The following is a 57,003-nucleotide window of genomic DNA, read 5'->3' on the forward strand; positions in this document are numbered from 1 at the left end:
GCCGCTCTGTTCCTGATCGGTGCGACCGGATGCGTGTCCGTCCCCTCGCCACCACGACCCGCCCCGGCAGCCAGCCTGGCCCCCGCCGGGGACCGCTCGCCGTCACCCGTCGAGCCGGGGCCCGCCGTCCAGTCGCCGCCGCGTCAGACGCTGGCACCCACAGACCCGAGGAAACAGCCCAGGGGGAAGGAGGCGGCGAAGGAGAAGGCGGTCAGGGAGGGGCCCGGGACGAACGGGAACAGCAGGCCGGTCCGGCAGCGGCGCCCCGCGGCGGCCCCACCCGCCCCCCGGGCTGTCCCGGAACCCGAGCGCCGGGCCCAGCGGCCTCGCTCCCTGCCGCGCCCCCGTCCGCAGCCCCCGCAGCCGCGCCCGCCGCAGCCGCCCGGGCATCACGGCATGCGCGGCCTGTGCGAGGCGTCCGAGGGACTGACGAATCCGGACATCACCGCGATGTGCCGCGCCACGTACGGCTCCGGGCGGCACTAGCCCCGGGACGGCGCCGACCGCGGAGGGGTCAGGAATCGGCGAGCACCGCACAACTCTGCGGCGGCAGCCGCAGCACCCCGTCACGGTCCGGCGGTGACACCTCGCCCCACGCCGCCGCGACGCGCCCGCCGCCGCCCAGCGCGATCGCGGCCGGCTCCTTGGCGAGGTTGACCGCCACCCGCAGATCGCCGCGCCGGTACGCCAGCCAGCGGGCCTGCTCGTCGAAGGCGACCTTCACGGCCGCCAGGTCGGGGTCCGTCAGGTCCGGCAGTGCGCGGCGCAGCGCGATCAGTTCGCGGTGCCACGCCAGGAGCCCGGCGTGCGGCTCGCGTTCCCGCTCCGATCTGTCCAGGCACGAACGCTCCCTGGTCGCCGGGTCCTGCGGGTCGGGCACCTGCTCCTCGGGCCAGCCGTGCGCGGCGAACTCCCGGCGCCGGCCCACCCGTACCGCCTCGGCGAGCTCCGGGTCGGTGTGGTCGGTGAAGTACTGCCAGGGTGTGGCGGCGCCCCATTCCTCGCCCATGAACAGCATCGGCGTGTACGGGCCGGTGAGGACGAGCGCCGCGGCGCACGCCAGCAGGCCGGGGGAGAGGGTGGCGGAGAGCCGGTCGCCGAGCGCCCGGTTGCCGATCTGGTCGTGGGTCTGCGCGTAGCCGAGAAACCGGTGCGCCGGGGTGTTCGCCACGTCGAGCGGACGCCCGTGGGTGCGGCCGCGGAAGGCCGAGTACGTGCCGTCGTGGAAGAAGCCGCGGGTCAGCGTCTTGGCCAGTGCCGCCATCGGGGCGCGGGCGAAATCCCCGTAGTAACCCTGCGACTCGCCGGTCAGGGCGGTGTGCAGGGCATGATGGAAGTCGTCGTTCCACTGGGCGTGCAGCCCGAGACCGCCCTGTGACCGGGGTGTCGTCGTCCGCGGGTCGCACTGGTCCGACTCGGCGATCAGGAACAGCGGGCGGCCCAGATCGCCGGCGAGGGAGTCGACGGCGGCCGCCAGCTCCTCCAGAAACGTCAGTGCCCGGTTGTCCACCAGCGCGTGCACGGCGTCCAGCCGCAGCCCGTCGAGCCGGTAGTCGCGCAGCCAGGCCAGAGCGCTGCCGATCAGACAGGCGCGCACCTCGTCGGAGCCCGGAGCGTCCAGATTGATCGCGGTGCCCCACGGGGTGTGGTGCGTGTCGGTGAAGTACGGGCCGTAGGCGGGCAGGTGGTTGCCGGAGGGGCCCAGATGGTTGTGGACCACGTCGAGCACCACGCCCAGGCCGTGCCCGTGCGCCGAGTCGACAAAGCGTTTCAGCGCCGTCGGCCCGCCGTACGGCTCGTGGACCGACCAGGGGGACACCCCGTCGTACCCCCAGCCGTGCACACCCGGGAACGAGCACAGCGGCATCAGCTCCACATGGGTGATGCCGAGCTCCGCCAGCTCGCCCAGCCGCGCCGCCGCCGCGTCGAGCGTGCCCTCCGGGGTGTACGTGCCGATGTGGAGCTCGTACAGCACGGCGCCCTTCAGGCCGCGGCCCGGCCAGTCCTTCCGCCAGGCGTAGGCGTCCTGATCGACGACGGCACTGGTGCCGTCGGGGCCGTCCGGCTGGCGGCGCGAACGCGGGTCCGGCCGTACCGGGCCGCCGTCCAGGGCGAAGCCGTACCGCGCGCCGTCGTCGGCCGCCGCCTCGGTGACCCACCAGCCGTCCCGGCCCTGGGCCCGCTCCATCGGGTGCTCGGCACCCTCGAGCCACAGGGTGACCCGCTCCTCGGCGTTCGGTGCCCACACCTCGAACAGCAGCACTGGCGTCCCCTCGTGGTCGATGCCCTATCCATCCATGTCCTGTCCACCATGTTCTGTCCACACATCCTGGCAACAACGCGGTCTTCAGGCGGTGCGCTTGCGCCATTAAGGTCACGGAGCATGTCGACGCCGCCGGCTCCGCTGCCCGCCTTCCCGCCCGGCTTCCTGTGGGGAGCGTCCGCCTCCGCCTTCCAGACCGAGGGAGCCGCCGACACTGACGGCAAGGGGCCGTCAGGCTGGGACGCCTTCGCCGCCCAGGGCCGTATCAAGGACGGGGCGGACGCCGCGCGCGGCACCGGCTTCCACGAGCGCTACCGCGAGGACGTCGCCCTGCTCGCGGGCCTCGGCGCGGACGCGTTCCGCTTCTCCGTGAGCTGGCCGCGGGTCGTGCCCGGTGGCAGCGGTCCGGTCAACGCCCGCGGTCTCGACTTCTACGACCGGCTCGTCGACGAACTGTGCGCGCACGGCATCACACCGGCGCCGACCCTCTACCACTGGGACACCCCGCTCCCGCTTGACGAGGCCGGCGGCTGGCTGCGCCGCGAGACGCCACTGCGGTTCGCCGAGTACGTCTCGGTCGTCGCCCGGCGGCTCGCCGACCGGGTCCCGATGTGGATGACCGTCAACGAGCCGGCCGAGGTCACCCTCCTCGGCTACGCGCTCGGTGAGCACGCGCCCGGCCGGCGGCTGCTCTTCGACGCGCTGCCGGCCGCCCACCACCAGCTGCTCGCCCACGGCCTCGCCGTCCAAGCCCTGCGCGCGGCCGGCGCGGAGCGGGTGGGGATCGCCGTCTCCCACTCGCCGGTGTGGACGGCCGGGGACAGCGACGAGGACCGGTTCGCGGCGGAGCTGTACGACACGCTCACCAGCCGGCTGTTCGCCGATCCGCTCCTCACCGGCGCCTACCCGGACGAGAACTTCGCCGCCCTCATGCCCGGACCCGTCGCAGACGACCTGGCCGTCATCGCCCAGCCGCTCGACTTCTACGGCGTGAACTACTACCACCCCATGCTCGTCGGCGCCCCCGCCGAGGAAGCCCTCGACGGCTTCGCCGGGGTGGGCATGCCCGACGGGCTGCCGTTCGGCCTGCGGGACATCGACGCGGCCGAACGCACCGACTTCGGCTGGCCCGTCGTCCCCGACGGGCTGCGGGAACTGCTCGTCTCGCTCGGACAGCGGTACGGCGACCGGCTGCCGCCGGTCGTGATCACCGAGAACGGCTGCTCGTACGACGGCCTCGACGACCGGCGCCGTATCGCCTTCCTCGACTCACATCTGCGCTCGCTGCACCGGGCGATGGACGAAGGCGCCGACGTCCGCGGCTACTTCACCTGGTCGCTCACCGACAACATCGAGTGGGCGGAGGGCGCCTCCCAGCGTTTCGGTCTCGTCCACATCGACTACGACACGCTCCGGCGCACGCCCAAGGCGTCGTACGCCTGGTACCGGGACATGATCGCCGCGCAGAAGCGCGCTGCTGGGACCTGACCTGACCGGAGCAGGACCGGGAGCGCCCGGCGCTGCGGACGCCCCCGGATGCCGTGTCCGCGTCAGTGCTGCGACGCCGGCAGGAAGTGGATCCGCTCCTGGACGACCGGGTGACCGGCCTTGGCGAAGTTCGCGGCCATGGGGAAGTTCCCCTGGTCGGTGGCGCCCGCAATGAACTCGGCGCCCCGCTCCGCCAGTTGGTGCGTGCACTCCACCAGCAGGTCGTACGCGTACCCCCGGCCGCGCTGCTCCGGGACGACGCCGATGAAGCCGACGCACGGGCCCGACGGATTGTGCGCCGGGACATGGATGCCGACCAGCTCACCGTCCGGCGTGTACGCGAGCTGCCACCATGCGCGGGGCGAAGGGCACCAGTGGAAGAAGTCCAGCTCCTCCTGCGCGGCCCGGTCGACGCCGTCCTCCGCGATGGCGCGCAGGGCGTGCGCGTCCAGCGTCGCGGAGTGGATGCGGCGCAGCGCGTCGAAGAACACGGCATCGTCCGGCTCCGGGCGGAACACCAGCCGCCCGGGCCGCTCGGGCAGCCCGCAATCGGGCGTCCACCGGTACTGGTACCGCTCGACCAGCACCTCCATGCCGGCCGCCTTCGCCGCCCGGATCCGCGCCTCTCCGGCCGCTCGCGTGCGGGGGTCGTCCCGCCAGCCGGCGGGCAGGATCAGCTCGTACTCGACCTGGAACGGCGACGTGCGCAGCAGTTCGGCGCCCGCGTCCTCCTCGCCGTCCGCGATGTCGAACCAGTTGATGTTGACGGGAGTCTCGTCGTCGGGACCGCCCCACCAGGCGGCCCGGGCGACGACCCTGCCGTCGCGCAGCACCACGCGCTTCCAGTCGGGGCGATGCGTGGCACGGGCCAGTGCGCGGCCCACGCCGAGCGGGTCGGGCAGAGTGTCGAACAGGTGCGCGTCGTTCTCGTCGAGCGCGCGGATGACCAGATCGGTCATGAGGATGTCCTCCGGGAAGAATGCGTGATGCGCTCCCGGTCAGACTGCTGACGCCGGGCGGACAGGGCGGGAGCGCTGGAACGATGTGGTGAACACGGCACTCGCCCCCTTCCGTCGTCTCAGGCGTGGCGCTCACACTAGACGGCCGGGCGGTGGGCCGTCCATCGGAATCCCGGCGACTTGCGGACCTTCTTGCGGGACCTTGTGGGCCAGGGGGTGCGCCGCAACAGGCGGTGCCCTGCGGCCGGGTGCGGCGGAATCGGTGCTTCCGTGCAGGTCAGCGCAGGCACCGGAGCCGCCCCTTCTGGACACCTCGGCCCCTCCGGGCCGACAATCTGGAACGTGACGTCCTCCTACGAGTTCAACACGTACCCCGCGCGGCTCTCCGACGCCGAGCGCGAACGTGTCCTCGACCTGCTCAAAGAGGGCGCGGCCCAGGGCAAGCTGTCGCACGAGACCTTCGTGCACCGGATGGAACTGGTCCTCGCCGCACGCCGCTCGGAGGAACTGGCGGCGCTCACCGCCGACCTCGTCGACGAGAGCCGCTGGTCACGCCGGTTCTACGGAGCGGTCGGCCGGATCTCCGCCTTCTCGGTCCGGCTGCGCAGGGCCTGGCAGGCGGAGAAGCTGCCGCCGCTGCTCCTGCCCGAGCCCGGCCCGCACCCCCTCCGCATCGGCCGCGACCCGGCCAACGGCCTGCGGCTCAGCCACGACACGGTCTCCCGTATGCACGCCGAGCTGAGCCACCACGGCCGGCTGTGGGTGCTGTGCGACCTCGGCTCCACCAACGGCACCACGGTCAACGGCCGCAGGGTGACCGGCTCCATCGTCGTCAACGACGGCGACATGGTCGGCTTCGGCAGCATGAGCTTCCGTCTCACCGCCCGCTGACACCACCGAGTTCGCCGGCACGCTTCACTGCTGGTGCAGCCCGCGACCGGCCAGCGTCAGGAACGCCTCGCCGACCGCCTCCGACAGTGTCGGATGCGGATGGACATGACCGGCGACGTCCGCCGGCTCCGCGTCCCAGCCGACGATCAGCTGGCTCTCGGCGATCATCTCCGAGACGTGCGGCCCCACCAGATGGACGCCGAGCACCCTGCCGTCCCGCTCCGCGACGACCTTCACCATCCCGCCCTGTCCGTGGACCATGCCCTTGGCGACCGCCGTCAGCGGCATCGTGTTGACCCGCACGTCCACGCCGCGGGCCCGTGCCTCCGCCTCGTTCAGACCCACCGAAGCGGTCTGCGGCGAGGAGTACGTGACGCGGGGGACCGCCGCGTAGTCGACCGGCCGCGGAGCGAGCCCGGCCAGGGTCTCCGCCACCAACAGGCCCTCCGCGAACGACGCGTGGGCCAGTCCGAGCGACGGCGGGGGCAGCAGGTCCCCGACGACGTGGATGCCCGGGACCGTCGTCTCCAGACGTGACCAGTCGGCGGGCACGACATGACCCCGCTCGCCGGTGGCCGGCCCCGTCCGGTCCAGGCCCAGGCCGTCCGTCACCGGGACGCGGCCGACCGCCACCAGCAGCCGCTGCGCCTCGACGGCGCGGACCTCGCCGCGCGCCGTGCGGACCGTGGCCCGTACCCCGTCGTCCAGCACGGCCGTCTCCAGCAGCCGGGCGCCCGTCCACACGTCGATGCCGCGCTTCTTCAGCCCGCGGGTCAGATGACGCGACACATCAGCGTCCTCCAGCGGTACGAGACGGTCGGCCGTCTCGACCAGCGTCACCGACGCACCCATGGACCGGTGGAACGAGGCGTACTCGACCCCGATCGCACCGCCGCCGAGCACCAGTACCGACTCCGGCAGGCCCGGCGCGAACAAGGCGTCGTCGCTGGTCACCACCCGCAGGCCGTCCGGTGCGAGACCCGGCAGGGTACGGGGCCGGGAGCCGGTGGCGAGCACGACACCACGGTACGCCCGCACCTCGCCGTGGCCCTCGACCCGTACGGTCCGCGGGCCCGTCAACTCCGCCCTGCCTTGCAGCACTTCGACTCCGGCGTGGGCCAGGTGCCCTTCGACGCCCTTGTGGTTGCGGGAGACGATGTCGTCCCTGGTCGCGACCAGAGCGGTCCAGTCGACGGAATCGAGACCGGCCTTGACGCCCCAGCGCTCCCTGGCCTCCGTGATGCCGTCGACCAGTTCCGCGGCGTGCAGCATCGCCTTGCTGGGGATGCAGCCGCGATGCAGACATGTGCCACCGACCTTGTCGCGCTCCGCGAGCACGACCCTCAGACCGAGGGCCGCGGCGCGCAGGGCGGTCGAGTAGCCGCCGGTGCCTCCACCGATCACGATCACATCGGTCTCACGGGTGTCCGTGCGTGCCGTTCCTGCGGTGTGTGTCATGGCTCCCACCCTCCGTCCGGGCCTTGCCATGAGTCCAAGGCAATGTTCTTGTGACCTCGATGCACAGCGTCTATGGGAGGAGGCCGGTGTGAGTCTGCGGCAGATGGAGTACTTCCTCACCGTCGTCGAGGAGTCCTCTTTCACCCGCGCCGCCGAACTGCTGCACGTCAGCCAGCCGGCGCTCTCCCACCAGGTCAAGGCGCTCGAACGCTCGGTGGGTGGCGAGCTGCTGGAGCGCCTGCCACGGGGAGTGCGCCTGACCCAGATGGGCCGGGCGTACCTGCCGCACGCCGAACTCGCCGTCCGCAGCGCCGAACAGGCGCGGCGCGCGGCCCGCGCCGCGGCCGGGGCGGAGGGCGGCGAACTGCACATCGCGGCGATCCACGCCGTCGCGGTGGGTGTGCTGCCGGACGTCTTCGCCCGCTGGCGCCGCGAACACCCGGGCGTCGCCCTCGTACTGCACGAGTACGGCACGACGGAGGCCCTGGAGGAGCAGATCGAGCGCGGCACCGCGGATCTGGCGGTCGGGCCCGAGCCGCTGCACTGGCGGGGGCCGGTCGTCCGCTTCGACGAGGAGGAGATCGTCCTCGTCGTCCCGTTCGACGACCGCCTCGCGGGCCGCACCTCGGTCCGGCTGGAGGAACTCGCCGACCACACGTGGGTGCGCTGCGCGATGGAACCCGTGGTGGACGGCCGGCCGTTCCTCGACCAGGTGTGCGGGCGGGCGGGCTTCCGGCCCCGCACGGCGGTGTGGACGGAACACACGTCCTCGGCGGTACGCATGGCGGCGGCCGGGGTGGGCATCGCGACCGCGCCGCTGCACGTGGTGCGCGGCGCGGTCGGCGAGGACTGCGTCGTCCTCCCGGCCGACCCGCCGTGGCGCCGCGCCCTGACGGTCTTCTCCCGGGTGGAGCTGACGGGGGCGGCGGCGGCGTTCGCGCGGCTGCTGGTGGAGTCGGGGGAGGGGGCGGGCCGGGTGTACGGGGCGTGCGGGTACGGGTGACGGTGGGGGTGGGTGGCGCCTGCGGCGGGCCTGTTCCCCACCCCGCCCCTTCCCGAACCGGGAGCTCCTCCCCCTAGGCCTGGCGGCCTGGGGGGACCCCCACCGGACCCCCGCGCCTCAAACGCCGGCGGGGCTGACACAGTCAGCCCCGCCGGCGTTTGAGGCCACCGCGCGAAGCGCGGTACCGGGTCCGGGCGGAGCCCGGTCTCGGGAAGGGGCGGGGTGGGGAACAGGCTCCGCGCAGCGGACCCGCACCGTCACCCCGTCACGCTCTCCCGACCCGCACCAGCAGCGCCACCGGCCTGCGGGCGAACAGTTGCGACACGCGCACGCGGCCTCCGTCGAACTCCCGCCCCGGGGACAGCACGTCGGTCCACCGGCCCGCCGGCAGCGGGAGTTCCGTGTCCCGCCAGCCGCCGCCGCGCTCCAGCCGGAGCGACAGCCGGGTCACAGCGGTGACGACCTCGCCGGAGCGGCAGAAGGCCACGCAGTGGTCGGCCGCCGGGCCGGACGCCGTGAGCGGTGTGTACGTGGCGGCCGGGCCGAACAGCTCGGGTGCCGCCCGGCGCAGCCGCAGCGCCGTGCGGGTGAGCGTCTCCTTCTCGGCGCTCAGCCCCTCCGCGGGCGGCGCGGCGAAGGAGACCGGGCGCCGGTTGTCGGGGTCGACCAGCGCCAGGAACTCCCGCTCACAGCCCTGGTAGACGTCCGGCACCCCCGGCATCGTCAGCTGAAGCAGCGTCGCTCCGAGCACATTGGCCCGCGCGTACGGCGCCAGCTCGTGGGCGAAGCGCGCGACCGAGTGCTGCGGCGGTCCCGCCGGACCGGCGTCGACGAACGCCGACACCGCCTTCTCGTACGCCGCGTCCGGCTCGGTCCACGTGGTGCGCAGTCCGGCCTCCCGTACGGCTTTGAGGAGCGCGGTGTCCAGCCGCCCCGCGTCGGGCGGGCCGAAGCCGACGGCCGTCTGCCAGGCGGTCCACGCCACCTGTGGGTCGGGCGCGCTGCCGCCGGGCACGTTCTCCGACTCCTCGGTGATCTGCGCGAGGAAGTCCTCCCAGCGCTCCGGGCATTCGGAGAGCACCGCGATCCGCGCCCGCACGTCCGCGCTGCGTTTGGTGTCGTGCGTGGTCAGTACGGTTCCGGTGGCGGGCCAGTCGCGCGCGAGCCTGGCGCAGTACGCGTGGAACGACTCCGGGGCGACCGCCGGTTCGCCCGGCTCGCCGCCCACCTCGTTGGCGGAGATCAGCGGCGTGTACCGGTAGAACGCCTTGTCCTCCACGGACTTGGCCCGCAGCGCGGAAGCGGTCTGGGCGAAGCGGGCGCGGAACGCCTCGTGGTCCGGTCCGGAGCCGAGCCGGCCGAGCGCCAGGTCACGGATCAGGTCGACGGCGGCCGCTTCGGCGGGCACGCTGAACGTCTCCTTCGCCCGGTGGGCCGCCTCTTCGGGCAGCGCCGTCTCGTCGCCCGGCCGGTAGGGGCGGTAGACGGGGACGCGGACCAGCAGTTGCCGTACCGCGTCCCGCAGCGCCCACGGCGCATGGTCGCGCAGCCGCGGGTCGGCGGCGCAGACCCGCGCGGCGAGGCGGACGAGTGCCGTGGTCTCCGCGGCCAGTTCGTGGGTCACGACCTGGCAGGCGGCGTGCCGCTGCGTCGCCTCCCAGCGGCCGCCGAGCTCCGCGGCGGCCTCGGTGAACTGGCGGTGGTCGGCGGCGAGTTCCATCGCCCCGACGGGATCGGTGAACAGGCCGTCGATCCGGTACAGCGCGTCGTACCCGGTGGTGCCGGCGACGGGCCAGCTGTGCGGCAGCGGCTCGTCACCGGTGAGTATCTTCTCCACGACGATCCAGCAGTCCCCGCCCGTCGCCTCGTCCAGCCGGCGCAGATACCCCTCGGGGTCGGCCACCCCGTCGGGATGGTCCACCCTCAGGCCCTCGACGACGCCGTCCCGCACCAGCTCGAGGATCTTGGCGTGGGTCGCGTCGAAGACGTCGGGGTCCTCGACGCGCACGCCCATCAGCTCGGAGACGGTGAAGAACCGGCGGTAGTTCAGCTCGGTGCGCGCCAGCCGCCACCAGCACAGGCGGTACCACTGGGCGTCCAGCAGCTCGGCCATCGGCAGGCCGGCCGTCGCGTCGCGCAGGGGAAAGCGCTGCTCGCCGTAGTGCAGGACATCCCCTTCGACGTGCATCTTGGCCGTCTCGTCACCGATGCGTCCCGCGAGGACGGGAAGCAGGATCTTCCCCCCGCCGGCCTCCCAGTCGATGTCGAACCAGCGGGCGTACGGCGACCTCGGCCCCTCGCGCAGCACCTCCCACAGGGCACGGTTGTGGCGCGGCACGGCGGCCATGTGGTTGGGGACGATGTCCAGCACGAGCCCCATGCCGTGCTCCCGCGCCCTGCGGGACAGCTCCCGCAGCCCCGTCTCTCCGCCGAGTTCCTCCCGGACCCGGCTGTGGTCGACGACGTCGTAGCCGTGGGTCGAACCGGGTACCGCCTCCAGCACCGGCGACAGATGCAGATGGGAGACGCCGAGCGCGGCCGTGTACGGCACGGCGGCCGCGGCTGCCGCGAAGGGGAAACCGGGCTGGAGCTGGAGCCGGTACGTGGAGGTGGGCGTCATGCGAACATACGTACCCGGCCGCGAGGGTTCCTGCGCCCGGCCCCCGGGGCGGCATCGGCCGAACGGGTGAACCGGGGGCACGTACGGCTGCGCCCCCTCGACAGCCCCGGCCCGATGTGCATCGAGCCGGCCCCGCCATCTGCCCCGCTATGCCGGACGCCGCAGCACCGTCATGCTGCGGCCCACCAGCCGCAGCTCGTCCCCGGCCGACACCATCGGGCCCCGGCCGGGCGGGACGCCTTCCTTGCAGGCCGTGTCCACGACCACCTGCCACTCCTCGCCGTGGCTCACCGGCACGGTGAAGTCCAGCTCCTCCGCGCTCGCGTTGAACATGAGCAGGAACGAGTCGTCCGAGATCCGCTCGCCGCGCGGCCCCGGCTCCGAGATCGCGTGGCCGTTGAGGAAGACCGACAGCGCCTTGGCGTGCGCGGCCTGCCAGTCCCTCGCGACCATCTCGTCGCCCTGCGGGGTGAACCAGGCGATGTCGGTGAGCTCGTCGTGCGTCCCCTCCACCGGCCGACCGTGGAAGAAACGGCGCCGCCGGAAGACGGGGTGGTCGCGCCGCAGCCACACCATCGTCTTGGTGAACGCCAGCAGCGAGCCCTCCTCGTCGTCGCCCGGCTCCGGCCAGTGCACCCAGGCGATCTCGTTGTCCTGGCAGTACGCGTTGTTGTTGCCGCCCTGGGTGCGGCCGAACTCGTCGCCGTGGCTGAGCATCGGCACGCCCTGCGACAGCATCAGCGTCGCGATGAAGTTGCGCATCTGGCGCTCGCGCAGCTCCAGCACGCCCTCGTCGTCGGTGTCGCCCTCCGCGCCGCAGTTCCAGGAGCGGTTGTGGCTCTCGCCGTCGCGGTTGTTCTCGCCGTTGGCCTCGTTGTGCTTGTCGTTGTAGGAGACGAGGTCGTGCAGGGTGAACCCGTCGTGGCAGGTGGTGAAGTTGATCGAGGCCAGCGGCCGCCGGCCGTCGTCCTGGTACAGGTCGGAGGAGCCGGTCAGCCGGGACGCGAACTCGGCGAGGGTGCGCGGCTCCCCCCGCCACAGGTCCCGTACGCAGTCGCGGTACTTCCCGTTCCACTCGGTCCACAGCGGCGGGAAGTTGCCCACCTGGTAACCGCCCTCGCCGACGTCCCACGGCTCCGCGATCAGTTTGACCTGGCTGACCACCGGGTCCTGCTGCACCAGGTCGAAGAACGACGACAGCCGGTCCACCTCGTGGAACTGGCGTGCGAGGGTCGCGGCGAGGTCGAAGCGGAATCCGTCGACGTGCATGTCGGTCACCCAGTAGCGCAGCGAGTCCATGATCAGCTGGAGCACGTGGGGGCTGCGCATCAGCAGGGAGTTGCCGGTGCCGGTGGTGTCCATGTAGTAGCGGCGGTCCTCGGTGAGCCGGTAGTACGACTCGTTGTCCAGGCCACGGAAGGAGAGCGTGGGGCCGAGGTGGTTGCCCTCCGCGGTGTGGTTGTAGACCACGTCGAGAATGACCTCGATGCCCGCCTGGTGCAGTGCCCGTACCGCCTGCTTGAACTCGAGGACCTGCTCGCCGCGGTCGCCCCAGGACGCGTAGGAGTTGTGCGGGGCGAAGAAGCCGATGGTGTTGTAGCCCCAGTAGTTGTTCAGACCCGCGTCGACCAGCCGGTGGTCGTTGACGAACTGGTGCACCGGCATCAATTCGAGCGCAGTGACCCCCAGTTCCGTCAGATGGGAGATGACTGCGGGGTGGGCGAGCCCGGCGTAGGTGCCGCGGAGCTCGGGCGGCAGCTCCGGATGGAGCATGGTCAGGCCCTTCACATGGGCCTCGTAGATCACGGTGCGGTGGTAGTCGGTGCGCGGAAGCCGGTCGTCGCCCCAGTCGAAGTAGGGGTTGACGACTACCGACGTCATGGTGTGCGGCGCCGAGTCGAGGTCGTTGCGGGAGTCCGGCCGGCCGAAGTGGTAGCCGTAGACCGACTCGTTCCACTCGATCGAGCCACTGATCGCACGCGCGTACGGGTCGAGCAGCAGCTTCGCGGAGTTGCAGCGCTGCCCGCGCGCGGGCTCGTAGGGGCCGTGGACCCGGAAACCGTAGCGCTGACCGGGCATGATGCCCGGCAGATAGGCGTGCCGCACGAACGCGTCGGTCTCGCGCAGTTCCACCGCTGTCTCCGAGCCGTCGTCGTGGAGCAGACACAGCTCGATCCGGTGTGCGGCCTCCGAGTGCACCGCGAAGTTGGTGCCGGCGCCGTCGTACGTGGCGCCGAGGGGGTACGCCTGTCCCGGCCAGACCTGCATAGATTCGACTCTTCCATTCTGATCCGGGTAATGGGAGCTACTCGGACAAGATCCTCCCCCAAAGTGGTGCGACCTCCTAGCACTTCGCGCCGTCCTACCGGGTGACTGCGCCGGCGTCCCCCGGGCATGTGTACGGATCGGTGCCCGGAGCGCCCGGTGAGCGCCCCCGGCGTGCGCCGGAGGCGCCGTGGCAGTCGAAGGGGCGGAGACGTCGTCAATGCTATGAATCCCCTCACTCCAGGAAGACCGCCGGCGCCGGAACGGCGCGCGTCATCAGGCGAGTTGGATAAATTTCCCCGAACGATCCTGGTGCACCGCCTCCCGCTGCCGGAGTACCCTTCCTTGATCGTTGGAGACGGGCGTCAGACAGGCAGAAGAAGGCGGTGCGCGGGTGAGCTCGGGAGGGCTGGAGCTACCCCCCGGTGACACGGGTCACGAGGGGGGAGACTCCGCCGAGGTCCCGCCAGGAGCGGTCTCGCTCGCGCGGCCGATGGAGATAGGGGCGGAGCTGGACTGGGGTGCGGACGCCTGGAGCGAAGTGCGTACGCGCGCCCAGCGGGCCGGACGCGCCTACATCTGGCTGAATCTGGTCGAACAGCGGCTGCGGGCGGTCGTGGCCGCCGTGCTGCGCCCGGTCTACGAGCCGGTGCACGGCGACGACTGGGTGGTCGCCGCGGCCGGCCCGGCCGGTCAGGAGTGGGTGCAGCGGGCCGTCGCGGTACGGGAGGTCTCCCGCCGCAAGGGCTATCTGCTGGACCCGGCGGACGACAATGTCCTGTCCTTCCTCACGCTGCCGCAGCTGCGTGAGCTGATGGTCCAGCACTGGCCCTGCTTCGAGCCGTACTTCGACGACCGGCGCGACGTGGAGCTGGCGCTCGACGAACTCGAGGTCGCCCGGAACGTGGTCTCCCGCAACCGCGCGCTCAACGAGGCGGTGCTCGCCCAGGCCGAGCGGGCCTCGTCACGGCTGCTGGAGATACTCGGCAACGGCGCCGGCGTCCCCTCGGCCGACCGGCTCCGGGTCGACGCGGTGGAGGACCTGGTCGGCGACCGGTACGCGGACGTCGTCTCCGTCCACCCCGACCGCGTCAGGCTGCAGCGGCAGCTGCCCGCCGAGGACCTCTTCGGCGGGGCCCGCCGCCTCGACGCGATCGGCATAGGACTGAACCTGCTGGTACAGAACTTCTCCGGTCGCAGGCTCGTCCGCCTCGCCGAGTCGGGGTGCCGGGTCCGGCTGCTCTTCCTGAACCCGGCGAGCAGTGCCGTCAAACGCCGTGAGCGGGAACTCGGCCTGAAGAAGGGCGAGTTGAGCCGCACGGTGGAGATGAACATCCTCCATATGCGCCGGGTCCGCTCCCGCCTGCGGGACCCGGGCGCCTTCGAGATCCAGGTCTTCGACGAGACCCCCCGTTTCACCGCCTACCTCGTGGACGGTGACGGCCCCGACGGCCTCGCCGTCGTACAGTCCTATCTTCGCCGGGCCCGCGGCATGGAGGCACCGGTGCTGGTGCTGCGGGGCGGCGGGCGCTCCGTGGTGCGGGCGGGGCAGGACACGGAGACAGGACTTTTCCAGACATACCGTGAGGAGTTCGAGTCGGTCTGGACCGATTCGCGCCCGGTGTCCTGAGTGTCCGCCCGGCCCTGCCCCCGGTCCGCCCTCAACCGGCTGTCAGTGACGCGTGCGAGAGTGGTCGTCAACTGGGGGAAGTACCACCGCACCACTGAGAAGGGGGGCATCATGTCCTGGCACCGCGAGCTGCTGGTCGGCTTCGATCTGGAGACGACGGGGACCGATCCGCTCGACGCACGTATCGTCACGGCGGCCGTCGTCGAACTGCGCGCGGGTGAGCCGGTGCGGAGCCACGGCTGGATGGCGGACCCGGGGATAAGCATCCCGGCACAGGCCTCCGCCATCCACGGCATCAGCAACGAGCGTGCGTCGGCGGAGGGCCGCCCCCCGCACGAGGTGGTCGACGAGATCGCCGAGATGCTCTGCGGGCACTGGCTGCGGGGCGTCCCGGTCGTCGCGTACAACGCCGCCTTCGACCTGACGCTGCTGGCCGCCGAGTTGCAGCGGCACGGCCTGCCCTCGCTGACCGAGCGGCTGGCCGGCCGGCCGGTCGGCCCCGTCATCGATCCGTACACGATCGACCGGGCCGTCGACCGGTACCGCAAGGGCAAGCGCACCCTGGAAGCGGTCTGCGTCGAGTACGGAGTGGTGCTCGGCAGCGCCCACCACGCCGACGCGGACGCCCGCGCCGCGGTCCTGGTCGCCTGCGCGATAGCCGAGCGGCACGCCATGGTGGCCTCCCTCGCCGTGGCGGAGCTGCACGACCGGCAGGTGGACTGGTACGCCCAGTGGGCGACGGACTTCCAGCGCTTCCTGCGCCGCAAGGGCACAGCGGGCGCGGTGGTCGACACGTCCTGGCCGATGCGGGAACTGGCCCCGGTAGCCGGCTGACGCCCGGCGTCCACGGCCCGGACCGCCGGGCGCCCGGCCCGGGTCCGGTCGTCGGCACGGCAAGGCCCGGCCCGGTCCGCCGCGCCCCGCCGCGTTCGCGGAGTGGGCGAGGTGGGCGGTCAGAAGGGGTACCAGCGCACCTCGGGGTCTTCGTCGCGCAAGGAGGCGACCCGGCGACGGAATTCGGTCAGGGCCTTGGGGTTGGACGGCGCGTGCTGGGCGACCCAGGCGCAGCTGGCCGTCTCGCGGGCGCCTCGCAGGACCGCGCAGCCGTCCCACTCGCGCACGTCCCAGCCGTATGCGTCGATGAAGGCGTCGTACGCCCCAGGGTCGAGGCCGTAGCGGTCGCGGGACAGGGCCATGACCACCAGGTCGTGCTCGCGCAGATCCGAGGAGACGGTCTCCAGGTCGACCAGGACCGGGCCGTCGGGTCCCACGTGGACGTTGCGGGGCAGCGCGTCGCCGTGGATCGGGCCGGGCGGCAGGTGCGGAGAGAGCTCGGCGGCAGCGGTCGCGAAACCGTCACGGCGCCCCCGCAGATAGTCGGCGTCGGCCGGGTCGATCGCGTCGCCCGCCAGCCGCAGCCAGCGTTCGACGCCGCCGAGCAGTTCGCGGCGGGGCAGCTCGAAGGAAGGGGGATCAAGTGCGTGGACCAGACGCAGCAGGTGAGCGAGGTCGACGGGCCGTGCCGGGCGCACGGCGTCGGGCAGCCGGTGCCACACGGTCACCGGATGGCCGTCGATCAGCCGCGGGACCGGCTCGGCGGCCCGTACCGCCGGCACACCGGCCGCCTCCAGCCAGCCGGCGACGGCCAGTTCCCGCTCCGCTCGTGCCAGCAGGCCCGCGTCCCTGCCGACCTTCACCACCTCCCGGTCCGTCGCGAACACGGCGTTCTCGCCGAGCGCCAGCAGGGCGGCTCCCCTCGGGAAGCCGGCCGCCGCCAGTACCTCGCGTGCCCGTGTCTCGTCCATCGCCCTCTCCCAGCACCGTCGTGAACCCGACAAAGTCTCGCATCCACGCAGGTCGCCTTGACGAACCAACCACCCGTCAGCACGATGACACAGGCCGCCGGGACGGCCGTGCATACCGCTACGAGCCGCCCGAAGGAGTCGCATACGTGACATCGACGACCCCGACGGCGCGGTCCGGGAAGAGCACGGCCCGGACCAGGGGCGCCGGAGACGACAGAGGCAGACCGCGCGGGGCGGGCAGACCACGCCGCGGACGGGTGGCCGACCACGGGGCCTGGTTCCTCGTCCTGCCCGCGCTGATCCCCATCCTGGTGCTGAGCGTGGGACCGCTGCTCTACGGCATCGCGCTCGCCTTCACCGACTCGCAGGCCGGACGCACCGAGCCCACCGAGTGGATCGGCACGCTCAACTTCCAGGACCTGCTGCACGACACCCTGTTCTGGGACTCGTTCCGGATCGGCCTGCTGTGGGCGGTCGGCGTGACCGTCCCGCAGTTTCTCCTCGCGCTGGGTCTGGCGCTGCTGCTCGACCAGCGGCTGCGGATGCGCTGGCTCGCCCGGGCACTGGCGATCGTGCCCTGGGCGATGCCGGAGGTCGTCGTCGGCATCATGTGGCGGCTCGTCTACAACCCGGACGCGGGCATCCTCAACGAGAGCATCCGGAGCCTTGGCCTCGGTGAGGGCAGGGACTGGCTCACCGGGCTCGCCACCGCACTGCCGGCGGTGATCGTCGTGGGGATCTGGGCGGGCATGCCGCAGACCACGGTCGCCCTGCTCGCCGGACTGCAGAACACACCGCACGAGCTGCACGAGGCGGCCGCCCTCGACGGCGCCGGCGCCTGGCGCAGGTTCCGTACGGTCACCTGGCCGGCGATCAGGCCCGTCGCGCTCGCGATCACCGCCCTCAACTTCATCTGGAACTTCAACTCCTTCGCCCTGGTGTATGTGCTCACCAACGGCGGACCGGGCGGCCGGACCCGGCTTCCCATGCTGTTCGCGTACGAAGAGGCCTTCCGCTACGGCCAGTTCGGCTACGCGGCGGCGATGGGCTGCGTGATGGTCGCCGTGATCTCCGTGATGCTCGCCTTCCACCTCGTGGGACGGCTCAAGGGAGGCGATGACGGATGACGGCCCGACGCATCGGCAGGGCGGGGAGAGCCGGGCAGTACGCCGCGCTGCTGGCGTACCTGGTCTTCCTCGCGTTCCCGTTCCTGTGGCTGATCTCGACCGCGTTCAAGCCGCCGCGTGAACTCGGTTCGCTGCATCCCACCTGGATTCCTGAGGACCCGACCCTGGCGAACTTCCGGCAGGCCTTCGACGAGCAGCCGCTGCTCCGGGCCGCCGGCAACAGTCTGGTCGCGGCCCTCGCCGCCGCGCTGATCGCCGTGGTGATCGCGACCCCCATGGCGTACACGATGGCCCGCAACCGCGGCAGGCTCACGACGGCGGCCACCGGCTGGGTCGTGGTCAGCCAGGCGTTCCCGTTCGTCCTGGTGATCATTCCGCTTTTCCTGATCCTGAAGAACCTCCATCTGATCAACACCCTGGTCGGTCTGATCACGGTCTATGTGGTGTGGTCACTGCCGTTCGCGCTGTGGATGCTGGTCGGCTATGTGCGGGCGGTGCCGATGGAGCTGGAGGAGGCCGCCTCGGTCGACGGGGCCGGCCGGCTGCGTACGCTCGTGTCGGTCACCGCGCCGCTGCTCGCGCCGGGCATCGTCGCCACCGCGCTGTTCGCGTTCATCACCGCGTGGAACGAGTTCTTCTTCGCGCTCGTCCTGCTCAAGACCCCGGAGAAGCAGACCTTGCCGGTCGTCCTCACCCACTTCCTGGGCGCGGAGGGTGTCGCCGACCTCGGGCCGCTCGCCGCGGCCGCCTTCCTCGCGACGATCCCCTCGCTCGTCATCTTCGCCGTCATCCAGAAGCGGATCACGGGCGGCATGCTGGCAGGGGCGGTGAAGAGCTGATGCGCGCACAGGGACGACGAGGCCGGCTGCTCACTGCCGCCGCCGCACTCGCTCTGCTGATGACGGGCTGCTCCGGCGGCCCGGCCCGCGACGACGGCACGGTCCGGCTCCGTTTCCAGTCGCTGGCCTGGCAGAAGGAGTCCGTCGACGCCAACAAGGAGCTGGTGAGGGAGTGGAACGCCGCCCACCCCGACATCCAGGTCGAGTACGTCCAGGGCAGCTGGGACAGCGTGCACGACCAGTTGCTGACCTCGTTCGAGGGCGGCGAGGCGCCCGACGTGATCCATGACGCCTCCGACGATCTCGCCGACTTCGCCTACGGCGGTTATCTCGCCGACCTGACGGAGCTGCTCCCGGAGCGCCTGAAATCGGACATCCCGGAGCAGAGCTGGGAGACGACGACGTTCGGCGACGGTGTCTACGGTGTCCCGTTCCTCCAGGAGCCGCGGGTACTGATCGCCAACACGAAGATCCTCCGAGCGTCCGGGGTGCGGGTGCCGACGGCCGCGAAGCCATGGAGCTGGGCGGAGTTCCGTCAGGTCACCAAGGATCTGACGGAGCGGATGGGGGACGGGAAGTATGCCGTCGCCTGGCCGCTCAAGGAGCCCGTCTCCGTCACGCTCAACCTCGGCCTCTCCGCCGGCGGCCGGCTGTTCCACCGCGGTGACGACGGCAAGGTCACCGTCGACTTCCAAGGCGGCGACGCCGTGGTGCCCAGGACGATCCACGACCAGGTGAACGTCGACCGGAGCGCCTCGCGCAGCACGCTCGGCATGGGCGGCTCCGACTCGCTTCCCGGCTTCTTCGGCGGCAAGTACGCGATGGTCCCGCTGGGCTTCTCCTACCGGCAGCAGATAGCGCAGCAGGCACCGGAGGGCTTCGAGTGGACCGTGCTGCCCGCTCCGGCCGGCCCCGGCGGGCCGGTCCAGGGCGTGAGCCCGCAGACGCTGTCGATCTCCGAGGACAGTGCGCACAAGAGGGAGGCCATGCGGTTCGTCGACTTCATGCTCCGCCCGCCGAACATGGTGCGGCTGGCGAAGGGCGACTGGATGCTGCCGACCGGCACGCAGGCTCTGAAGGACCCGGCTCTGCACACGCCGGAGCACGGCTGGGCGACCGGCGCCGCTCTCGCGAGGAGCCTGAGATCCGCGCCGGCGCAGTCGGTGCGCGGCTACCCGGAGTGGAAGGACAAGGTGGCGACGCCCGCGTACCAGGAGTACTACAGCGGCGCGATCGACGAGAAGGAGCTGAAGGAGCGGCTGACACGGGACGGGAATCTGGTGCTGGCCCGCTACCAGCGCTGACGACGGCGCGACGACCGGGTGGTCGCCGCGCCGCGCGGGTGCTCGCCGTCAGGCGGTCAGGAGGCGGTGCAGGCGCCGACGCTCGGCGCGTTCCAGTTGCCGTTCGCCATGACCGTGAAGCCGAAGCTCGTTGAACTTCCGGCCGCGAGAGCTCCGTTGCCGTTCGGCCGCATGGTCATCACATTGCCGCTGCTGTCCCAGGTCGGGCTGCCGTTCCAGGTGGCGGAGATTTTCTGGGGCGAGGACACCGTCACGTTCACGCTCCAGCCGCTGATCGGGGCACTGCCGGCCCTGACGGTCACCTGGCCGTTGAAGCGGTCGCCCCAGCGGTTGGTCTCCGCGTACGACACGGTGCAGGTGGCGCCGCCGCCGCCGCCCCCGCCGCCCCCGTCGCCGCCGCCCCCCGGCGTACCGCCGAGCGCGGCCAGCACCGAGTGGTAGGCCGGCTTCTTGGTGTAGTTGCCGTCGAACAGCAGCGGAGTGCCGCTGCTGCGCCACGAGTACTTGTCGGTGACGCCCCAGACGGTGATCCCGGTGCAGCGGGAGACGGCCAGGCAGGCGTTCACGACGCGGCTGTAACTGTCGGCCTGCGACGAGCCGGAACCCTCGATGTCCAGTTCGGTGATCTGCACGTCGACACCGAGATCGGCGAAGCGCTGGAGGTTGGCCCGGTAGTCGCCCGGCACGGGCGAGGCGCTGTTGAAGTGGGACTGGAAGCCGACACAGTCGATCGGGACGCCTCGCTGCTTGAAGTCCCTGACCATGGCGTAGACGGCATTGCTCTTCGCGTTCACACCGTCGGTGTTGTAGTCGTTGTAGCAGAGCTTCGCCGAGGGGTCGGCGGCACGGGCGGTGCGGAACGCCTCCTCGATGAACCCGTTGCCCAGCTTGTCCTGGAAGGGCGAACTGCGCCGGGCTCCGCTGCCGCCGTCCTGGAAGGCCTCGTTCACCACGTCCCAGGAGTGAATCTTGCCGCGGTAGTGCTGCATCACCTGGGTGATGTGGTTGTTCATCGCGGAGCGCAACTCGGTCGCGTTCAGGTTGCCGACCCAGCCGGGGAGTTGGGAGTGCCAGACCAGGGTGTGGCCGCGGACATCCATGCCCCTGCTCTGTGCGTGGGACACGATCTGGTCGGCGGGACCGTAACTGAACGAGTTGCGGGACCTCTCCAGGGCGTCCCATTTCATCTCGTTCTCCGGTGTCACCGAGTTGAACTCCGTGTTCAGGGTGGAGACGTAGCCGGACTCTCCCAGGTGGTTCGCGGCGACGGCCGTACCGAAGTAGCGGCCCTTTTCCGCTGCGGAGGCGCCGAGGGTGGTTGCGGCGTGGGCGGTGCCCTGAAGGGCGACCGTCCCGGCGGCGGCCATTGCCGCCGCGGCGGTGACGACGAGTGCCGTGCGGGCACGTCGACGTAACGAACTGCCGATCATTGCGACCTCTTCTTCCGGTGCCGGGCGGCGGGCAGAGCCGTGCCCGGGTGCGGTCGGTGGACCTTGCGTGGTGCCGTTGCTTCCGCCGTTGGGGCGCCGGAGGCGCTGGGGCGGAGAGGTGCGATCGGTGGAGAGTATGCGAGCGCCTCGGAGGCGCCGTCAACGGAAAATTTCTCGAAACTTATCGAAAATATATTCTGGGCGGGGTGGGAAGGTCGGTCGGACTGAACTGCAGGAAAGGTTCCTACCCGCAGGAATGGGTGAGTTAGAAGTCGGCGCAAAAATGGTCCACGCTTGTCTGCCTGATTCGAAAGTTTCGGGCGGTGGGGAATAGGAGGCTGCACGAGACGTCTCGTCTCGTTTACTCTCCTCGCATGACTGAACCGCAGCGTGCCCACATCGCCATGTTCTCCATCGCGGCCCCCGGGCATGTGAACCCGAGCCTGGAAGTGATCCGCGAGCTCGTCGCCCGCGGACACCGCGTCAGCTACGCGATCCCCGCGTCCTTCGCCGACCGGATCGCCGAGACGGGCGCGGAGCCGGTCATCTACAAGTCGACACTCCCCACCGAGGACGAGCCGGACGCCTGGGGCACGGAACTGATCGACAACATCGAACCGTTCCTGAACGACGCCATGCAGGTCCTGCCGCAGCTCGCCGAGGCGTTCGAAGGAGACGAGCCGGACCTCGTCATCCACGACATCACCTCGTACCCGGCTATGGTCCTCGCCCATCGCTGGGGCGTCCCCGCCGTCTCCCTCTCACCCAATCTCGTCGCCTGGGAGGGCTACGAGAAGGAAATCGGCGAGCCGATGACGGCCGAGCTCAAGGCGTCGGAGCGCGGCAGGGCGTACTGCGCACGCTTCGTCAACTGGCTGGCGGAGAACGGGATCACCACGCACCCCGACCGGTTCGTCGGGCGGCCCCGCCGCAGCATCGTCCTCATCCCCCGGGCACTGCAGCCCAACGCCGACCGGGTGGACGAATCGGTGTACTCGTTCGTCGGCGCGTGCCAGGGCGACCGGGCCAGCCAGGGGGAGTGGCAGCGGCCGGCGGGTGCCGAGAAGGTGCTCCTCGTGTCCCTCGGTTCCACCTTCACCAAGCAGCCCGGCTTCTACCGCGAGTGCGTGAAAGCCTTCGGTGACCTGCCCGGCTGGCACATGGTGCTCCAGATCGGGCGGTACGTGGACGAGTCCGAACTGGGACCGCTGCCCGGCAACGTCGAAGTGCATTCCTGGGTACCGCAGTCGGCGATCCTCGAGCAGGCCGACGCGTTCATCACCCACGCCGGCGCGGGCGGCAGCCAGGAGGGCCTGGCCACCGCCACGCCCATGGTCGCCGTACCGCAGGCGGTCGACCAGTTCGGCAACGCGAACATGCTCGTGGGGCTGGGGGTCGCGCGACGCGTCGACACCGACGCGCCGGCGGAGGTGCTGCGCGAGGCGGTGCTGTCCGTCGCCTCCGACCCGGAGGTCGCGGAACGCCTGGCGTCCATCCGGGCGGGGATGGGCCGCGAGGGTGGCACGCGGCGGGCGGCGGACCTGATCGAGGCGGAGCTGGGCGGGGTGCGGTAGGGAGCGGGCGGGGGCCTGTTCCCCACCCCGCCCCTTCCCGAAACCGGGCTCCGCCCGGACCCGGTACCGCGCTTCGCGCGGCGCCTCAATCGCCAGGGGTCCGGGGGCGGAGCCCCCGGTTCGGGAAGGGGCGGGGTGGGGTGGGGGAACGGCTCGCCGCAGGCGCCACGCACCCGCAGCCCGCACCCGCTCCGCCCCCACCGCGCCGCCCCCTCCCGTCGCGAAATCCGTGCGGACGTGTGTGAGTTGCGTGTATGAATGCGCATAAACGTGGTCCGCGCGTGGGGCCGGTGTGCCGGGATTCTGTGCACGGCATTTCCGGCTGCTCCGAAGTTACGGGCGTATTCAGGCCGTCTCGTTCTGCCGCACGGTGACTCCGGTGGTGGTACCGCCGTCTCCTTTACGGCGCGCATTCCCGGCAACAGGGCTCGAAGCCCCTTAACACCAAAGGCTGTTGGCCTTCCCGTCCGACTTGGCAGTGCGGTGGCCGATTTCTTATTGCGAAACCTTGTTGACCATGTCACAGCTGCTTGAAGGCCTTGATCTGAGCCCGTCAATCGGTCAGGGTTTCGAACCAGCCCCGGGAGATCTTCCGTCCACGGGGCGATCCCCCCACAAAAAGATGACGAGGAGACCCCTCTTCATGGCAACTCACAAGCGCGCGAGCAGGATCAAGCTCACCGCCGCCATAACCGCCGTGGCCGCCGCAGCAGGCGTCACGCTGCTCAACACGTCCTTCGCCGGAGCGGCAGCTCCCGCCGAGGGCAAGATCTACGGTGCGAACGCCGAAGGCGCCGTCGCCGGCAGCTACATCGTCATGCTGGACGAGAAGGCCGACAAGAAGGGTCTGGCCAAGGAATACGGCGGCACGCTGCAGCGCAACTACAGCTCCGCCATCAACGGTTTCTCCGCCAGCGGTCTCTCCGAGACCGAGGCCAAGCGCCTCGCCGCCGACCCGGCCGTCGCCAAGGTCGTGCAGAACAAGAAGTTCACCATCGACGCCACCCAGGACAACCCGCCGTCCTGGGGGCTCGACCGGGTCGACCAGACCGACACGGCCGGGGACAGCAAGTACACCTACCCGGACAGCGCCGGTGAAGGCGTGACCGCGTACGTCATCGACACCGGAGTCCGCATCTCCCACCAGGACTTCGAGGGCCGTGCCACCCACGGCTTCGACGCCGTGGACAACGACGACTCCGCCGACGACGGCAACGGCCACGGCACCCATGTCGCCGGCACCATCGCCGGTGCGGCGCACGGAGTCGCCAAGAAGGCGAAGATCGTCGCCGTCCGCGTGCTCGACGACAACGGTTCCGGCACCACCGAGCAGGTCGTCGCCGGCATCGACTGGGTCACCCAGAACCACGAGGGCCCCTCCGTCGCCAACATGAGCCTCGGCGGCAGTGCCGACGAGGCGCTCGACGAGGCCGTGCGCAAGGCCATCGCCTCCGGTGTCACCTTCGGTGTCGCGGCCGGCAACGAGTCCTCCGACGCGGGCCAGGGCTCCCCGTCACGGGTGCAGGAGGCCCTCACCGTCGCCTCCTCCACCAAGGACGACACCCAGTCGGACTTCTCCAACTTCGGTGAGGTCGTGGACATCTACGCCCCCGGCTCCGACATCACCTCGGCGTGGAACGACAGCGACGAGGGCACCAAGACCATCTCCGGCACCTCGATGGCGACCCCGCACGTCGTCGGCGCCGCCGCGGTCTACCTCGCCGGCCACCAGGACGCCACGCCGGAGCAGGTCGCCACCGCCCTCACGGACGGTGCGACGGCAGACAAGATCACCAACCCGAGCGCGGGCACGCCCAACAAGCTGCTGAAGGTCGTCGAGTGACCGACGGCCCACGCTGCTGAACGCGGCGGTCGCCGTGCCCTCCCCCACGGGGCACGGTGGCCGCCGTCTATCGTTCGGGCATGACGACGAAGTATGCGGCACTCCTGCGCGGGATCAACGTCGGCGGCAGCAGGAAGGTCCCGATGCCGGAACTCCGCGCCGTCATCGGAAGTCTGGGCCACCGGGACGTCGCCACCTACCTGCAGAGCGGCAACGCGGTGTTCAGCAGCGACGAGAAGGACGAGGACCTGCTCGCCGCCGGACTGGAGCAGGCGATCGAGAAGGCGTTCGGCTTCCGGGTCGACACCCTGGTCCGCAGTGGCGCCTATCTGCGCGCGGTGGCCGACGCCTGCCCCTTCCCGGCGGCCTCGCTCGAAGGCAGGCAGCTGCACGTCACGTACTTCTCCGAGCCCGTCACCGCCGACCGGTTCGCGTCCGTCGACGCGGCGGCCCATCTGCCCGAGGAGTTCCGCCTCGGCGACCGCGCCCTGTATCTGTACGCGCCGGACGGCCTCGGCCGTTCGAAGCTCGCGGTGGCGCTCTCCCGGCCCGGCCTGCTCCAGGGCGTCGTCGCCACCAGCCGCAACTGGAACACCGTCGTCAAGCTCGTGGAGATGACCCGTGACTGAGTCTGCGCAGGTGGACCCCGTGGAGGCCGCCGCCGACGCGGAGCGGCGACTTCTCGAACCGGCCGTGCGGTCCTCGCCCGAGCTGATGGCGTCGCTTCTCCACCCCGACTTCCGGGAGGTCGGTGCGTCGGGCTGGCTCTGGGACCGCGACTCCGTCGTCGCCGCCCTCTCCCCGGAGGCGTCAAAGGCCCTGCCGATCACCGCGTCACGGATGACCGGTGTCCAACTGGCCACCGACCTGGTCCATCTGACCTTCGACACCGAGACGGGCGGGCGTCGCGCCCATCGCAGCTCGCTGTGGCGGCTGACGGACGGCCGATGGCTGCTCTGGTTCCACCAGGGCACCCCCTTCGACGCGGAAGTGGCCCGCCCGGACGGCGTGCGATTGGCCCAGCCGGACGGGCCACCGGCTGGCTAGTGTCGTCGTCATGACCACCACGGACACCGGTACGACCAGGACCGCCGTCGACTTCTACTTCGACCCGGCCTGCCCCTTCGCCTGGATCACCTCGCGCTGGCTGCTGGAGGTCGAACGCGAGCGCGCCCTCGACCTCCGCTTCCGGGTGATGAGCCTGTACCTGCACAACATCGGCAACGAACTCCCGGGCTGGTACCGCGAGCTGGTCGACAAGTCGATCGGCCCGGTACGGGTCGCGGCAGCCGCGGCCGAGCAGCACGGCGACGACGTCCTGCGCGACCTCTACACCGCCTTCGGGACCCGCATCCACCAGGAGAAGAACGAGGACTTCGACGAGGTCGTCGCGCAGTCCCTCGCCGCGCTCGGCCTGCCCGCGGAGCTGGCCGCCGCCGCGCACGACCCCGCGTACGACGACGCCGTCCGCCGCAGCCACGAAGCGGGCAAGGACCCCGGAGCGGACGCCTATGTCGGCACCCCGACCATCCACGTCGACAGCGCCGTCTGGTTCGGCCCGGTGCTGAACTCGATCCCGCGCGGCGCGGAGGCCGTACGGCTCTTCGACAGCTTCCGGGTCCTCGCGAACCACCCCGACCTCTTCGAACTGAAGCGTGCCCGCACCGGCAGCCTGGTCCTCGCCTAGGGCCGCCCGTCCGGGATCACGCCCCCCCGCGGAGCCCGAGGCGCTACGCGCTGGCCGCCAGGAGCCGTTCCGTCCGCGCCTCGTCGTAGCGGTGCAGCAGCAGCCGTGCCAGCTCCGGTGAGGGCCCCAGCACGTCCGCCACGACGTCCGCCTCGCCGGCGCCCGCCGCGATGCGGTCGGGGAGCCGGCCCGGGGCGATCACGTACGGGGCCACGGCGACGCGCGCCACGCCGTTCGTGCGGAGTGAGCGGACGGCGTCCTCGGTGCGGGGGAACCCCGCTGGAGTTGCGGCGGAGGCGAACGCAGGCCGCACGGCGCACCAACCGGTGTGCCGCAGCTCCCGCGCTGTCTGAGCGATCACTGCGATCGCCTCCGGGTCTGTGGAGCCCGCGGCGGCCAGGACCAGGCCCGTCGAGCTCTTGTCCGCGGGCGTGAGGCCGGCCTCGTACAGCCGCCGCTCGACCGTGGCGAGCAGCAGCGGCGACGGGCCGAGGACCTCGGCCTGCCGGATCCGCAGCACGGGAGGCGCCTGCCGCAGCACGGCCGGGATGTCCGCCTTGGCGTGGAAGGCGCGCGTCAGCAGCAGCGGCAGTGCCACCACGTCCCGTACGCCGTCGGCGGCCAGCCGCCCGAGGACCTGCGGCACCGAGGGGGCGTTGAAGTCGAGGAACGCGGTCTCGACGCGCGTCCCCGGACGCAGCGACCGCGCATGGCGGGTCAGGGCGTGGACGGTCGGGGCGTGCCGCGGGTCGCGGCTGCCGTGCGCGATGACGAGGAGGACGGGGCTGTGCGTCACCGGTTCAGCTCCTGACGAGCAGGCCGCGGCTGCGCAGCACCCACCGCTCCAGCGGACTGAAGATCAGCAGGTCGATCGCGATGCCGACGATCAGGATCAGCAGGATGGCGAGGAACACGCCGGGCATGTCGGCGTTGTTGCGGCCGTTCTCCAGCAACTGCCCGAGGCCCAGGCCCAGGTCGGGCGAGGAGGCGATGATCTCCGCGGCCATCAGCGAACGCCAGGAGAAGGCCCAGCCCTGCTTCAGTCCCGCGACATATCCGGGCAGCGCCGCCGGCAGCACGATGTGCCAGGCGCCCCTCAGCCCGGTCGCGCCCAGCGTGCGGCCCGCCCGCAGGTACAGCGGCGGCACCTGGTCGACGCCCGAGACCAGGCCGTTGGCGATCGACGGGACCGCGCCCAGCAGGATCACGGCGAACATCATCCTGTCGTTCAGTCCGAGCCAGATCACGGCCGGCGGCACCCAGGCGACGGACGGCAGCGACTGCAGACCGGACAGGATCGGGCCGATCGCGGCGCGGACGAACTTGACCCGGGCGACCAGCAGTCCGAGCGGGGTGCCGATGGCGAGCGCCAGCAGGAAGCCGAGGAGGCCGCGGGAGACGCTGGTCCAGATGACCTCGAAGAGGGTTCCCTGCAGCCACATGCCGGACACGCTGTCCCACACCGCGGACGGTGCGGGCAGCTTGTAGTCCTCGGTCACCTCCGCCCACACCAGCAACTGCCAGGTGAGGAGCACCAGGCCCACGGCCGTGAGCGGCGGCAGCACCTTCTTCAGCAGCACCTCGCGCACCGGCGTGCGGCTCACCTGGACCGCGTCCAGCGCGTCGAGACCGGCCTCCAGACCCGCGAGGTCGTCGCCCTTGGCCGCGGCCTTCCCGGCAGCGGTCGTGTCAGTGCTGGCCATGTCGGCGGATCTCCCCACGCAGTTCTTCGGTGATCTCGACGGACAGCTCCGCCACCTCGGTGTCCTCGATACGTCGCGGCTGGTCGATGTCCACGGTCCACTCCCGCGCCACACGTCCCGGCCGTGACGACAGCAGCACCACCCGCTGCGCGAGCCGCACCGCCTCGCGGACGTTGTGCGTGACGAACAGGACCGAGACGTTCGTCTCCCGCCAGATCCGGGTCAGCTCGTCGTGCAGCACGTCCCGGGTGATGGCGTCGAGCGCCGCGAACGGCTCGTCCATCAGCAGCAGCCGGCTGTCCTGCGCCAGCGCGCGGGCCATGGCGACCCGCTGCCGCATCCCGCCCGACAGTTCGTGCACCCGCTTGCGGTACGCGCCGCCGAGCCGCACCAGCTCCAGCAGCCGCTCCGCCTCCTGGCGCCGCGCGCCCTTCGGCACACCGCGCAGCTTGAGCGCGAGCTCGATGTTCTTGCCCGCGGTCAGCCACGGGAACAGGGCGTGCTCCTGGAACATCAGCGCGGGCCGGCCGCCGGGCGTCTCGATGGACCCCGCGGTCGGCCGGTCGAGTCCCGCGACCAGGTTCAGCAGCGTCGACTTGCCGCAGCCGGAGGCCCCCAGGAGCGTGACGAACTCGCCCGGCGCGACATCGAGCGTGATGTCGTCCAGCACGAGCTGCGGCCCGGCGGGCCCGCTGAAGGACTTGGAGACATGCCCGATGCGGGCCGCGTACGTCCGGTCGACACTCACGCGGTCCTCGGCCTTGGCGATGGCAGTGGCCATGGTCGTCACCTCCTGGGAACTCGGCTGCTACGGGTTACTTGACGCCGAGCCCGGCGTCGGGGACCGCGGGACGGCCCTCGGCCGCGAGAACCTTGTTCAGCGGCTTCAGGTCATAGATTCCGGCGAGGTCCACCTGCGCCAGCAGACCGGCCCGCACCGCGTGGTCCGCCTGCGCGTCGAGGGTCGCGGCCAGCGGGTCGTCGGTGAAGGTGATCGCCTGCCACGCCGGGTCGATCTCGTCGGCCGGGAGCCCCTTGCCGGTCAGCTCCTCGAGCTTCGCGTTGGCCGACGCCTTCGCCTTCGCGGGGTTGGCCTCCATCCAGGCGTTGGTCTTCACCGTGCCGCGCAGGACCGCCTCGACGGCGTCGGGGTGCTCGGCGAGGAACTTCTGCGACACGACCATGTTGGTGATCACGAACTTCCCGTCCGGCCACAGGTCCGCCTCGTCGAGCAGCACCTTCGCGCCGGTGGCCACCAGGCGGGAGGCGGTGGGCTCCGGCACCCACGCCCCGTCGATCGCCCCGGACCGGTAGGCGCCCGGCATCACCTTGTTCTGCATCCGGACCACCGAGACGTCGCCCTTGCCGCTCTGGGAGTCGACCTTCCACCCCTGCTCCGCCGCCCAGTTGAGGAACGCCACGTCCTGGGTGTTGCCGAGCTGCGGCGTGGCGATCCTCTTGCCCTCGACATCGGACGGGGACGTGATCTTCTCCGGGTTCACCACCAGCTTCACCCCGCCGGACGCCGAACCGCCGATGATCCGCAGGCTCCTGCCCCCGGACTTCACGTAGGCGTTGACGGCGGGGGAGGGGCCGATGAACCCGATGTCGATCGAGCCCGCGTTCAGGGCCTCGATCTCGGAGGGGCCGGCGTTGAAGCTCGCGGTCGACACCTTGGTGCCGCCCAGCTCCCGCTGCAGGATGCCCTCGCGGTCACCCACGAGCGCGGTGGCGTGGGTGAGGTTGGGGAAGTACCCGATCCGTACGGTGTCGAGACCACCGACCTTCGGGCCCTTGGCCGCGTGGGCCACCGGGGCCGGCGCGGCCTGGGAGCCGTAACCGCAGGCCGTGAGTATCACGGCGAGGAGCGGCAGTACGGCTGCGGCGGCGAGGCCGCGGCGCGGGAAGGTACGAGTGGCTGGCACGGGAGGGTTTCCTCTCGTAGGCCCGGTCGCTACGTCATGTCGGACGCGGCCGGGTCGTCGGTGGGCAGTGCGGTCTTCGGTGCGGGAAGCGGAGGGCGCGCATGCTGTGCGCGGACGTCATCGCCCGCATCGCGCGACCCCGCCCGTGCCCGCGCCGAGCGCCCCGCTGCCGACGCGGCCGCCCTCCTTGGCGAAGGTCGAGTAGATGTCGGTCATCGTCAGAAGTCCCAGCCCTCGTCGTCCACGGCGGGCGCGGTGCCCTCGGCGGTCTGCGAGGCGAACGCGTCGCCCGCCATGCCCGCGGCGAGCGTCGTGCCGTCGGCCGGGTCGATCAGCAGGAACGAGCCGGTGCGGCGCGAATGGGCGTACGAGTCGAGGGCCAGCGGCTCCGCGGTGCGGACCTTGACGCGGCCGATGTCGTTGGCGACGAGCTGCCCGGGGGCCGGGTGCTGGGAGAGGTCGTCGAGGGTGAGCCGGGAGGGGATCTCCTTGACGATCGCCTTCACGGTGCGGGTGGTGTGCTTGAGCAGCACCCGCTGTCCGACGGTGAGCGGCCGGTCCGCCACGTGGCAGACGGTCGCCTCGACGTCCTGCGTGGTCGGCGGCGCGTCGTCGGTCGGCACGATGATGTCGCCGCGGGAGACGTCGATGTCGTCCTCCAGCAGCAGGGTGACCGACTGCGGCGTCCAGGCCACGTCCACCGACTCGCCCAGCAGGTCGATGCCGGAGACCTTCGAGGTGCGGCCCGACGGCAGCACGGTGACGGACTCGCCGACCCGGAACGCGCCGGCGGCGATCTGGCCGGCGTAGCCGCGGTAGTCGGGGTGCTCGGCAGTCTGCGGGCGGATCACGTACTGCACGGGCAGCCGGGCGTGGCAGGTGGCCAGGTCGTGGCTGACGGGCACGGTCTCCAGGTGTTCGAGCACGGTCGGGCCGCCGTACCAGTCCATGTTCGCGGACGGGTCCACCACGTTGTCACCGGCGAGCGCCGAGATCGGGATCGCGGTGATCTCGGGGACGCCGAGCGAGGCGGCGTAGGCGGTGAACTCCTCGGCGATCTTCGCGAAGACGGGCTCCGCGTAGTCGACGAGGTCCATCTTGTTGACCGCGAGGACCACGTGCGGGACGCGGAGCAGGGCGGCGACCGCGGCGTGCCGGCGGGTCTGCTCGACGACACCGTTGCGGGCGTCGACGAGGACGACCGCGAGCTCGGCCGTGGAGGCGCCGGTGACCATGTTGCGCGTGTACTGCACATGGCCGGGCGTGTCGGCGAGGATGAACCGCCGCCGGGGCGTGGCGAAGTAGCGGTACGCCACGTCGATGGTGATGCCCTGCTCACGCTCGGCCCGCAGACCGTCCGTGAGCAGCGCCAGGTCGGGAGCCTCCTGGCCGCGGTTGCGGGACGCGTGCTCCACGGCCTCCAACTGGTCGGCGAGGACCGACTTGGAGTCGTGCAGCAGCCGCCCGACCAGGGTGGACTTGCCGTCGTCGACGGACCCGGCGGTGGCGAAGCGCAGCAGGGTGGTGGCCGAGAGCTGCTCGGCCAACTGCTCGGTGGGGCTGGTCATCTTTAGAAGTACCCTTCGCGCTTGCGGTCTTCCATCGCAGCCTCCGACAGCTTGTCGTCGGCCCGGGTGGCTCCCCGCTCGGTGAGGCGGGAGGCGGCGATCTCGGTGATCACGGCTTCGAGCGTGGTGGCGTCGGAGTCGACGGCGCCGGTGCAGGACATGTCGCCGACGGTGCGGTAGCGGACCAGCCGCCTCTCCACGTTCTCGGTGTCCTTCGGCCCGCCCCACTCGCCGGCGGTCAGCCACATGCCGGAGCGCTTGAACACCTCGCGCTCGTGCGCGAAGTAGATCTGCGGAAGCTCGATCTTCTCGCGCTGGATGTACTGCCACACGTCCAGCTCGGTCCAGTTCGACAGCGGGAAGACCCGCACGTGCTCGCCGGGGGCGTGGCGGCCGTTGTAGAGCTGCCACAGCTCGGGCCGCTGGCGGCGCGGGTCCCACTGCGAGAACTCGTCGCGGAGGCTGAACACCCGCTCCTTCGCGCGGGCCTTCTCCTCGTCGCGCCGGCCGCCGCCGAACACCGCGTCGAAACGGTGCTCCTGGATGGCCTCGGTCAGCGGCACCGTCTGCAGCGGGTTACGGGTTCCGTCGGGGCGCTCGCGCAGCTTGCCCGCGTCGATGTACTCCTGCACGGAGGCCACATGCAGGCGCAGTCCGTGCCGGGCGACCGTGCGGTCGCGGTACTCGAGGACCTCGGGGAAGTTGTGGCCGGTGTCCACGTGCAGCAGCGAGAACGGCACGGCAGCCGGGGCGAACGCCTTCAGCGCCAGGTGCAGCATGACGATTGAGTCCTTGCCGCCGGAGAAGAGGATCACCGGCCGCTCGAACTCGCCCGCCACCTCGCGGAAGATGTGCACGGCCTCCGACTCGAGCGCGTCCAGGTGCGACAGCGCGTACGGGCTGTCGGTGCCCTCGGTCACGGTGTCGATGCTGGTCGTCACAGCAGGCCCCTCTCGGTGAGCAGCGCGTGGACCGCCGTGGCGGACTCCTGCACTGTCTGGTTCTGGGACTCGATCCGCAGATCGGGCGTCTCGGGCTCCTCATACGGGTCGTCGACCCCGGTCAGCCCGCTGATCTCGCCCGCGGCCTGCTTCGCGTACAGCCCCTTCACGTCACGCACCGAGCACACCTCGACCGGAGTGGCGACGTGCACCTCCACGTACGGCGTGCCCTCCTGCTGGTGGCGCTTGCGCACCGCCTCACGGCTGTCGGCGTACGGGGCGATGACCGGCACCAGGACCTTCACGCCGTTGGAGGCGAGCAGTTCGGCGACGAAGCCGATCCGCTGCACGTTGGTGTGCCGGTCCTCGCGGCTGAAGCCCAGGCCCGCGGAGAGGAACTCGCGGATCTCGTCGCCGTCGAGCAGCTCGACACGGTGGCCCTCGGCGCGCAGCCGGTCCGCCAGCTCGTAGGCGATGGTGGTCTTGCCGGCGCTCGGCAGACCCGTGAGCCAGATCGTGGCTCCGGTCACGTCGTTCTCCAAAGGAATCTGTTCGGTGGTCATCAGCCGTGCAGCCCGCACTCGGTCTTGCCGCGCCCTGCCCAGCGGCCGGCGCGTGCGTCCTCGCCCTCCAGCACCCGGCGGGTGCAGGGCGCGCAGCCGACGGAGGCGTAGCCGTCCATCAGCAGCGGGTTCGTGAGCACACCGTGCTCGGCGACATAGGCGTCGACGTCGTCCTGCGTCCAGCGGGCGATCGGGGAGACCTTGACCTTCTGCCGCTTCTCGTCCCAGCCGACGACCGGGGTGTTCGCCCGGGTCGGGGACTCGTCGCGGCGCAGACCCGTCGCCCACGCGTCGTACCCGGTCAGGCCCTCCTCGAGGGGCTTGACCTTGCGCAGGGCGCAGCACAGGTCGGGGTTCCGGTCGTGCAGCTTCGGGCCGTACTCGGCGTCCTGCTCGGCGACCGTCTGCCGGGGCGTGAGCGTGATGACGTTGACGTCCATCACCGCGTCCACGGCGTCACGGGTGCCGATGGTCTCCTCGAAGTGGTAGCCGGTGTCGAGGAAGACCACGTCCACGCCGGGCATGGCGCGGGAGGCGAGGTGGGCGACCACCGCGTCCTCCATCGAGGAGGTGACGCAGAAACGCGGACCGAAGGTCTCGGCGGCCCACGTGAGGATCTCCAGTGCGGAGGCGTCCTCGAGGTCCCGTCCGGCCTGCTCGGCCAGTGACTTGAGGTTCCGTTCGGCCTGAACAGTCGTCATTTCCGTTCCCCTCCACCGTCGCCCAGTCGAAGCCCCCGGGTCAGCAGCCCGAGGAACTTCAACTGGAAGGCCCGATTGCATGCCCCGCATTCCCAGGCGCCGTGACCCTCCTCGTTGGGACGCAGGTCCTCGTCCCCGCAGTACGGGCAGTAGAACGGCGCGGCCCGCTCGCTCATGACAGGGCCTCTTCCGAGGCACGCGCCGCCCAGGCCGCGAAACGCTCGCCGTCCTCGCGCTCCTTCTCGAAGCGCTTGAGGACCCGCTCGACGTAGTCGGGCAGTTCGGCGGAGGTGACCTTCAGGCCGCGCACCTTGCGGCCGAACGCCGGGTCGAGACCCAGCGCGCCACCGAGGTGCACCTGGTAGCCCTCCACCTGGTTGCCGTCGTCGTCCAGCACGAGCTGGCCCTTGAGACCGATGTCCGCGGTCTGGATACGGGCGCAGGCGTTGGGGCAGCCGTTGAGATTGATGGTGATCGGTTCCTCGAACGCCGGCAGCCGCCGCTCGAGTTCGTCGATCAGGGCGGAGCCGCGGCCCTTGGTCTCGACGATGGCCAGCTTGCAGAACTCGATGCCGGTGCAGGCCATCGTGCCCCGCCGGAACGGCGACGGCGTGACCCGCAGGTCCAGCGCCTCCAGTCCGGCGACGAGGGAGTCGACCCGGTCCTCCGTCACGTCGAGCACGATCATCTTCTGCTCGACCGTGGTGCGCACCCGGCCGGAGCCGTGGCCCTCCGCCAGCTCGGCGATCTTGGTGAGGGTCGCACCGTCGACGCGGCCGACACGCGGCGCGAAGCCGACGTAGAAACGGCCGTCCTGCTGACGGTGGACGCCGATGTGGTCGCGCCACTGCTGCGCGGGCTGCTCGGGCGCGGGGCCGTCGAGCAGCGGACGCTTCAGATACTCGTCCTCGAGGACCCGGCGGAACTTCTCGGGGCCCCAGTCGGCGACGAGGAACTTCAGCCGGGCGCGGTTGCGCAGCCGCCGGTAGCCGTAGTCACGGAAGATCGAGACCACGCCCTCCCAGGCGTCCGGCACCTCGTCCGCCGGGACCCAGGCGCCGAGCCGCACACCGAGCTTCGGGTTGGTGGACAGGCCGCCGCCGACCCAGAGGTCGAAGCCGGGACCGTGCTCCGGGTGGTTCACGCCGACGAAGGCGACGTCGTTGATCTCGTGGGCGACGTCGAGCAGCGGCGAGCCGGAGACCGCGGTCTTGAACTTGCGGGGCAGGTTGGAGAATTCCTTGTTGCCGATGTACCGGCGGTGGATCTCGTCGATGGCGGGGGTGCCGTCGACGATCTCGTCGGCGGCGATCCCCGCGACCGGCGAGCCGAGGATGGTGCGCGGGGTGTCGCCGCACGCCTCCGTCGTCGACAGGCCCACCGCCTCCAGCCGGCGCCAGATCTCGGGAACGTCCTCGATGCGGATCCAGTGGTACTGGACGTTCTGCCGGTCCGTGAGGTCCGCGGTGCCGCGTGCGAACTCCTGCGAGATCTCGCCGACGACGCGCAGCTGCTCGGTGGTCAGCCGGCCACCGTCGATGCGCACCCGCAGCATGAAGTACTCGTCGTCCAGTTCCTCCGGCTCCAGGATCGCGGTCTTTCCGCCGTCGATCCCGGGCTTGCGCTGGGTGTACAGGCCCCACCAGCGCATCCGGCCGCGCAGGTCGGCGCCGTCGATCGAGTCGAAACCGCGGTGCGCGTAGATCGTCTCAATGCGTGTCCGCACATTGAGACCGTCGTCGTCCTTCTTCGTCTGCTCGTTGCCGTTGAGGGGCGTGTGGTGCCCCATGGCCCACTGGCCCTCGCCACGGTGGCGTCCGGCCTTGCGGCGGGGCGTGACGGAGGCGGGCTTTTCCGGGCTGGCGGCCATGGCGATAGTCCTTCGAGACTGCAGGAGGGCGGCTCTGAGCTGCACACTCGCGGGGAAGGCGCGGCAGTGCGCAGGCGGGGTGATAGAGAAGTCGAAGTGCGGCGGTGCTGGGCTGTCAGCAGGCCGGACAGATGGCGCTGGACATGCGGCCGAGGTCGACGTGCCGCCGACTCACCAAGGCAATTCCAGTGCTGGACATGACGGAAGCGTGTCATGGGACTTTGGACCCAGTCCACCGTCATCCAGAATGTGGACAACACTGTCCCGCATCGCGAGACAGTGTGTCATGCGTCACCGAAGAACGTACGCCGCCGCCCGCCGGGGACGGCCGGGCGGGCTCACGGGCGGCCGGGCCGCGGCCCGCAAGCGTCGGCGGTTCGGACCGCGGGCGCGGGCCGGGGGCGGTTCGGGCCGCGGGCCCGGGTGCGGCGGGTCAGACCGCGGCGCCGGGCCACGGGCCGGGGGCGGGGACCTCGGTCTCCTCCGCCACCTTGGTGTCGAAGAGACGGAAGCCGCGGCGCAGATAGTTGTCCATCGCGTGCGGGCCGTCCTTGGAGCACGTGTGCAGCCAGACCCGCTCCGTCCGGGGCAGCCCCGGCCACCGCTCGGCGAGATCCCAGGCGCGCGCCGCACCGACCGACAGCAGATGACCGCCGATCCGGCGGCCGCGGAACGCCGGGATCAGCCCGAAGTAGACGATCTCCACCGCTCCGCCGTCCTGTGCCTCGAGCTCCACATAGCCGGCCGGCGTCCCCTTCTCGTACGCCACCCAGGTCTCGACCCCCGGGCGGTCCAGCGCCTTCTGCCACTCGGCGTACGTCATGCCGAGCCGGTCGGTCCAGCGGATGTCCCCGCCGACCGACGCGTACAGGAACCGGCTGAACTCGGGCGAGGGCACCTCGGCCCGCACGATCCGTATGTCGTCCCCCGGGTCGGCCGCGGGGCGCAGGTCCGCGGCCGAGGTCTGCTCCAGGGACCAGGTGGTCACAGTGATGGTGCTCATGCGCGACAGGGAATCACGACAGCCGCCCCAGCCGCACGGCCGGGGCATTCGAATACGGCAGCAGATCGGCCGGACGCTCCGGCACGACCAGCTCCACCTCCATCGCGTCGGTGAAGCGGTAGGGCCGGTGGGCCAGGACCTGCGCCAGGTGCCGCCGCAGCCGGGACATCTCCGCCCGCACCGTCACCGTCCGCGTGGGGTCGCCGAAGACGTCCTGCGCCAGCTGTGCCGCACTCCGCCCGTCGCGGTGCGTCGCCAGTACGAACAACAGCTCGGCATGGCGCGGGCTGAGCTCGTGCGACCAGTCGCCCGAGGCGCCCGTGACGGTGACCGAGGGCCGGCGCGGCGCGCTCAGGTCCAGCACCACCCGGCCGGGCACCCGCGCGTCGGGGCGTGCCTCGGCCGGCCGTATCAGCCAGCCGCCCGGTAACGGCTCGACCGTGCACATGCCCAGCGACGGCAGCCACGTCCGGCCCGCCCCGATCTGCTTCGGCAGCGACAGCCGGCCCGGCGGCGCCATGCCCGTCACCGCGGCCGGCCAGCCGTTCGCGTCCACCGCCAGTGCCCGGCCGACGAGGCGCCCCAGCAGCGGCGCGGCGACGCTGCGCAGCGCGTCCAGTGTCTGGAGGTGCCGGTTGCGCAGCTCGGCCTCCGCCAGGCGGGTCACCGAGGTGACCAGCGCCAGGGTCGCCGGATGCATGGTCGACAGCGGACCGCTGATGTCGACGACACCGATCAGCCTGCCGTCCCGCGGGTCGGTGATCGGCGCCCCGGCGCACGTCCACGTGTGGTGCGTGGAGACGAAGTGCTCGGCCGAGTGCACCTGGACGGGGCGCCGGGACACCAGGGGAGTGCCGATGCCGTTCGTCCCGACCAGCTCCTCCGTCCAGTCGGCGCCGGGCACGAAGCCGTGCGCGTCGCCCTTGCGCAGCACCGCCCCGCTGCCCTCCCGCCACAGCAGCCGGCCCTCCGCGTCCGCGACGACCATGATGTGCTGCGCAGCGTCCGCCATGGAGACCAGACCTTCGCGCAGCACCGGCAGCACCTCCAACAACGGCGAGGAGTGCCGGCGGCGCTCGATCTCCTCCAGCGGCAGCAGCCCGGCCCTGCGGTCCCGGTCCGGGTCCACCCCCCGCCGCAGCATGCGCTGCCACGACTCGTCGATGTCCGCGCGCGGCCCGACCGCCGGTCTGCGTCCCGCCAGGGCCGCGTCCCGCACACCCTTCAGCAGCCGCAGGGCATCCTTCGTGTCCATGGCCGCGAGCCTGGCCAGATCGAGCGATGAGTTCTTCACGGGTCCCTCCTCGGCGACGCCGCGGTCCGAAGCTGGGGGTGGCCGGCTCCATCCTCCCCCCACCCGGCCGCCGTGCGTCGCGTTATCACGCACAAGGATGCAACCCCTTGCAACCGTCGCGTACAGGCGTGCGCGTGTACGAAGGTGGCGGAACACCGGTTCGCCGGTGGGGGTGGTGCCGTGTCGGCGCAGCACCACCCACACAACCGTCAGGGCGTGGGCCGCCGTACCGGGGCCCGCGCCCTTCGGCGTTCTTGCGCCGGCCGGTTCACACCACGGCGCGGGCGCGCTCCACGATCGCCGCCAGCGGCAGCGTGTGAGGGAGCGTGCCGAACGCCGACCCCCGGTCGCCGCCGAGCCGCGACGCGCAGAACGCGTCCGACACCTCGGACGGCGCCCACCGCACCAGCAGCGACCCCTGGAGCACCAGCGCCATACGCTCCACCAGCCGCCGCGCCCGTGCCTCGACGCCGTCCAGGTCGGCCAGCTCCGTCAGCAGGTCCTTGATCGCCGCGTCCAGCCGGTGGTCGGCGCCCCGCGCCCTGCCGACCTCCCGCAGGAACGCGTTGAGCGCCTGCGGCTCCCTCTGCAGCACGCGCAGCACATCGAGCGCCTGCACATTGCCCGAGCCCTCCCAGATCGAGTTCAGCGGCGACTCGCGCAGCAGCCGGGGCATGCCCGACTCCTCGACGTACCCGTTGCCGCCCAGACACTCCAGGGCCTCCGCGACCATCGGGGTGCACCGCTTCGTCACCCAGTACTTGGCCACGGGCACCGCGATCCGCAGGAAGGCCCGCTCCTCGTCCGTGTCCGCGTCGTACGCCGCCGCCAGCCGCAGACCCAGCGTCGTCGCCGCCTCCGACTCCAGTGCCAGATCGGCCAGCACATTGCGCATCAGCGGCTTGTCGATCAGCAGCCCGCCGAAGGCGCTGCGGTACGCCGTGTGATGGATCGCCTGCGCCACCGCCTGCCGCATCAGCGCGGCGGAGCCGAGCACGCAGTCCAGGCGCGTCGCCGCCACCATCCCGATGATGGTGCGCACACCGCGCCCCTCCTCGCCCACCCGCCGGGCCCATGTCCCCTCGAACTCGACCTCGGCCGAGGCGTTGGACCGGTTGCCGAGCTTGTCCTTCAGCCGCTGGATCCGGAAGACGTTCCGGGTACCGTCGTCCAGCACCCGGGGCACCAGGAAGCAGGTCAGCCCCTCCGCCGCCTGCGCCAGCACCAGGAACCCGTCGCTCATCGGGGCGGAGCAGAACCACTTGTGGCCGGTCAGGGCGTACGCGCCGTCCTGCGCCAGCGGCTCGGCCCGGGTCGTGTTCGACCGTACGTCGCTGCCGCCCTGCTTCTCCGTCATCCCCATCCCGAACAGCACGCCGCGCTTCTGCCCGGGCGGGCGCAGGCCCTCCTCGTACGCCGTCGACGTCAGCCGCGGCTCCCACTCGGCCGCGAGCGACGGGTCCGTGCGCAGAGCGGGCACCGACGCGTGGGTCATCGACAGCGGGCAGCCGTTGCCGGCCTCCACCTGCGTCCACACCAGGAAACCGGCCGCCCGCCGCACATGCCCGCCCGGCCTGCCCCAGGCGCCGGCCAGTCCGGCGGAGACGGCGCGGTCCAGCAGCCGGTGCCAGGCGGGATGGAACTCCACCTCGTCGATCCGGTTCCCGTACCGGTCGTGCGTCCGCAGCCGCGGCGGGTACTCGTTCGCCTGCGCGCCCCATTCCTGCGCCCGGGCGGAGCCCGCCGTCAGCCCGAGTTCCGAGAGCTCCCCGAGCGCCTCGTCGCGGACCTCCGGCGCCACATGCCGGTCCACCGCCTCCCACAGCGCACGGTCCGCGGTGAAGACGTCGTACCCCACCAGGGGCGGAGCCTGGTTGGTCACTGTGTGGGTGCTCGCTGCCATGCCGATACGGTAAAGAGGTGCAGGCAGCAAACGAAACACCCGAGCGGCCTTCGGGCCGGCTCCACCGGGCCCGAGTCCTCTACCGCAACGTCTCGAAGCGGAAGATGACATGGCTGCTGCTGAAGGACACCGTCAACTCGTGCATCGAGTACCGCATCCTCGGACTCGCCGCGGAGGCGGCGTTCTTCACGCTGCTGTCCGTTCCGCCGCTGATGCTCGGTCTGATCGGCCTGCTCGGCTACATCGACGACTGGACCAGCACCACCACCGTCGCCTCCATCGAGGAGAACATCCTCACCGCCGTCGGCACCGTCCTGTCCGACCGCGGCGTCGACGACATCGCCAAGCCACTGCTGGAGGATGTCACCCAGGGCGGCCGGCCGGACATCATCTCCATCGGCTTCGCCATCGCCCTGTGGTCCGGCTCCCGCGCCGTCAACGTCTTCATCGACACCATCACCGTCATGTACGGGCTCGACGGGCACCGTGGCATCGTCGCGACCAGGCTCCTCGCCTTCCTGCTCTACATCGTGGCGCTGCTGATCGGCGCGGTCGTGCTGCCGCTCGCCGTGGTCGGCCCCGACCGGGTCGTGGAGATCGTGCCGTTCGGCACGGAAGTGGTCCGCATCCTGTACTGGCCGGTCGTCATCCTGCTCTCCATCGCCTTCCTCACCACGCTGTACCACGTGTCCGTGCCCGTGCGTTCGCCGTGGGTGGAGGACATTCCCGGCGCGCTCGTGGCGCTCGGCATGTGGGTCCTCGGCAGCTTCCTGCTGCGCATCTACCTGACCAGTACGGTCGAGGGGCCCACGATCTACGGCTCACTGGCCGCGCCCATCGCCTTCCTGCTCTGGATCGGCATCTCCGCCTTCGCCGTCCTCGTCGGCGCCGCCGTCAACGCGGCGATCGACCGCGTCTGGCCCGCTGCCGCCACGGCGGCGGCCCGCGCCGCGAACGAACGGGCGCGGGCCGCCGACGCGGCGCAGCTGCTGGCGCGGGCGCGGGCGGCGGAGATGTACGGCGACGAGGACGACGAGGAGGGCGGCGGAGACATGCCGTCCGAGTTCCCGGAGCGCTGGTCGAAGTTCCTGCCGGTGGACGACGTACGGGCGAGGCTGCACACCCGGGAGAACACCCGGGAGAACGGCCGCGAGAACACCCGGGAGAACGGCCGCGAGAACAGCCGGGAGAACGGGCGCGACAGCCGCGAGTAGCCGCTTCGGCGCCATGGCACGGGACGGGGATAACCTCGGAAGGATGTACGAGGAGAGGGCGTCCCGGATACCGGGTGCCGTTGTGTGGACCCGGACCGCGGGCCCCGGCGCCGCGTACCCCGTGCTTCCCGACGGGTGCATGGACCTGCTGTGGTCCGAGGGGCGGCTGTTCGTCGCGGGCCCCGACACCCACGCCCACGCACCCGGCGGCACGGCCGCCTGGGCCGGCGTGCGGTTCGCACCCGGGGCAGCGCCCGCCGTGCTCGGCGTGCCGGCGCACGAGCTGCGGGACCGGCGGGTGGAGCTGGCGGACCTGTGGGGCGCGGCCCCGGCCCGCAGGCTCGCCGAACTGATCGGCACGGCCGCCGACGAGGCGGCCGCGCTGGAGACGGTCGCCCTGGAGAGGGCCGTGCCGCCCGATCCGCTGACGACCGCCGTCGTACGGCACCTGGACGCCGGCGGCACCGTCGCCGCAGCCGCCGACGCGGCCGGCCTGAGCGCCCGGCAGCTGCACCGGCGGTCGCTGGACGCCTTCGGCTACGGCCCCAAGACACTGGCCCGCGTCCTGCGGCTGCAACGGGCCCTGACGCTGGTGCGCCGCGGTGTCCCGTACGGGGCCGCGGCGCTCGCCGCGGGCTGCGCCGACCAGGCGCATCTCGCCCGGGAGATGCGCGCCCTGGCGGGGATCACCCTCGGCGCCTACGACGCGTTGGCGAAGAGCGAGACACCGAGCCCGTCGGGGTCGAGCACGACCGCGTAACGCTGGCCCCACACGGCGTCCCACGGCGCCAGATGGCTGCGGTAGCCGGCGGCGACGAGGTCGTCGTGGACCGCGTCGACCTCCGCCGGGCCGGCGCAGAGGAACGCCGGGCCCATGCGTTCCCCGCCGGTGGGCCGGGTCCAGTCTGGGTCGAAGGAGCGGACCGTCTCCTCCGTGTCGAACAGCAGGCGCAGCCCGCCGGGGAGCGCGGCCTCCGCGTGCGGCGCGGAGTCCGCCTCCGCGGGGATGTCGAGGCCGAGGCGGCGGTAGAAGGCGAGTGAGGCGGCCATGTCGGCGACGACCAGGCCGACCGCGTCGAATCGTGGAGTCATGGCCCCAACGTAGAACGGCGCCGGACCCGTGGTCTTGAACGAATCGGACGTCATGGATTCGTAAGGCGGGCCCGTCCGCCGCGCCGCCCCGCGGGCGAGGACACTGGCGGTATGCACAGCATTCTGGTCGTGGACGACGATCCGACGGTCGCCGAGGTCGTCACCGGATATCTCGAGCGGGCCGGTTTCGCCGTGGACCGGGCCGGGGACGGGCCGCAGGCGCTCAGGCTCGCGGCGGGGCGCCGCCCGGACCTGGTGGTCCTCGACCTGATGCTGCCCGGCATGGACGGCCTGGAGGTGTGCCGCAGGCTGCGGGCCGGCGAGGCGCGGCCGGTGCCCGTGATCATGCTCACCGCCCGTGGCGACGAGGACGACCGCATCCTCGGGCTCGAGGTGGGCGCCGACGACTACGTGACCAAGCCCTTCAGCCCCCGGGAGCTGGTGCTGCGGGTGGAGTCCGTCCTGCGCAGGGGCGGTACCGCTGCGGGGGAGCGGCGCCCCGGACCCGAGCTGGCCGCCGCCGGGATCGTGCTGGACCCGGCGGCCCGGCGAGCGGTGAAGGACGGACGTGAACTCTCCCTGACACTGCGGGAGTTCGACCTGCTGGCCCATCTGATGCGCCACCCCGGCGAGGCGATCGGCCGGGAGCGGCTGATGCAGGAGGTGTGGGGCTGGGAGTTCGGCGACCTGTCGACCGTGACCGTCCATGTGCGCCGGCTGCGCGGCAAGATCGAGGACGACCCGGCGCACCCGAGGCTCATCCAGACCGTGTGGGGTGTCGGCTACCGCTTCGACGCCCCGGAAGAAGGCTGATCGCCGTGTGGGACATGCTGCTCATCGCCCTCTACGCGCTCGCCGGGGCCGCCGCGGCCGGGATCGTCGGCGCGCTCGTGCTCCGGGTGCTGCGGCAGCGTTCCGTCGCCGTCTCGCTGACCGTCGTCGCGGCCGTGGCGGTCACCGCGATGCTCGCCGGCACCCTGGCGGTCGCACAGGCGATGTTCCTCTCCCCCCACGACCTGACCGTCGTCACCATGGTCGTGGCGATGGCGGCCGTCGTGTCGCTGGCGACGGCACTGCTGCTCGGCCGGTGGGTGGTCGCCCGCAGCCGGGAACTGACCCTGGCGGCACGCTCCTTCGGCGACGGTGGCTCCTTCGCCGCGCCCGGCGGTGCCTCCACCGCCGAACTGGACGCCCTCAGCAGGGAACTCGCGGCGACGAGCGACCGGCTCGCCGCGTCCCGGGAACGCGAACGGGCCCTCGAGACGTCCCGGCGCGAACTGGTCGCCTGGATCTCGCACGATCTGCGGACCCCGCTCGCGGGGCTGCGCGCCATGTCGGAGGCGCTGGAGGACGGTGTCGTCCAGGACCCCGAGCGCTACTTCCGGCAGATCCGCACCGAGGTCGACCGGCTCAACTCGATGGTCGGCGACCTGTTCGAGCTGTCCCGCATCCATGCGGGCGCCCTCGCGCTCTCCCCGACCCGGATGTCGGTCTACGACCTGGTCGGGGAGGCCCTCGCGGGCGTGGACCCGCTGGCCCGCGAGCACGGGGTGCGCCTCGTCGGCGACGGCGTCGAGCCGGTACCCGTCGAGGTGGACGGCAAGGAGATGACCCGGGTCCTCGCCAACCTGCTGGTGAACGCGATCCGCCGGACCCCGGCCGACGGGACGGTCGCCGTGGCCGCCGAGCGCCGCGAGGACTGGGTCGTCCTGTCCGTCACCGACGGCTGCGGCGGGATCCCCGAGGACGACCTGCCGCGCGTGTTCGACACCGGCTGGCGCGGCTCCCAGGCCCGTACGCCGCCCGCCGGGGCGGGCCTGGGGCTGGCGATCGTCCGCGGCATCGTCGAGGCGCACGCCGGCCGCGCCGAGGTGAGCAACGTGTCGGGCGGCTGCCGCTTCGAGGTGTCGCTGCCCGCCGCCGCCCTGCGGTGACCGGCGGCCGGCGAAACCGTCGCTGCCACGAGGCGTGAGGGGCCGGGCGGCTGGGCAGGCAACGCTCCAGGACAGGGGTGACAGGACCGGCGACCGCTCGATGTGGGGGGCGTGCCTCTATGGCGCAACGGACACAGTGGGAATTCCTCGACGACCGCGGCCGGCCGGCCTCCGCGCCGCAGGTGCCGTCCCGGCTGGTCACCTACATACAGGCGGGCGCCGCGCTGTTCGACCACGGACTGCGGCCCGCGGGCCTGTTCGGCTCCGCCCACGACGGCGCGGACCCCGACCCGGCCAAGTCCGGCGACCTGCCGCCGGACGCCGTCCCGTACCTGGGGTCCGGCCCCGGGGTCGACGCCGGGACCGTGCTGGCCGCGGGGCCGGACCTGGTGGTGGCCGTGACCTACGGCTCCGACCAGATCTACGGCCTCGATCCGGACACGGCCAAGCACATCGAGGAGCGTGTGCCCGTCGTGGTGATCGACGTGGGACAGGGCCGTTCGTTCGACGCGATACGCGACCGTTTCGAGGAGCTGGCGCACTCGCTCGGCGCGGCCCCGGAGCCGTCGGCCGCGTCCGCGCTCGCCGCGGCACGGGCCCGCCTGCGCGAGGCCGCCACCGGCGCACCCGGGGTGCGGGTCCTGGCGCTGTCGCCGGCGGGCCCCGACCGTGTCCATCTCGCCAGACCCGGCGCCTGGCCGGACCTCAGGGCGCTGGCCGAGTGCGGAGTCGCGCTGGTGGAGCCGGAGCCCGGCCCCGGCGCCAACTGGTCCACCACCGGCTGGGCCGCCGTCCGGCGGCCGGCACCGGACATCGTCCTCGCGGACGTACGGTCCAACGCACACCCGGTCGCGCAACTGCGGGGCGTGCCGGACTGGGAGGCGATCGAGGCCCGGGCGCGGCTGCTGCCGTGGAACCCGGAGACGCCGCCCAGCGCCCGCGCCCATGCGCGCTTCTTCGACGCGGTCGCCGCGGCGCTGGAGGAGGCACCGGTGCCCTCGTAGTGTCCGCGCCGCAGCCGCGCGGACGGACGGCGCGAGCGGTGCCGCCGCAGGCCCCGGCGCATGAGCGGCGGGCCGCGCAGGGCACCCTGGGAGCGTGTCCTCCTCACTGCCTCACCAGGCCCAACCCCCCACCGCCGGCGGTCATATGATCGTGTGCGGCGACGACGCCCTGGCCCACCGGCTGGCCACCGAACTGCGGGAGGTGTACGGCGAGCGGATCACGCTCGTCGTACCCGCCGCACAGACGGCCCGCGGCTCCGAGACGCAGAACGCCGGCCGGGTGCGGGCCTCCGCGCTCTTCGGCCGGATGTCCGCCGTCATGACACGGGCCGTCGGCACCCCGGTCAACCCCGGCGACACGCCGCCGCCCGACCTTCCCCGGGTCGTCGAAGTCCTCGAACTCGGCGAGGACACACTGGTGGACGCCGGTGTCGGGCACGCCGCCGCCCTGGCGCTGGTGTACGACGACGACGAGAGCAACATCCGGGCCGCGCTGGCCGCCCGCAGGCTCAACCCGCATCTGCGGCTGGTGATCCGGCTCTACAACCGCAAGCTGGGCCAGCACCTCGAGGAACTCCTCGACCAGGCCGCCGCGTTGGCCGTGCCCGGCCTGGACACGGCGACCCTGGACGCCTCCACCACCGTGCTCTCGGACGCCGACACCACCGCCCCCGCGCTCGCCGCCACCGCCGTGGCCGGCACCAGCAAGGTCGTACAGGCCGACGGACTGCTGCTGCGGGCGGTCGAACGCACGCCGCCGGGCCGCGGCGAGATCGCCGACCCGGGACTGTGCACCCTCGCCCTGCTGTCGTCCACCACCAACGACCCCGCCGGTGCCGAGGGTTCCGACAGAAGCGGCCACGACGGGCCGCGTCTGCTCCCCGACGACCGCAGCGTCGCGGAGGCCACCGGCCGCGGCACCGTCGTGCTCGAGGCGATCTCCCACAGCCCGGCCGGCGGCGGGCAGGCCCGGTTCGCCGGCCGCGGCGCCCCGCTGAAGCAGCTGTTCTCCCGGCGGCTGCGCTGGTCGCTCGCCGCCCTCGGCGCCACCGTCGTCGCCCTGGCCGCCGTGTCCGCGGTGGCCACCGACGACAGTCCCCTGCACGCGATGTATCTGATCCTGCTCGACCTGTTCGGTATCGGCGACCCCGCCGTCGGCGCGGAGGCCGACCGGCAGATCCTGCAACTGCTCACCGGGGTGGTGGGACTGCTCATGCTGCCCCTGACGGTCGCCGCCGTGCTGGAGGCCCTCGGCACCTTCCGCAACGCGTCCGCCCTGCGCCGCCCGCCGCGCGGACTGTCGGGCCACGTCGTGCTGCTGGGCCTCGGGAAGATCGGGACCAGGGTCCTGATGAGGCTGCGGGAACTGGGTATCCCGGTGGTCTGCGTCGAGGAGGACCCGGAGGCCCGGGGCATCCCGCTCGCCCGGCGCCTGCGGGTGCCGACGGTGCTGGGGGACGTCACGGAGGAGGGCGTACTGGAGGCCGCCAAGATCCACCGGGCCCACGCGCTGCTCGCCCTCACCAGCGCCGACACGACCAACCTCGAAGCGGCCCTGTACGCACGCTCCGCGAAGCCCGACCTCCGGGTCGCCCTGCGCGTCTACGACGACGACTTCGCCACCGCCGTCTACCGCAGTCTGCGCGCCGCCCACCCCGACGCGCTCACCCGCAGCCGCAGCGTCTCCACGCTCGCCGCCCCCGCCTTCGCCGTGGCGATGATGGGGCGCCAAATCCTGGGCGCCGTTCCGGTGGAACGCAAGGTGCTGGTCTTCGCCGCCGTCGAGGTCGCGGGCCATCCGCGGCTGGAGGGCCGTACGGTCGCCGAGGCGTTCCGGCCCGGCGCGTGGCGGATCGTGGCCCTCGACTCGGCCGCCCCCGACGAGCGCCCGCCGGACCTGGCGTACTCGCGCCGCACCCCGGAGAACGACGGGACCGGCCTGGTGTGGGACCTCCACCCCGGGTACGTCCTGCGGGCCGAGGACCGGGTGGTCGTCGCCGCGACCCGCCGGGGAGCGGCCGAACTCCTCGGGCGGCGTCCGCACCTGCGCGCCGGCGGATGACACGCCCCTCGCCGCTGGCGGCCGTACGGTTCAAGCCATTTGCCCTGCGGTAGGATTCTTTACCGAGTCATTGCAACGCTCCTGGAGTGGTGCGATGTGCCTCAGTGACAAGAGGGTTTACCGGCGCCGTGCGGTGCCGGCCGGACGGAGGGGGGCGGGATGGCACACGGACGCCAGGGCCACCGCCCGTCGGCCGCCCTCGTGGCCCGCCCCTCCGCCGCCCTGTCGCGGACCGGCCGCAGGCCCGCCCGCATCGACGCGCGTGCGCGCAACGGCGTCCCCGACCCGGCCCGCGGGGGCCGCCCCGCGGACCCGCGCCGCTCAGCCCCCGGCGCCTGACGACCGAACCGGCCGACCGATCCACGGCCCGGTCGGTGCCGGTGTGCGACACCCGGTGCGAAAATCCCCTCCGGCCGCCGGCACACCGGACGGCCGCCGGAGCCGGGCACCCAGCCCGCACCCCACCGACCGCCGTACGGAGCCCCTCCATGGAACCCACCGCCCACGTCAGCGAAACGACCCTGCCGGGAGTCGGCACGAGGTACGACCTGAGGACCGACGCCGGCGCCCACCTGTCCGTCGTCGTGCACCAGGACGGCCGCCGCATCCTCGCCTTCCACGATCCCGAGGACGACGACGACTGCAAGGACGCCGCCGCCCTCGCCCCCCACGAGGCGACCGCGCTGTCCAAACTCCTCGTCCCCGACCCGGTCGCCCATCTGCACCAGCACCTCGAGATCGACCTCGTCACGGAACACATCCCCGTGACGAAACGGTCCCCCTACGCCGGCAGGCTCCTCGCCGACACACAGGCGCGCACCCGCACAGGCGCGTCCATCGTCGCCGTACTGCGTCGCACCGCGGCGTTCCCCTCGCCCGCCCCGGACTTCCGCTTCGCCATCGGCGACACGCTCGTCGTCGTCGGCACGCGCGAAGGCGTCGACGCCGTTGCCGAACTGATCACCGGAGGATAGACACCCGTGCACGACACCACCGCGCTGCTCATCGAACTCGGGGCGATCATCCTGGCCCTGGGCCTGCTCGGCCGGCTCGCCGGACGCATCGGGTTCTCGCCCATCCCGCTCTACCTGCTCGCCGGACTTGCATTCGGCCACGGCGGGCTGCTGCCGATGAATGCCAGCGAGGAGTTCATCGCGACCGGCGCCGAGATCGGCGTGATCCTCCTGCTGCTCCTCCTCGGACTCGAGTACAGCGCCTCGGAGCTCGTCACCAACCTCAAGACGCAGTATCCGTCGGGGATCGTCGACTTCGTCCTCAACGCCCTGCCCGGCGCGGTGGCGGCACTCCTCCTCGGCTGGGGAGCCGTGGCCGCCGTCGCCCTCGCCGGTGTCACGTGGATCTCCTCCTCCGGTGTCATCGCGAAGGTCCTCGGCGACCTGGGCCGGCTCGGCAACCGAGAAACGCCCGTCATCCTCGGCGTCCTCGTCATCGAGGACCTCGCCATGGCCGTCTATCTGCCGCTGCTGACCGCGCTGCTCGCCGGTCTGAGCCTGGCCGGCGGCAGCCTCACACTGCTGATCTCGCTCGGCACCGTCGGCATCGTCCTGTACGTCGCCCTGCGGCACGGCCGCCTGATCAGCCGGGCCGTCTCCTCGGACAACCCCGAGATGCTGCTGCTGGTCGTCCTCGGCCTCACCCTCTTCGTCGCGGGCATCGCCCAGGAACTCCAGGTCTCCGCCGCCGTCGGCGCGTTCCTCGTCGGCATCGCCCTCTCCGGTGAGGTCGCCGAGGGCGCCCACAATCTGCTCGCGCCGCTGCGTGACCTGTTCGCCGCGGTCTTCTTCGTCTTCTTCGGCCTGTCGACCGACCCCGCGGCCATTCCGCCGGTCCTGCTGCCCGCGCTGATCCTCGCGTTCGTCACGGCGCTGACGAAGATCGCCACGGGCTGGTACGCGGCCCGTCGCGCCGGCATCGGCCCGCGCGGGCGCCTGCGGGCCGGCGGGGCGCTCGTGGCCCGCGGCGAGTTCTCCATCGTCATCGCGGGCCTCGCGGTCGGCGTCGAGCCGCGGATCGGACCGCTGGCGACGGCGTACGTCCTGATCCTGGTCATCGTGGGGCCGCTGACGGCGCGTTACACGGAGCCGATCGGCCGGCGTCTGCTGCGGCAGCCGTCGCCCGGCAAGCAGTCGCCGCCGGCACCGGACTCGGCACGCGCCGCGGCGACGACGGGCTGACCGCACCTCTCACCGCGTGGCTGGGGCCGGGTGCGGGCCTGTTCGTGCCGCCGGTTTTGGATCACCGGGGGATCACCCATACGATCCGCCGATGATCATAAGAAGATGGCCGGCGGCCGGCGCTCTCGCCGTGCTCGCCGTGCTGATCGCCGGGCTCGCCCCGGCCCCGGCGGTCGCCGACGAACCGGTGACGAAGGAAGCCCCGAAGGTCGAGCTCGTGCTGGACGTCAGCGGCTCGATGCGGGCCCGCGACATCGACGGCAAGAGCCGGATGGCCGCGGCGAAGCAGGCGTTCAACGAGGTGCTGGATGCCGTGCCGGAGGAGGTGCAGCTCGGCATCCGGACCCTCGGCGCCGACTATGCCGGCGACGACCGCAAGCGCGGGTGCAAGGACACCCGGCAGCTGTACCCGGTGGGACCGCTGGACCGCACGGAGGCCAAGACGGCAGTCGCCACGCTGGCGCCCACCGGCTGGACGCCGATCGGCCCGGCGCTGCTGGGTGCGGCCCAGGACCTGGAGGGCGGTGACGCGACCCGCAGGATCGTGCTCATCACCGACGGCGAGGACACCTGCGCACCGCTCGACCCGTGCGAGGTCGCGCGGGAGATCGCGGCGAAGGGCATCCATCTCGTCATCGACACGCTCGGCCTGGTGCCCGACGCCAAGACCCGGGCGCAGCTGAGCTGCATCGCCGAAGCGACCGGCGGTACGTACACCTCCGTGCAGCACACCGACGAACTGTCCGACCGGGTGAGCCAGTTGGTGGACCGGGCGGCGGACCCGGTGGTCGTGCCCGTGGCCACGCGGGGCGCCGGCCAGTGCGCCGACGCGCCGCGGCTGGAGCCCGGCCTCTACACGGACCGGGAGAAGTTCGGCGAGCACCGCTGGTACCGGGTGGACGTGCTGCCCGGCCAGGAGCTGCGCGCCTCCGTGAGCGTCGGCGCCGACCGCGCGGTGAACAGGGACTACGGGGTGCTGCTGCGCGCCGTCACCGTCCACGGCCGGGAGATCGTACGGGGCTCGGAGGCCGGCGACGGCCGCACCGATCTCGTCTCGACCGGTCTGCGCTACCCGAAGCCCGAGGAGAGCGGTGACGAGCCCGTGGCGGAGACGGTGTGCCTGCAGGTGAGCAACTCGTTCTCCGCGCCGCCGGCCGTCAAGACCGAGCCGGGCCTGCCCGTCGAGCTCACCGTCGACGTGGTCGACGCTCCGGAGGCGGCCTCGGACGTTGCCGCGTTCGGCCTCGGCCGCGGCTGGTGGCTGCTGGGCACCCTGGTGCTCACCGGCTTCGCCGCCGGGCTGCTGTGGGGCTGGGTCTCGCGCCTGCGTGTCGCCGTCTGGAGGACCAACTGATGCGTGTCGCACGCGTACTGACGGCCGCGGCGCTGACCGCCGCCGCGCTGCTCGGCCCGGTGGGCGCCGCCCTGGCGGACGATCCGTCGCCGAGCCCCGGCGGGGACGGGAGCGCCCCCACCGAGGCCGGTACCACCTTCCGTACGGCCACCCCGATCGAGCAGGACCAGAAGGCCACCGCGAACGCGTCCAGCGGTGACTACCTGTACTGGGTGTTCCCGGCCGACGCGGAGCAGCGGCCCACCGTGCGCGCCCGGGTCGCGCTGCCCGACTCGGCGGAGCGGCACGGCCCCTCGACGTGGCGGATCGACGTCTACGACGGGCTGCGCCGCCGCCAGCCGTGCATGTACGGCATGCAGGCCAGGACGGTGGCCGCCGACGCCGGGTCCGTGGAGCTGGCGTGCACCCTGCGGACCGTGCGTTCGCTCGCCGAGCCGTGGTCGAACGACCCGCTGCCCGGCAGCTACTACCTGCGCCTGACGGTGACCGATCTCCCCGAGGAGGATCTCGGACTGCCCGTGGCGGCCGAGGTCGAGGCGGTCTCGAAGGACTCGGGCGGTGCGTACGCCGTCGACGGCGCGCTCTCCGAGCCGCTGGTGCCGGGGGTGTCCGCCGACGAGCGGCGCAACGAGGAGGACGCGGCCCTGGACTGGTCCTCCGGCCGGTGGTCCGACCGCTGGGTGTGGACCGGTGCCGGAGGGCTGCTCGCCGCCCTCGCCGGTGTGGCCGGCTACGCACTGACCCGGGGCGCCGGCCGCCCCTCGCGGGTGCCGCCGGGCGCCTGAGCCCAAGGCGCGGGCGGCCGCGGGGGTGTTCCCCGCGGCCGCCCGCCGGAGTGTCTCAGAAGGCGAACACCGTGCCGCTGCTGCTGCCCTGGACGCACGTGTTGCCGAACGTGTGGGCGTAGCTGACGCGCTTGCCGTTCCACACGCCGTCCGCGGTGACCGTCACCGGGTCCCACTCCTTGGTGCACATGACGCCGGAGTCCCGCGTGGTGACGGCGTCGAAGCCGCCGTCGGCGGCGAGCAGTTCGGCGCAGGCCGCCTCCGGGTCGGGGTGCGTTCCCGTGGCCGTGGGCGTACAGCCGAGGGTCACCGCGCGCAGGACCGTCCCGGTCGCCGCGTCGTCCCCGGCCGTGACGGTCAGCACGAGGGCCGACGGCGCGTAGAGGCTCTCCGTGCCCGTCTGCGCGGCGCCGGCACTGCCGACGGCGGGTGCCGCGACGAGGGCCAGCGTGGTGGTGGCCGCGAGCGCGAGTCCTCTGGCGATGTACCGCATTTCGAACACTCCCCTGGATCGTTGTTTCGGAAATCGGACGGGAGTCTTGCTCACCGCGGTGAAGAACGCGCGGTTCTCCGCACGATTTCGGTCACGTGTCGTGAGGACCGATGGGCAGGCAGTGACCGGGAGGTGGGTGCTGACCAGCGGTTCAGTAGGCCGTGGAATCGGCCGAAGAAAGACGTTCGGCGTGATTTATCAATGGAATTTGAGGTCGTTGAATTCTTGAACCATTGATTTAAAGGCCTGGCCGGGTTCAGTCGGCCTTCTCTCAGCGTTGGACGGTCCGTCCCCATCGGTGTTCACTGAGCGGAGGGCCAGGGAGGTGACCATGGAACCGGTGGAGGCGCTGGAGCGGGTCGCCTTTCTCCTGGAGCGGTCACTGGCCGAGACCTATCGCGTGCGGGCCTTCAGGACCGCCGCGGCGGCCCTCGCCGGTCTCGGGAGGCAGGAGATCGCCGACCGTGCCGCCGCCGGGACACTCGTCAGGATGAAGGGCATCGGCCCCAAGACCGCCCGGGTGATCGAGGAGGCCCTCGCCGGCGGCACCCCCGCCTATCTCCAGCGGCTCGAGGAGGAGGCGGGCAAACCGCTCGCCGGGGCCGGCAGCGAGCTGCGCGCGGCCCTGCGCGGCGACTGCCATCTGCACTCCGACTGGTCCGACGGCGGCAGCCCCATCGCCGAGATGGGGCGCACCGCGGCCGCGATCGGCCACGAGTGGGCCGTCCTCACCGACCACTCGCCCACGCTCAGCGTCGCCCGAGGACTGACCGCGGAGCGACTGCGCGCCCAACTCGACATCGTGGCGGCCCTCAACGAGCAGTGGGCGCCCTTCCGGCTGCTGACCGGCATCGAGTGCGACATCCTCCCCGACGGCACCCTCGACCAGGAACCGGAGCTGCTGGACCGGCTCGACCTCGTCGTCGCGTCCGTCCACTCCAAACTCCGCATGGACGCGGGCGCGATGACTCGGCGGATGCTCCGCGCCGTCGAGAACCCGCTCACCGACGTGCTCGGCCACTGCACCGGGCGGCTCGTCACCGGTGGCCGGGGAAAACGGCCCGAGTCGCAGTTCGACGCAGACCGCGTGTTCGCCGCCTGCGCCGAGCACGGCACCGCCGTGGAGATCAACAGCCGTCCCGAGCGGCGCGATCCGCCCCGCCGGCTGCTGCGCCGCGCCATGGAGGCGGGCGCCCTCTTCGCCGTCGACACCGACGCACACGCCCCCGGCCAGCTGGACTGGCAGATCATCGGCTGCGAACGCGCCGAGGAGTGCGGAGTTCCGGCCGAACGGGTCGTCAACACCTGGACGGCGGACCAGCTTCTCGACTGGACCCGGACCAGGCGCCCACCGGACGCGGGCTGACGGCCCGAGGACGGGCGGCCTGTAATTCGCTGGCGCGGCCGCCGGGGGCGGGTCTATGGTTCTGCCGTCGACGTCGGTTCGTCGGACCCGAAGCAGGAGGTGAGGACATTGATGACTGTCATGGCGGCGGGCGCTGCCCGCATGCAGAGGACCATCATTTCCACCCCTGTGGTCTCCGGCTGACACCCACTCGATTTCTCCGCGCGCCGAGCGCGCGCCGCCGGGGCCACCCTTCGAAGGGTTCCCCCTTGTCACACGCTTCGTTCAACATGTCCCCGTCCGCTTCCGCCGCTCAGGACGCGCTCGTCTCCCACGGGTGGGACGCGGACCGGGAGGCCGAGTTCGCCCCGTACGCCGCGCAGGGGCTGCTGCCCGGCCGGGTGCTGCGGGTCGACCGCGGCCAGTGCGACGTCGTCACCCCGGAGGGTGTGGTGCGCGCGGACACCGAGTTCGTCACACCCCGCGACCCGATGCGGATCGTGTGCACGGGCGACTGGGTCGCCGTGGACGCCGACGGCGATCCGCGCTACGTACGGACCCTGCTGCCGCGGCGCACCGCCATCGTGCGGTCGACGTCCTCGAAGCGGTCCGAGGGCCAGGTACTGGCCACCAACGTCGACCACATCGTCGTCTGCGTCTCCCTCGCGGTCGAACTCGACCTCGGGCGGATCGAACGCTTCCTCGCGCTGGCGTGGGAGAGCGGCGCCCAGCCGCTCGTCGTCCTCACCAAGGCCGACCTCGTCCCGGACGTCACCGGCCTGTCCTACCTCGTGCAGGACGTCGAGACCACCGCGCCCGGCGTCCAGGTCCTGCCCGTCAGCTCCACGTCGGGAGAGGGCGTCGAGGTGCTCAGGGCGATCGTCGCCGGCGGCACCAGCGTCCTCCTCGGTACGTCGGGCGCGGGGAAGTCGACCCTGGCCAACGCCCTGCTCGGCGAGGACGTCATGGACGTCAGGGCCACGCGGGACGTCGACGGCAAGGGCCGCCACACCACCACAACCCGCAACCTGCTCGTGCTGCCCGGCGGGGGAGTCCTCATCGACACCCCCGGCCTGAGGGGAGTGGGCCTGTGGGACGCGGCGACCGGCGTGAACCAGGTCTTCTCGGAGATCGAGGAACTCGCCGAACAGTGCCGGTTCCACGACTGCGCACACGAGGCGGAGCCCGGGTGCGCGGTGCTCGGCGCCATCGAGGACGGGTCGCTGCCGGAGCGGCGGCTGGAGAGCTACCGCAAGCTCGTCCGGGAGAACCAGCGGATCGTGGCGAAGACGGACGCGCGGCTGCGGGCCGAGATCCGGCGCGACTGGAAGATGAAGGGCGCACAGGGCCGGGCGGCGATGCAGGCCAAGCGCGGCCGGCTGAGCTGACGCGCCCGTCCGTGGGGTGCCGCGCCGTATCCGGGCGCGGCAGCCCGCACCTCGGCCGGCAACCGTCCGCCGGCCGGGCCGCGCGGCCGGACGCGACGCGGTTCCGGGCCTCAGGCCCGTCGCCCGCGGGGGTGTGCGGCCCGGCACGCGGCCCGGTGCCGACAAAGGTGGGTGGCAGGCCGCGCGCGCGGCCCGGCGCGAGGCGGTTCCGGCACGCGGCGCGTCGCCGGTGGGGGTATGCGGCGCGAGGCGCATCCGCCCCGGCGCGTCCCCCGGGCGGGATGCGCGGGCCGCCCCGCCGCGGGGCCCGGCACGCGGCGACGAGCTCACCGCGCCCGGGCCGGCCGCGCCGCGACGGCGGGCAGGGCCTTGCCGGCGCCCGGGCCACGATCCGGGACGGCCTACGACCCCGCGACCACCACCCCCACCCACGCCCCCACGACCAGCAGGCACCCCATCAGCTCCACCAGCACGCTCGTGCCCGCCGCCCGCATCACCGTGCGGGTCGCCGCCTTCGCCGGGCCGTGGCCGCCGAGGCGCATCCGCTCGGTGCCGTAGATGCCTGCGACGAAACCGGGGACCGCGCCGACGACGGGGACCAGGCAGAAACCGACGACGGCCCCCAGCCCCGCGTACGCGGCCATGCGGCGCGTGACACCCAGGCCGCGCAGCCGGCGGGCCGGCAGCAACCAGACGACGACCTGGACGAGCAGCAGGACCGCCGTCGCGCCGACGAGCAGGAACCAGGCCGGGCCGGTCTGCAGGTGCAGGGACCACCACAGGACGGCAGCCCACACCAGCCACGGCCCCGGGACACCCGGGACGATCACCCCGCACAGGCCCAGCAGCATCACCCCGACGACCATCAGCAGCTGCCACACGCCCACATGCCCAGAGTGCAGGATCAGCGATGTTCGTGCAGGTCGCGCGCCACCCAGCCCTTCGCGTACGCGTGCCAGCCCAGTTGCAGGCGGGTCGTCACGCCGGCCAGCTCCATCAGCCCTTTCACCCGGCGCTGGACGGTGCGCAGCCCCAGGTCCAGCTGCTTGGCGACGCTCGCGTCGGTCATCCCGGCCAGCAGCAGCGACAGCACCTCCAGGTCGGTCGCGTCCGGACCGGACACGTACTCCTCGACGCCCTGGCCGCCCACTCCCAGCCGCAGGGGCAGGGCGTCACGCCACACCGCCTCGAACAGGCCCATCAGCGACTCCAGCAGCCCGCTGGCATGGACGACGAGCGCGGCGGGCTCGGCGCCGCGGCCGGTCAGCGGCACCATCGCGAGCGTGCGGTCGGCGATGACGAGCTTCGTCGGCACCCGGTCGACCACGCGGACCTGCTCGTCACGGCCGAGCGCGGCCGACAGCTCGGTGATCCCGTCGGGCATGGTCAGCACCTCACGCTCGACGACGACCCGGTACGCCACACCCCTCGCGGAGGCGTTCTCCTCCGCGTCGTTGTCCATGCCGCTGACGGCGACGGGCTTGCCGGTGACCAGCGCGCAGACCTCCTCCGTCGCACCGAGCTGCAACTGGCCGAACCGGTGCACGACGGCGCTCGCCCCCGTCACCACCTCCACCAGGTCGTGCACGGCCGGCTCCTCGGACTCGGCCCGGTACTCCTCGGCGAGCAGCACCGCCGCCAGCTCGGCCTGCTCCAGCTCGTGGCGCTGCTGCGTCAGCAGCGCGCCGAGCGCCACACCGGGCGGCGCCGCCACCCAACGGCCGGTGCGCGCGGACGACTGCGCGGCCAGCCCCTGCTGCTCCAGCCGCCGCAGGGCCCGTTCCGTGTCCGGCTCCGGCAGTGCGAGCCGGTGCGCGAGATCGGTGATCTCCGCGGCCCCGAGCGCGACCAGCGCACGGTAGGCCGACTCCTGTCTCTCGTCGAGCCCTATCGCTCCAAGCAACGAAACCCTCCCCGGACCTGCGACTGTCTGCTGCCGTGGCGGAAAACGGCCACGGCGTAAACCCGCCGTGGACATCATCCCCGTACCGGCGGTCTCTCTGCCAATGTGGCGCCACCGCAGCACCAACAGCCCCCGGCCCGGGGACCTTTGTGTCCGCTCGTGGCCGGATTCGGATGGGGAGAGCGATGCGCTTGATATCGCGTACGGCACTGGGGGCGGCGACCGCCGCCGTTCTCGCCGTCACGGCAACAGCGCCGTCGGCGGCCGCCGGGCCGCAGGACGAGGCGACCGGAAAGAGACCACTGGCCGGCAGCGCCGCCGCCGCGCAGGAGGGGCAGCGGCCGGTCACGGTCACCCTGGTGACCGGGGACCGCGTCCTGGTCGGCAAGGACGCGTCCGGCGCGCCGTCCGCCACCGTGCTGCCGCGTCCCGACGGCACGACCGCGACCGTGCAGACCCGGCGCTCGGGCCCGGACCTGTACGTCTACCCCGAGGACGCGGCCGCCGCGCTCGCCGCCGGCACCGTCGACGAGCAACTCTTCAACGTCACCGGCCTGGTCCGGCAGGGCTACGACGA

52 protein-coding genes (1 of these 52 only partly in view) are annotated in these 57,003 nt (G+C 72.1%); 27 read left to right on the forward strand and 25 right to left on the reverse strand.

Features of this window, described 5'->3' with window-relative positions:
* Positions 1-514 precede the first annotated feature (514 nt).
* Positions 515-2,260, reverse strand: a complete 1,746-nt coding sequence (treZ, locus tag OGH68_RS29490) for a malto-oligosyltrehalose trehalohydrolase (protein ID WP_264250345.1) — start codon at positions 2,258-2,260, stop codon at positions 515-517.
* A 123-nt stretch (positions 2,261-2,383) separates the two neighbouring features.
* Here treZ and OGH68_RS29495 point away from each other — a divergent pair, with 123 nt between their 5' ends.
* Positions 2,384-3,751, forward strand: a complete 1,368-nt coding sequence (locus tag OGH68_RS29495) for a GH1 family beta-glucosidase (protein ID WP_264248160.1) — start codon at positions 2,384-2,386, stop codon at positions 3,749-3,751.
* A 62-nt stretch (positions 3,752-3,813) separates the two neighbouring features.
* On the opposite strand, the gene OGH68_RS29500 is transcribed toward OGH68_RS29495, so the two are convergent.
* Positions 3,814-4,710: a GNAT family N-acetyltransferase gene (locus OGH68_RS29500; protein ID WP_264248161.1), complete on the reverse strand. Its 897-nt coding sequence runs from the start codon at positions 4,708-4,710 to the stop codon at positions 3,814-3,816.
* Between the two features lie 342 nt (positions 4,711-5,052).
* Here OGH68_RS29500 and OGH68_RS29505 point away from each other — a divergent pair, with 342 nt between their 5' ends.
* A complete protein-coding gene (locus OGH68_RS29505; protein ID WP_264248162.1) occupies positions 5,053-5,601 on the forward strand; it encodes a DUF1707 and FHA domain-containing protein in 549 nt (182 codons plus the stop codon).
* Between the two features lie 24 nt (positions 5,602-5,625).
* Here OGH68_RS29505 and lpdA read toward each other — a convergent pair whose 3' ends face one another.
* Positions 5,626-7,059 (reverse strand): dihydrolipoyl dehydrogenase, encoded by a 1,434-nt coding sequence (gene lpdA, locus OGH68_RS29510; protein ID WP_264248163.1) that lies wholly within the window; start codon positions 7,057-7,059, stop codon positions 5,626-5,628.
* Between the two features lie 103 nt (positions 7,060-7,162).
* Here lpdA and OGH68_RS29515 point away from each other — a divergent pair, with 103 nt between their 5' ends.
* A complete protein-coding gene (locus OGH68_RS29515) occupies positions 7,163-8,062 on the forward strand; it encodes a LysR family transcriptional regulator (RefSeq protein ID WP_264250346.1) in 900 nt (299 codons plus the stop codon).
* 265 nt (positions 8,063-8,327) lie between these two features.
* Here OGH68_RS29515 and treY read toward each other — a convergent pair whose 3' ends face one another.
* Both treY and glgX read right to left on the reverse strand, forming a co-directional pair.
* Positions 8,328-10,682 (reverse strand): malto-oligosyltrehalose synthase, encoded by a 2,355-nt coding sequence (gene treY / locus OGH68_RS29520; RefSeq protein ID WP_264248164.1) that lies wholly within the window; start codon positions 10,680-10,682, stop codon positions 8,328-8,330.
* Positions 10,683-10,829: 147 nt separating this feature from the next.
* Complete coding sequence (glgX, locus tag OGH68_RS29525; protein ID WP_264248165.1) at positions 10,830-12,950, reverse strand: glycogen debranching protein GlgX; 2,121 nt, start codon at positions 12,948-12,950, stop codon at positions 10,830-10,832.
* 391 nt (positions 12,951-13,341) lie between these two features.
* Here glgX and OGH68_RS29530 point away from each other — a divergent pair, with 391 nt between their 5' ends.
* Positions 13,342-14,577: an SAV2148 family HEPN domain-containing protein gene (locus OGH68_RS29530; protein WP_264248166.1), complete on the forward strand. Its 1,236-nt coding sequence runs from the start codon at positions 13,342-13,344 to the stop codon at positions 14,575-14,577.
* Between the two features lie 111 nt (positions 14,578-14,688).
* Positions 14,689-15,411, forward strand: a complete 723-nt coding sequence (locus tag OGH68_RS29535; protein ID WP_264248168.1) for a 3'-5' exonuclease — start codon at positions 14,689-14,691, stop codon at positions 15,409-15,411.
* A gap of 119 nt (positions 15,412-15,530) precedes the next feature.
* Here OGH68_RS29535 and OGH68_RS29540 read toward each other — a convergent pair whose 3' ends face one another.
* Positions 15,531-16,382, reverse strand: a complete 852-nt coding sequence (locus OGH68_RS29540) for a phosphotransferase enzyme family protein (protein WP_264248169.1) — start codon at positions 16,380-16,382, stop codon at positions 15,531-15,533.
* A 146-nt stretch (positions 16,383-16,528) separates the two neighbouring features.
* Here OGH68_RS29540 and OGH68_RS29545 point away from each other — a divergent pair, with 146 nt between their 5' ends.
* From OGH68_RS29545 to OGH68_RS29555, 3 genes are read left to right on the forward strand one after another with little or no spacing between them, the layout of a single operon-like run.
* Positions 16,529-17,509 (forward strand): carbohydrate ABC transporter permease, encoded by a 981-nt coding sequence (locus OGH68_RS29545; protein ID WP_413471047.1) that lies wholly within the window; start codon positions 16,529-16,531, stop codon positions 17,507-17,509.
* Positions 17,506-18,348, forward strand: a complete 843-nt coding sequence (locus OGH68_RS29550) for a carbohydrate ABC transporter permease (protein WP_264248174.1) — start codon at positions 17,506-17,508, stop codon at positions 18,346-18,348. The genes OGH68_RS29545 and OGH68_RS29550 overlap by 4 nt, the downstream gene beginning before the upstream one ends.
* The gene (locus tag OGH68_RS29555; protein WP_264248175.1) at positions 18,348-19,652 is read left to right on the forward strand and encodes an ABC transporter substrate-binding protein; all 1,305 of its coding nucleotides are present in this window, start codon (positions 18,348-18,350) and stop codon (positions 19,650-19,652) included. Before OGH68_RS29550 ends, OGH68_RS29555 begins: the two co-directional genes overlap by 1 nt.
* Positions 19,653-19,708: 56 nt before the next feature.
* Here OGH68_RS29555 and OGH68_RS29560 read toward each other — a convergent pair whose 3' ends face one another.
* Positions 19,709-21,082: an endo-1,4-beta-xylanase gene (locus tag OGH68_RS29560; RefSeq protein WP_264248177.1), complete on the reverse strand. Its 1,374-nt coding sequence runs from the start codon at positions 21,080-21,082 to the stop codon at positions 19,709-19,711.
* 374 nt (positions 21,083-21,456) lie between these two features.
* Between OGH68_RS29560 and mgt the strand changes: the two genes are divergently transcribed.
* The 5 genes from mgt (at position 21,457) to OGH68_RS29585 (ending at position 26,186) form a co-directional block, all read left to right on the forward strand.
* Positions 21,457-22,656, forward strand: coding sequence for a macrolide-inactivating glycosyltransferase (gene mgt, locus OGH68_RS29565; RefSeq protein WP_264248178.1), 1,200 nt, complete (start codon positions 21,457-21,459; stop codon positions 22,654-22,656).
* A gap of 643 nt (positions 22,657-23,299) precedes the next feature.
* Complete coding sequence (locus OGH68_RS29570; RefSeq protein WP_264248180.1) at positions 23,300-24,499, forward strand: S8 family peptidase; 1,200 nt, start codon at positions 23,300-23,302, stop codon at positions 24,497-24,499.
* 80 nt (positions 24,500-24,579) lie between these two features.
* The gene (locus tag OGH68_RS29575) at positions 24,580-25,128 is read left to right on the forward strand and encodes a DUF1697 domain-containing protein (RefSeq protein WP_264248182.1); all 549 of its coding nucleotides are present in this window, start codon (positions 24,580-24,582) and stop codon (positions 25,126-25,128) included.
* Positions 25,121-25,546: a nuclear transport factor 2 family protein gene (locus tag OGH68_RS29580; protein ID WP_264248184.1), complete on the forward strand. Its 426-nt coding sequence runs from the start codon at positions 25,121-25,123 to the stop codon at positions 25,544-25,546. Before OGH68_RS29575 ends, OGH68_RS29580 begins: the two co-directional genes overlap by 8 nt.
* A gap of 10 nt (positions 25,547-25,556) precedes the next feature.
* Positions 25,557-26,186, forward strand: coding sequence for a DsbA family protein (locus OGH68_RS29585; RefSeq protein WP_264248185.1), 630 nt, complete (start codon positions 25,557-25,559; stop codon positions 26,184-26,186).
* 43 nt (positions 26,187-26,229) lie between these two features.
* On the opposite strand, the gene OGH68_RS29590 is transcribed toward OGH68_RS29585, so the two are convergent.
* The 14 genes from OGH68_RS29590 to OGH68_RS29650 all read right to left on the reverse strand — a co-directional run bounded on the left by OGH68_RS29590 (position 26,230) and on the right by OGH68_RS29650 (position 39,657).
* Entirely contained in the window at positions 26,230-26,982 is a 753-nt protein-coding gene (locus OGH68_RS29590) for a sirohydrochlorin chelatase (RefSeq protein ID WP_264248187.1), read from the reverse strand.
* Between the two features lie 4 nt (positions 26,983-26,986).
* A complete protein-coding gene (locus OGH68_RS29595) occupies positions 26,987-27,889 on the reverse strand; it encodes an ABC transporter permease (RefSeq protein ID WP_264248189.1) in 903 nt (300 codons plus the stop codon).
* Positions 27,876-28,670 carry an ABC transporter ATP-binding protein gene (locus tag OGH68_RS29600; RefSeq protein WP_264248190.1) on the reverse strand — a complete coding sequence of 265 codons (795 nt, stop codon included), beginning with the start codon at positions 28,668-28,670 and terminating at the stop codon, positions 27,876-27,878. Before OGH68_RS29600 ends, OGH68_RS29595 begins: the two co-directional genes overlap by 14 nt.
* A gap of 34 nt (positions 28,671-28,704) precedes the next feature.
* Positions 28,705-29,814, reverse strand: a complete 1,110-nt coding sequence (locus OGH68_RS29605; RefSeq protein WP_264248191.1) for an ABC transporter substrate-binding protein — start codon at positions 29,812-29,814, stop codon at positions 28,705-28,707.
* Between the two features lie 218 nt (positions 29,815-30,032).
* The gene (locus tag OGH68_RS29610; protein WP_264248193.1) at positions 30,033-31,382 is read right to left on the reverse strand and encodes a sulfate adenylyltransferase subunit 1; all 1,350 of its coding nucleotides are present in this window, start codon (positions 31,380-31,382) and stop codon (positions 30,033-30,035) included.
* Between the two features lie 2 nt (positions 31,383-31,384).
* The gene (cysD, locus tag OGH68_RS29615) at positions 31,385-32,323 is read right to left on the reverse strand and encodes a sulfate adenylyltransferase subunit CysD (RefSeq protein WP_264248195.1); all 939 of its coding nucleotides are present in this window, start codon (positions 32,321-32,323) and stop codon (positions 31,385-31,387) included.
* Positions 32,320-32,886, reverse strand: coding sequence for an adenylyl-sulfate kinase (gene cysC / locus OGH68_RS29620; RefSeq protein WP_264248197.1), 567 nt, complete (start codon positions 32,884-32,886; stop codon positions 32,320-32,322). The genes cysD and cysC overlap by 4 nt, the downstream gene beginning before the upstream one ends.
* On the reverse strand, positions 32,886-33,587 hold the full coding sequence (locus OGH68_RS29625) for a phosphoadenylyl-sulfate reductase (protein ID WP_264248199.1): 702 nt from the start codon (positions 33,585-33,587) through the stop codon (positions 32,886-32,888). Before OGH68_RS29625 ends, cysC begins: the two co-directional genes overlap by 1 nt.
* Entirely contained in the window at positions 33,584-33,763 is a 180-nt protein-coding gene (locus tag OGH68_RS29630; RefSeq protein WP_264248201.1) for a hypothetical protein, read from the reverse strand. The genes OGH68_RS29625 and OGH68_RS29630 overlap by 4 nt, the downstream gene beginning before the upstream one ends.
* Positions 33,760-35,457 carry a nitrite/sulfite reductase gene (locus OGH68_RS29635; RefSeq protein WP_264248203.1) on the reverse strand — a complete coding sequence of 566 codons (1,698 nt, stop codon included), beginning with the start codon at positions 35,455-35,457 and terminating at the stop codon, positions 33,760-33,762. The genes OGH68_RS29630 and OGH68_RS29635 overlap by 4 nt, the downstream gene beginning before the upstream one ends.
* A 115-nt stretch (positions 35,458-35,572) precedes the next feature.
* Entirely contained in the window at positions 35,573-35,656 is an 84-nt protein-coding gene (locus tag OGH68_RS36225) for a putative leader peptide (protein WP_310650533.1), read from the reverse strand.
* Between the two features lie 234 nt (positions 35,657-35,890).
* Positions 35,891-36,460: a GNAT family N-acetyltransferase gene (locus OGH68_RS29640; protein WP_264248205.1), complete on the reverse strand. Its 570-nt coding sequence runs from the start codon at positions 36,458-36,460 to the stop codon at positions 35,891-35,893.
* 13 nt (positions 36,461-36,473) lie between these two features.
* Positions 36,474-37,754, reverse strand: a complete 1,281-nt coding sequence (locus tag OGH68_RS29645; protein WP_264248207.1) for a GAF domain-containing protein — start codon at positions 37,752-37,754, stop codon at positions 36,474-36,476.
* A 268-nt stretch (positions 37,755-38,022) separates the two neighbouring features.
* Positions 38,023-39,657 carry an acyl-CoA dehydrogenase family protein gene (locus OGH68_RS29650; protein ID WP_264248210.1) on the reverse strand — a complete coding sequence of 545 codons (1,635 nt, stop codon included), beginning with the start codon at positions 39,655-39,657 and terminating at the stop codon, positions 38,023-38,025.
* 17 nt (positions 39,658-39,674) lie between these two features.
* Between OGH68_RS29650 and OGH68_RS29655 the strand changes: the two genes are divergently transcribed.
* Both OGH68_RS29655 and OGH68_RS29660 read left to right on the forward strand, forming a co-directional pair.
* A complete protein-coding gene (locus tag OGH68_RS29655; protein WP_264248213.1) occupies positions 39,675-40,871 on the forward strand; it encodes a YihY/virulence factor BrkB family protein in 1,197 nt (398 codons plus the stop codon).
* A gap of 43 nt (positions 40,872-40,914) precedes the next feature.
* Positions 40,915-41,631: a helix-turn-helix domain-containing protein gene (locus OGH68_RS29660; RefSeq protein ID WP_264248214.1), complete on the forward strand. Its 717-nt coding sequence runs from the start codon at positions 40,915-40,917 to the stop codon at positions 41,629-41,631.
* Here OGH68_RS29660 and OGH68_RS29665 read toward each other — a convergent pair.
* Entirely contained in the window at positions 41,571-41,963 is a 393-nt protein-coding gene (locus OGH68_RS29665; protein WP_264248216.1) for a VOC family protein, read from the reverse strand. The two genes, OGH68_RS29660 and OGH68_RS29665, sit on opposite strands and share 61 nt — an antisense overlap.
* 111 nt (positions 41,964-42,074) lie before the next feature.
* Between OGH68_RS29665 and OGH68_RS29670 the strand changes: the two genes are divergently transcribed.
* From OGH68_RS29670 to OGH68_RS29710, 9 genes are all read left to right on the forward strand, one after another.
* Positions 42,075-42,776: a response regulator transcription factor gene (locus tag OGH68_RS29670; RefSeq protein WP_264248219.1), complete on the forward strand. Its 702-nt coding sequence runs from the start codon at positions 42,075-42,077 to the stop codon at positions 42,774-42,776.
* A 14-nt stretch (positions 42,777-42,790) separates the two neighbouring features.
* Positions 42,791-43,897, forward strand: a complete 1,107-nt coding sequence (locus tag OGH68_RS29675; RefSeq protein ID WP_413471134.1) for a sensor histidine kinase — start codon at positions 42,791-42,793, stop codon at positions 43,895-43,897.
* A gap of 119 nt (positions 43,898-44,016) precedes the next feature.
* Positions 44,017-44,901, forward strand: coding sequence for an ABC transporter substrate-binding protein (locus OGH68_RS29680; RefSeq protein ID WP_264248222.1), 885 nt, complete (start codon positions 44,017-44,019; stop codon positions 44,899-44,901).
* Between the two features lie 145 nt (positions 44,902-45,046).
* Positions 45,047-46,963, forward strand: a complete 1,917-nt coding sequence (locus OGH68_RS29685; RefSeq protein ID WP_264250348.1) for an NAD-binding protein — start codon at positions 45,047-45,049, stop codon at positions 46,961-46,963.
* 159 nt (positions 46,964-47,122) lie between these two features.
* On the forward strand, positions 47,123-47,302 hold the full coding sequence (locus tag OGH68_RS29690) for a hypothetical protein (RefSeq protein WP_264248223.1): 180 nt from the start codon (positions 47,123-47,125) through the stop codon (positions 47,300-47,302).
* Positions 47,303-47,451: 149 nt separating this feature from the next.
* Positions 47,452-47,937 (forward strand): cation:proton antiporter regulatory subunit, encoded by a 486-nt coding sequence (locus OGH68_RS29695; protein WP_264248225.1) that lies wholly within the window; start codon positions 47,452-47,454, stop codon positions 47,935-47,937.
* Between the two features lie 6 nt (positions 47,938-47,943).
* Complete coding sequence (locus OGH68_RS29700; protein WP_264248227.1) at positions 47,944-49,158, forward strand: cation:proton antiporter; 1,215 nt, start codon at positions 47,944-47,946, stop codon at positions 49,156-49,158.
* 91 nt (positions 49,159-49,249) lie between these two features.
* Positions 49,250-50,512, forward strand: coding sequence for a VWA domain-containing protein (locus tag OGH68_RS29705; protein WP_264248229.1), 1,263 nt, complete (start codon positions 49,250-49,252; stop codon positions 50,510-50,512).
* Positions 50,512-51,297 carry a hypothetical protein gene (locus OGH68_RS29710; RefSeq protein WP_264248230.1) on the forward strand — a complete coding sequence of 262 codons (786 nt, stop codon included), beginning with the start codon at positions 50,512-50,514 and terminating at the stop codon, positions 51,295-51,297. Before OGH68_RS29705 ends, OGH68_RS29710 begins: the two co-directional genes overlap by 1 nt.
* Positions 51,298-51,352: 55 nt before the next feature.
* On the opposite strand, the gene OGH68_RS29715 is transcribed toward OGH68_RS29710, so the two are convergent.
* Entirely contained in the window at positions 51,353-51,790 is a 438-nt protein-coding gene (locus OGH68_RS29715) for an SSI family serine proteinase inhibitor (RefSeq protein ID WP_264248232.1), read from the reverse strand.
* A 331-nt stretch (positions 51,791-52,121) separates the two neighbouring features.
* Between OGH68_RS29715 and OGH68_RS29720 the strand changes: the two genes are divergently transcribed.
* Both OGH68_RS29720 and rsgA read left to right on the forward strand, forming a co-directional pair.
* Positions 52,122-53,156, forward strand: coding sequence for a PHP domain-containing protein (locus tag OGH68_RS29720; protein ID WP_264248234.1), 1,035 nt, complete (start codon positions 52,122-52,124; stop codon positions 53,154-53,156).
* Positions 53,157-53,425: 269 nt separating this feature from the next.
* On the forward strand, positions 53,426-54,523 hold the full coding sequence (gene rsgA, locus OGH68_RS29725) for a ribosome small subunit-dependent GTPase A (protein WP_264248236.1): 1,098 nt from the start codon (positions 53,426-53,428) through the stop codon (positions 54,521-54,523).
* A gap of 401 nt (positions 54,524-54,924) precedes the next feature.
* On the opposite strand, the gene OGH68_RS29730 is transcribed toward rsgA, so the two are convergent.
* The gene (locus tag OGH68_RS29730) at positions 54,925-55,410 is read right to left on the reverse strand and encodes a DUF456 domain-containing protein (RefSeq protein WP_264248239.1); all 486 of its coding nucleotides are present in this window, start codon (positions 55,408-55,410) and stop codon (positions 54,925-54,927) included.
* Positions 55,411-55,427: 17 nt separating this feature from the next.
* Positions 55,428-56,426, reverse strand: coding sequence for a helix-turn-helix domain-containing protein (locus OGH68_RS29735; protein ID WP_264248240.1), 999 nt, complete (start codon positions 56,424-56,426; stop codon positions 55,428-55,430).
* Positions 56,427-56,611: 185 nt separating this feature from the next.
* Between OGH68_RS29735 and OGH68_RS29740 the strand changes: the two genes are divergently transcribed.
* A protein-coding gene (locus OGH68_RS29740; protein ID WP_264248243.1) for a S8 family serine peptidase crosses the window boundary here: on the forward strand, positions 56,612-57,003 show its beginning. The gene runs 3,349 nt beyond the window's last position; the window shows 392 of its 3,741 coding nt (coding positions 1-392); the start codon lies at positions 56,612-56,614; its stop codon lies off the right edge, out of view.

The organism is Streptomyces peucetius (assembly GCF_025854275.1).
GTDB lineage: Bacteria > Actinomycetota > Actinomycetes > Streptomycetales > Streptomycetaceae > Streptomyces > Streptomyces peucetius_A.

Coding starts and splice junctions, on each gene's coding strand:
- OGH68_RS29555 (WP_264248175.1), top strand. CDS start 18,348: ATGCGCGCACAGGGACGACGAGGCCGGCTGCTCACTGCCGCCGCCGCA.
- glgX (WP_264248165.1), bottom strand. CDS start 12,950: ATGCAGGTCTGGCCGGGACAGGCGTACCCCCTCGGCGCCACGTACGAC.
- OGH68_RS29685 (WP_264250348.1), top strand. CDS start 45,047: ATGATCGTGTGCGGCGACGACGCCCTGGCCCACCGGCTGGCCACCGAA.
- OGH68_RS29550 (WP_264248174.1), top strand. CDS start 17,506: ATGACGGCCCGACGCATCGGCAGGGCGGGGAGAGCCGGGCAGTACGCC.
- OGH68_RS29540 (WP_264248169.1), bottom strand. CDS start 16,382: ATGGACGAGACACGGGCACGCGAGGTACTGGCGGCGGCCGGCTTCCCG.
- OGH68_RS29575 (WP_264248182.1), top strand. CDS start 24,580: ATGACGACGAAGTATGCGGCACTCCTGCGCGGGATCAACGTCGGCGGC.
- OGH68_RS29640 (WP_264248205.1), bottom strand. CDS start 36,460: ATGAGCACCATCACTGTGACCACCTGGTCCCTGGAGCAGACCTCGGCC.
- OGH68_RS29560 (WP_264248177.1), bottom strand. CDS start 21,082: ATGATCGGCAGTTCGTTACGTCGACGTGCCCGCACGGCACTCGTCGTC.
- OGH68_RS29495 (WP_264248160.1), top strand. CDS start 2,384: ATGTCGACGCCGCCGGCTCCGCTGCCCGCCTTCCCGCCCGGCTTCCTG.
- OGH68_RS29610 (WP_264248193.1), bottom strand. CDS start 31,382: ATGACCAGCCCCACCGAGCAGTTGGCCGAGCAGCTCTCGGCCACCACC.
- OGH68_RS29535 (WP_264248168.1), top strand. CDS start 14,689: ATGTCCTGGCACCGCGAGCTGCTGGTCGGCTTCGATCTGGAGACGACG.
- OGH68_RS29585 (WP_264248185.1), top strand. CDS start 25,557: ATGACCACCACGGACACCGGTACGACCAGGACCGCCGTCGACTTCTAC.
- OGH68_RS29660 (WP_264248214.1), top strand. CDS start 40,915: ATGTACGAGGAGAGGGCGTCCCGGATACCGGGTGCCGTTGTGTGGACC.
- OGH68_RS29665 (WP_264248216.1), bottom strand. CDS start 41,963: ATGACTCCACGATTCGACGCGGTCGGCCTGGTCGTCGCCGACATGGCC.
- mgt (WP_264248178.1), top strand. CDS start 21,457: ATGACTGAACCGCAGCGTGCCCACATCGCCATGTTCTCCATCGCGGCC.
- OGH68_RS29515 (WP_264250346.1), top strand. CDS start 7,163: ATGGAGTACTTCCTCACCGTCGTCGAGGAGTCCTCTTTCACCCGCGCC.
- OGH68_RS29650 (WP_264248210.1), bottom strand. CDS start 39,657: ATGGCAGCGAGCACCCACACAGTGACCAACCAGGCTCCGCCCCTGGTG.
- OGH68_RS29680 (WP_264248222.1), top strand. CDS start 44,017: ATGGCGCAACGGACACAGTGGGAATTCCTCGACGACCGCGGCCGGCCG.
- OGH68_RS29595 (WP_264248189.1), bottom strand. CDS start 27,889: ATGGCCAGCACTGACACGACCGCTGCCGGGAAGGCCGCGGCCAAGGGC.
- rsgA (WP_264248236.1), top strand. CDS start 53,426: ATGTCCCCGTCCGCTTCCGCCGCTCAGGACGCGCTCGTCTCCCACGGG.
- OGH68_RS29625 (WP_264248199.1), bottom strand. CDS start 33,587: ATGACGACTGTTCAGGCCGAACGGAACCTCAAGTCACTGGCCGAGCAG.
- OGH68_RS29715 (WP_264248232.1), bottom strand. CDS start 51,790: ATGCGGTACATCGCCAGAGGACTCGCGCTCGCGGCCACCACCACGCTG.
- lpdA (WP_264248163.1), bottom strand. CDS start 7,059: ATGACACACACCGCAGGAACGGCACGCACGGACACCCGTGAGACCGAT.
- OGH68_RS29675 (WP_413471134.1), top strand. CDS start 42,791: ATGCTGCTCATCGCCCTCTACGCGCTCGCCGGGGCCGCCGCGGCCGGG.
- treY (WP_264248164.1), bottom strand. CDS start 10,682: ATGACGCCCACCTCCACGTACCGGCTCCAGCTCCAGCCCGGTTTCCCC.
- OGH68_RS29705 (WP_264248229.1), top strand. CDS start 49,250: ATGATCATAAGAAGATGGCCGGCGGCCGGCGCTCTCGCCGTGCTCGCC.
- OGH68_RS29635 (WP_264248203.1), bottom strand. CDS start 35,457: ATGGCCGCCAGCCCGGAAAAGCCCGCCTCCGTCACGCCCCGCCGCAAG.
- OGH68_RS29500 (WP_264248161.1), bottom strand. CDS start 4,710: ATGACCGATCTGGTCATCCGCGCGCTCGACGAGAACGACGCGCACCTG.
- OGH68_RS29670 (WP_264248219.1), top strand. CDS start 42,075: ATGCACAGCATTCTGGTCGTGGACGACGATCCGACGGTCGCCGAGGTC.
- OGH68_RS29600 (WP_264248190.1), bottom strand. CDS start 28,670: ATGGCCACTGCCATCGCCAAGGCCGAGGACCGCGTGAGTGTCGACCGG.
- OGH68_RS29630 (WP_264248201.1), bottom strand. CDS start 33,763: ATGAGCGAGCGGGCCGCGCCGTTCTACTGCCCGTACTGCGGGGACGAG.
- OGH68_RS36225 (WP_310650533.1), bottom strand. CDS start 35,656: ATGTCCAGCACTGGAATTGCCTTGGTGAGTCGGCGGCACGTCGACCTC.
- OGH68_RS29690 (WP_264248223.1), top strand. CDS start 47,123: ATGGCACACGGACGCCAGGGCCACCGCCCGTCGGCCGCCCTCGTGGCC.
- OGH68_RS29695 (WP_264248225.1), top strand. CDS start 47,452: ATGGAACCCACCGCCCACGTCAGCGAAACGACCCTGCCGGGAGTCGGC.
- OGH68_RS29720 (WP_264248234.1), top strand. CDS start 52,122: ATGGAACCGGTGGAGGCGCTGGAGCGGGTCGCCTTTCTCCTGGAGCGG.
- OGH68_RS29710 (WP_264248230.1), top strand. CDS start 50,512: ATGCGTGTCGCACGCGTACTGACGGCCGCGGCGCTGACCGCCGCCGCG.
- cysC (WP_264248197.1), bottom strand. CDS start 32,886: ATGACCACCGAACAGATTCCTTTGGAGAACGACGTGACCGGAGCCACG.
- OGH68_RS29570 (WP_264248180.1), top strand. CDS start 23,300: ATGGCAACTCACAAGCGCGCGAGCAGGATCAAGCTCACCGCCGCCATA.